Genomic DNA, 57,671 nt, shown 5'->3' with positions numbered 1-57,671 from the left:
GCCGCCGCCGGCCACGTCCTTGATGGGCACGCCCTGCTGCCCGGCCATGTAGCCCAGCACCGAGAAGATCATCACTCCGGCCAACAGGGAGAAGCCGCAGTTGATGAACACGGTCAAAAAGGCGTTGTTGTTGATGTCCGACTTGGCGGGCAGATAGCTGGAGTAGGCGATCATGATGGCGAAGCCCACGGACAGGGTGAAGAAGATCTGGCCATAGGCCGCCACCCAGACCTTGTAGTCCAGGAGCTTGGAAAAGTCCGGTGCGAACAGCCAGTTCACGCCGTCGGCCGCCCCGGGCAGGGTCAGCACGCGGGCCGTGAGGGCGATGACCATCAGGAACAGGACGGGCATCAGGATCTTGCCCGCGCGCTCGATGCCCTTGCGCACGCCGGTCATGCACGCGCTCCAGGTGATGCCCCAGGCCAGGAAGACGGCCGTGAAGATCACCGGGCGGAAGCCGCCGAGCTCCATGGGGCCGCCGGTGAGGCCCAGGAACTGGCCGAAGAAGAAGCCCTTGGGGTCCGTGCCCCAGGCCTGGGACGAGGCGAAGCCGGTGTAAGAGATGGTCCAGCCGATGACCGCCACGTAGTACACGGAGATCACGGCCGCCACCATGACTTGCAGCCAGCCCAGCCATTCCCGCCGCCTGTCGATGGTGGCGAAGGCCTTGGGCGCGGAGCCGCGGAAGCGGTGCCCCAGGCCGAACTCCAGGACCATGAAGGGGATGCCCGCCGTGAGCATGGCGAAGAGATAGGGCACCAGAAAGGCGCCCCCGCCGTTCTCATAGGCCATGTACGGAAACCGCCAGATATTGCCGAGCCCGATGGCCGATCCCACGGCCGCCAGGATGAACCCGATGCGCGAACCCCACTGCTCTCTGCTCTGCATGCCGCCATACTCTCCCTTGCCGTCCCGCCGCCGCGTCCCGGACCACCCGTCCGACCGCCGCACCGGGCGCAATCTGTGTCCTATCCAACTCCCACCCCCCGTCGCAGGCCGCTCCATACGCGGGGAAACAATTTCGTCCCCTTACTAACGGATTTGTATAATGTCCACCTTTGGAGCTGAATTCGAAATATAAACAGCAAAGCATCTCATTTTACACAATATAGAGCGCAAAATTCGCCCATAACACAAGCACTCCGGCCTGCGGCCATGCGCCCGGCCCTTGGCGCGGCGGCGCATGGCGCACGGGGCACGGAAGATGCCGTCCCGGTCCGTTCCGGGGCAAACGGCTCACGAATCCTTTGGATCCGCCCCGGGATTGCCCTTTGCCGCGAAGAAGCGTAACAATGGAAGACGGTAATCCAAACCGATTCCACAGGGCTGCCATGCACATACTGATTATCGACGACGAACGATTTCTCTGCCAGACCATCGCCGACTTCTTCGAAGACCTGGGCTACGAATGCGAGACGGCCTACAACGGCGAGGAAGGCGTCGAGGCTTTTAAACGGAACAAGCCCGACGTGGTGCTCTGCGACCTGAACATGCCCATGATGGACGGGTTCGGGGTGCTGGATTTCGTGACCAACGCCTCCCCGGAGACGCCCATCATCGTGGTTTCCGGCGTGGGCGTGATCACCGACGCGGTCAAGGCCGTGCGCCACGGGGCCTGGGATTTCGTGACCAAGCCCATCCACGACATGGGGGTCCTGGAGCACAGGGTCAAGACGTCGCTGGAACGCGCCGAGCTCCTGAGCCAGAACAGGCGCTACCGCGAGCATCTGGAGGAGGAGGTCAAGGAGCGCACCGAGGCCCTGCGCACCGAGGTGGGCGAACGCCTGCGCGCCCAGGAGGAGCTGCAGGCCCTGCACGAGGAGATCATCAACACCCAGAAGGAGCTGATCATGCTCCTGGGCGACGTGGTGGAGCACCGCTCCAAGGAGACGGCCAACCACGTGCGCCGGGTGGCCGAGATATCCCACCTTCTGGCCATGAAGCTGGGCCTGGGAGAGCAGCAGGCCGACCTCCTGCGCCTGGCCTCGCCCATGCACGACGTGGGCAAGATCGGCATCCCCGACTCCATCCTCAACAAGCCCGGCAAGCTGACCAGCGAGGAATACGAGGTCATCAAGACCCACACCCGCATCGGCTTCGAGATCCTGAACCATTCCAAGCGCCGAATCATGAAGGCCGCAGCCCTGGCCGCCCTGCAGCACCACGAGAGCTGGGACGGCACGGGCTACCCCAACGGCATGGCGGGCGAGGACATCCACATCTTCGGCCGCATCACCGGCATCGCCGACGTCTTCGACGCCCTGACCCAGAAGCGGATATACAAGGAAGCCTGGCCCATGGAAAGGGTGACGGGCTACATCCGGGAGCAGAAGGGCAAGAAGTTCGACCCCCAGCTCGTGGACCTGCTCCTGGACAACCTCGACGAGGTCATCGCCATCAAGGACCGCTACCCCGACGAGAGCAGGGAGGAAAACCTCCTGCCCATCATGAACTGATCCCCCCGTCCCGGGCTAGTAGGACTCGTTGGTCCACATGCCGGGCGCGAAGCGCACCACCTTGTTGCGCCCCCCGTTCTTGGCCTCGTACAGGGCCACGTCCGCGAACTTGATGGCCTTGTACATGGTGGCCGCGTCGTCCGGGAATTCAGCCACTCCCACGCTGATGGTCTTGTGGATGCCCCCGCCCCCGGGCAGCACGAAGGCGTGCTTCTCCACGGCCGCGCGGATCTTCTCGGCCACGGCCTCGGCCGCCCCCGGCTCCGCGTTCTGCAACAGCGCCAGGAACTCCTCCCCCCCGTAGCGGATGAGCAGGTCGCTCTTGCGGATGGATTCCTGGATGATGGCCACGGCCTGCTGGAGCACCGAATCCCCGGCCTCGTGGCCGTGCACGTCGTTGACCTGCTTGAAGTAGTCGATGTCGCACATGAGCAGGCCCGTCTTGCGGCCCTCGCGGCCCGTCAGCGGCTCATACTTGGTGATGAACTCGTCCAGGAACCTGCGGTTGTGACAGCGGGTCAGGGGATCGCGCAGGGCCTGCTCCTTGGACAGCCCCAACAGCTTCAGGGAGTTGAGCACCGGCCCGGCCTCGTCCAGATGCTTGCGCAGGATGGGCAGCTGGGCGCGCAGCCACTCCCAGCGCGAGCGCGGGAACAGGAACGAGACCACGGCCCCGACCTTGCCGCTCATGACCACGGGCATGCAGACCCGCACCTCCTCGCCGTGGTCGCAGTTGAAATGCGGACAGAGCACGAGGTTGTAGAACGAGACCACGTCCTCGGCCACGCGCCGCGCGCGGCAGGCCTCGCCGTCCATGAGCACGGTCTGCTTGCACAGGGCGTCCTCCTTGGCCGTGTCCAGGGCCGTCAGCAGGCGGTCCGTGTCCGAATCCACCTCGAAGAGCACCATCCGCGTCAGGCCGAACTCCTCGCGGAACACGTGGCTCAGCTGGGCGTAGACCTCGTCCTTGACCTGCGCCCCCTGCACGTCGCGGCCGAAAAAGGCCAGTTTGGCCATCTGCTCCAGGCGGTCGGAGATGTCGTCCAGGGACGGCGTGCGCCCGGACATGTCCTGGCTGCGCAGCACATAGGCCAAGAGATGCCCCACCCGGCCCAGGAACTCGGACCACAGGCGCATCATGGTGTTGACCACGTTGCGCATCTCCGTGATCTCGTCGCCCTTGCGCATCACGTACACCGGGCAGTTGTGGCAGGTTTCGTACTTGTTGAGGAAGATGCAGGTGTCCCGCCAGCGCGGGGAAATGGCCTCGGACCCGGTCTCCAGATAACAGGTCAGGGACGGGTTCTGGTGCACCGGGCATTCCTCGTTGTGGCAGTGCAGCAGGTCCAGGCAATGCACGGAGTCGCTCTCGAAGCGCTCCTCGAAGTAGTTGGAATGCGAGGAGATAATGATCTTCTTCAGGCGGGACAAAAAGGCCTCGATGCGCACCACGTTGAGGTACAGCACCGTCCACAGGAACAGCCCGCCCACCAGGAAGAACCAGATGAAGAGGTTGATCTTGTTCCAGCGGAACTCGTCCAGGCTCGAACTGTCGAAGCCCAGGACCGCGACGATCCTGTTGCCCAGGGGCAGGATCGAGGCGAAGCAGCCCGCGCCGCAGGGCATCATCCCGTGGCTCGACTGCGGCCCATGGCCCGACAGGTCCATGGCCGCGCCGCGCTCGTGGAACACGGCCAGGGTGCCGTCGGGTTCCTCCACGGCCAGGGCAAGGCCCAGTTCCGCGGGCAGTTCGGTCCCGGCCAGCCGCTCCCACAGGGCGGCCCGGGCCACCACGCGGCCCACGGGCTGCCCGCCGCGCCGCACCGCGCTCTCCCGGACCACCAGGGCGTTGCCCGCCTGGGGCACCACGCCCGTGGCCGGTGCGCCCCGGGGGCTCTCCAGGGGCAGGACCTCCAGCTCCAGGGACATCAACCCCAGGGCCTGGCGGGCCCGTCCCGTGAAGTCCCGGATAAGCTCGCCCATGCCCTCGGGAGCCCCCGCGCCCAGGGCGGCCTGAACCTCGGGGATCTCGGCCAGGGCCGCGGCCTGGGCGTCCAGGGTCCTGTCCATGGCGCGCAACTCCGCGTGCACCATGGCGCGCATCATGAGCAGGTGGTCCCGGGCGCTGCGTTCCACGCCCTGGCCCAGGATCAGATACAGGTAGCCGATGAGGAACAGGTTGCCCAGGGCGAGCAACCCACCTGTAAGATAGAGAAAACGACCGCGAAGAGTCCAGCGGGAAGGATCAAGAAAACGCCTCAGGTCCGTAACCCGAAGCGCACGCCCCCCTTCCCCCCGGCCTTTCAGCTCGGCGCGTTTCGTCTTGCCCATGCGCACCCCCCGATGCTGAGCACAGCGGCGGCACCAGGAGCCGCCCAATGTATGTGATAGCCCCCCTCATAGTATGGTTTCTCCCTTTTTACCAGTGCTTTTGCCGACAAAAGCACGACTGCGCATGGATTGCGCAGGGCGCGGCGGACGGAAAGCCGGAGGCGTCAGGCCTGGGGATCGGCAAGCGGGGCGGAGCCGCCCCGGGACATGTATTGGAAGGCCCTCTCCGGGGCCAGGGGACGGGAATAATAGAAACCCTGGACGTAGTCGCAGCGCAGGCCCCGCAGCAGGTCGAGCTGCACGGCCTCCTCCACGCCCTCGGCCACCACGTCCAGGCCCAGGGTCTCGGCCAGCACCAGCACCGCCCGCACGATGGCCACGTTCTCGTCGCTGGCGCCCATGCCGCTGATGAAGGAGCGGTCCACCTTCAGGGTGTCCACGGGGAACCGCTGCAGATAGGACAGGGAGGAATAGCCCGTGCCGAAGTCGTCGATGGACAGGCGCACCCCGCGCTCCTTGAGACGGCGCAGCATGGACAGGGCGGACTCGGGGTTGTCCATGACCGCGGATTCCGTGATCTCCAGCTTGAGATTGGCGGCGGGCAGGCCTGTCCGCAGCAGCACGGCCTGCACCTGCTCCACCAGCCCGGGCTGGCGGAACTGGCGGCAGGACAGGTTCACGGAGATGTACAGGTCCTCACGCTCCGGATGTTCGCGGATCCACCCGGCCATGGTGGAGCAGGCCTGGTCCAGCACCATCTCGCCCAGTTCGAGGATCTGCCCGGATTCCTCGGCAAAGGGCACGAAGGACCCGGGGCCGAGCACGCCCTTGTCCGGGTGGTTCCAGCGCACAAGAGCCTCGAAGCCCATGACGCAGTCGCGGTTGATGTCCACGATGGGCTGGTATTGCAGGAAGAATTCTCCCCGGGCCAGAGCGCGGCGCAGGTCGTGCTCCATGTCCAGCACCTGGCGGGCCTTTTCCAGCATGCGCGGGGAAAAGACCTTGATGCGGTCGCCCCCGCAGCCCTCGGCCTGGTGCATGGCCACGTTGGCGTGGCTCAGGATGGCCTCGGCCCGCATCTCGGGCTGGGGCGAAAGCACGATGCCCACGCTCATGGTCAGGCGCATCTCGCGCCCGGCCACGAAAAACGGCCTGCTCATGGCCTCGCGCACCCGCTTGGCCGCGCGGATGGCCTCGCGACGGTTCTCCAGCTCGTCCAGGACGACCACGAATTCGTCCCCGCCGTAGCGGGACACGGTGTCCAGCCCGCGCACGCAATGCAGCAGCCGGGCGGCCACCTCCTTGAGCAAAACGTCGCCGGCGGCGTGGCCCATGCTGTCGTTGATGACCCGGAAGCGGTCCACGTCCAGGAACAGCACCGCGAAGTGGAAGTCGCCGCGCCGCTTGGAACGCGCCACCACCTGGCGGATGCGGTCCAGACAGAGATTGCGGTTGGCCAGGCCCGTGAGGCTGTCGTGCAGGTTGGCGTAGCGCAGCTTCTCCTGGATGGACTTCTGCTCGGTGATGTCGCGCATGCTGGAGCGCACGCCCAGGCTCTCTCCGTCCTCGCCGTAGACGGTCCGGCAGACCACGGACAGCCAGTGCAGGCTGCCGTTCTTCTTGAAGAACCGAATCTCGGCGGGCTGCGCGTCGCTGGCCGCGCAGCGCAGGCTTTCGCGCCACAGGTCCACGTCCTCTTCGTGCACCAGCCGCTCCATGAACCGGGGATCGCCGGAAAACGCCTCGGGCGGATAGCCGGTGATGCGCTCGCACGAGGGCGACATGTAGAGCAGGGTTCCGTCGACGCCGCGCCAGCTCTCCATGTTGAAAGCCGAATCCGACACCAGGCGACAGCGCTGTTCGGACAGGCGCAGGCGCTCTTTCATACGCTTGCGCTCCACGGCCATGGCCAGCTGCTCGGCCACGGCCACCAGCAAGTCCATGTCGGCCCGGCAGTAATGCCCGGGGTCTTCGTGGTCGTGCACGGCCATGACCCCGATGGCCCGCTCGCCGGCCTTGAGGGGCGCGCCCAGCCAGACGGCGGCGTCCAGGCCGCCCTCGCCCGCGTGCGCGAGCAGCGGCTCACCCGTGCGCAGGACGTCCAGGGCCAGGGCGTGGCCGCAGGGGTTGTCCCGCTTTTCAGCGGGATAGGCGTATTCCAGGCGGCCGGGCCCTTCCGCGCCCAGGGCGATGGAGAAGTTCGTCGCGTCGATGAATTCGCGCAGCACCGCGTGGATGGCGCGATACAGCTCCGGAAGGTCGGGGGAGGTGCGCACCGCGTTGGAGACGCGGATCAGGACGGAAAGCGGGGACCCGCTGCGGCGCACTGGAACGCCGGATTCCACCGCCTCGGGCGAAGCCCCGTCCTCCAAGGGAATGTGATCGTTCCCGCCGCCCGTCGACGCCTGAAAATCGTCGCACGCGTCTTTATTCATAAAAGGAAACTCCGTTCAGCACCGCAGGCAACTTCCCTAGGACACGTACACGGCGAACCCATTTTATGCAAGAGAACATATCCGGAAAAACCCCCGTGTCCCAGGCGCTTGCGACGACAACATCTCCCTCCCTCCTCCCGGGGCGGGGTTTGACTGTCCCCGGGAATCCCCGTAAGCACGGTGCCGCCTTGGCGCATCTTTTCTCCGGCCCTGAAACGTGGCATGTTCTCGGTCGGCACGCCGGGCAGGACCGGGAGGCCCGCGCGAGGCTCCCGGCCCGGTTCCCCCCGGGGACGAGGGCGTACGAACACAGCAATCCCGGCCGACAAACCGATGGACAGCGCCAAGGCGGCCCTTGGCCACGGGCGAACGCCCGGTCAACCACGCACACGAGGTAAGGCATGAGCAACAAGGCTCCGGACACCGCCCCCAAGGACGCGCCGCGCCCCAGGCATTTCATCCAGCAGATAGTGGACGAGCACCTGCAAAGCGGGGCCTGGGACCACGTGATCACCCGTTTCCCCCCGGAGCCCAACGGCTACCTGCACATCGGCCACGCCAAGTCCATCTGCCTGAACTTCGGCCTGTCCCGGGAATACGGCGGCCACACGAACCTGCGCTTCGACGACACCAACCCGGTGAAGGAAGACGTGGAGTACGTGGAGTCCATCCAGGAGGACGTGCGCTGGATGGGATTCGACTGGGGCGAAAACCGCTTCTTCGCCTCGGACTATTTCGAGAAGCTCTACCAATTCGCGGTCCGGCTCATCGAGATGGGCAAGGCCTACGTGGACAGCCAGAGCGCCGAGCAGATCCGCGTAACCCGCGGCACCCTTACGGCTCCGGGCCAGGACAGCCCGTACCGCGAACGCGGCGTCGAAGAGAACCTCGACCTCTTCAAGCGCATGCGCGCCGGGGAGTTCAAGGACGGCGAGCACGTGCTGCGCGCCAAGATCGACATGGGCCACGCCAACGTGGTCCTGCGCGACCCCACCCTGTACCGCATCCGCCACGCCCACCATCACCGCACGGGCGACGCCTGGTGCATCTACCCGATGTACGACTTCGCCCACTGCCTGTCCGACGCCATCGAGGGCGTGACCCACTCCATCTGCACCCTGGAGTTCGAAAACAACCGGGCCCTGTACGACTGGACCCTGGACACCCTGGGCATCGACCCCCGGCCCAGGCAGTACGAATTCGCGCGCCTGAACATCACGGGCTTCGTGCTCTCCAAGCGCAGGCTCATCCAGCTGGTGCAGGAAGGCCACGTCGGCGGTTGGGACGACCCGCGCATGCCCACCATCTCGGGCTTCCGCCGCCGGGGCTACACCCCCGAATCCATCCGCGACTTCTGCGACCGCATCGGCGTGGCCAAGGCCGACAGCACCGTGGACTTCGCGCTCTTGGAGCACTGCCTGCGCGAGGACCTGAACCAGCGCGCCCCGCGTGTTCTGGGGGTCATCAACCCCCTGAAGGTGGTCATCGAGAACTACCCCGAGGACCAGGTGGAGGAATTCGAGATGCCGTTGCATCCCGAGGACGAATCCATGGGCAAGCGCAAGGTGCCCTTCTGCCGCGAGCTGTGGATCGAGCGCGAGGACTTCATGGAGGACCCGCCCAAGAAATTCTTCCGCCTGGGCCCGGGCCGCGAGGTGCGCCTCAGGTTCGCCTACTACGTGACCTGCACCGAGGCCATCAAGGACGAAAACGGCGAGGTGGTGGAACTGCGCTGCACCTACGACCCGGCCACCAAGGGCGGCTGGTCCGAGGACGGCCGCAAGGTCAAGGGCACCCTGCACTGGGTCAGCGCGCGCCACGGCGTGCCCGCCGAGATCAGGCTCTACGACCGCCTATTCAGCACGGACAACCCCATGGACTTCCCCGAGGGCCAGGACTTCACCGTGAACCTGAACCCGGACTCCCTGGTCAGCAAGCAGGGCTTCGTGGAGCCCGGCCTGGCCGACGCGGCCCCGGGCTACCTCTGCCAGTTCGAGCGCCTGGGCTACTTCTGCGCCGACGCGAAGGACACCGCCCCGGGCAAGCCCGTGTTCAACCGCTCCGCCACCCTGCGCGACTCCTGGGCCAAGATCCAGAAGCAGATGCAGCAGGACTGACGCCTCCCCAACCGCACGACAGGACGCCGCCGGGCATGGCCCGGCGGCGTTTTCATTTATCAGGCCTCGGGCCTCAGCCCCGGCCCAGCTTGCGGCCCAGGTATTCGTCGGAATAGTCGATCTTCAGCTCCACCCACAGGGACAGATGGTCGGACATCTGGAAGGTGCGCCATTTCTTCCAGTAGTTGCGGCGCGAGGCCGCGTCGCGCGTCCGGCTCTTGCTGTCCTTGAGATAGGCCTCGCCCATGGCCTCGGCGTACGCGGCCTCGTCCCCGGGATCGCGGAACACCGTGGCGAAATAGTCGAAGGCCCCGGCCCGGCCCGTGGTCTCCAGGCGCTTGTCGTCCTCGTAGAAGGCGATCTGGTCGTAGTGCTTGGTCTTCGGCGCGTTGCTCGGGTGGCCCATGACCTCGGCCGGCACGGTGAAGCCCGCGTCGGTCAGGGCCTTGAAGGTGGCGTCGCTGGTCTTGGCGATGTTGAAATCGCCGAGAAGAATGATGTTCCGGGACCAGGAATCCGGATCCAGGGCCCGCTTGCGCATGAACTGCGCCAGGTTGGCGATCTCCGCCACCCGGTCCGAAGGGCTGTCCCCGCCGCCCGTGCCCCAGAGGATGTGCGCCGTGCACAGGCAGAAAGTGGACCAGCCGCACTTGAAACCCACCATGAACGGGGTGCGCCAGAACTGCTCGGCCGGGCCCACGGTGCGCGCGCCGACCTGCAGGGGCGGCACCACCAGCTCCCCGGCCAGGCCGCCGAAGCGCACCTTGCGCGAGTCGAACAGAAAGGCCATGCGCTCGTCGTTGCCCCGCGTCCCCTCGGTGGCGTCGGTGAACACACATTTCCAGTACGGGCCCAGCACGTCCCGCACACGGTTCAGGGCCGAGAGGCAGCGGCGCACCTCCTGCACGGCCACAAGGTCGAAACGGGACACGATCTCGGCGATGTAGGCGATGGACTCGTCGAGCCTGCCCCCGTACTTGCCCGCCCCGAACTCGCGGATGTTCCACGTGGCCAGGAGCAGGGTCTTCTCCAGGGTCCTGGCCGGGACCCGCGCGTCCAGGTCCGCTCGCAGGGCCAGCAGGTTTTCGGCCGTGCGGCGCCCGGCGGGCGAAGCCGCGTCGATGTTGCGATAGAACGGCATGGTCTCCCTCCTCTGTTCCCGTGCCTCGGACGAACCTCCCCCGCCATTCTCTCCCATAGGCCAGGGCGGGAAAACGTGCAACGCATACTCGCATACGGTCTTCCGGTCGCCGGGGGGCGCGGTTTGTTTTGACCACGGCCCACTGAAAACAGTAAAAAGTACATTTCGGGCCCGAGAAACGGCGGGCTGAGATATGGATATTGTACGTTTAGGCTCGGATGTGTATCAACCGTACCCGATGAATCATTAATTCTGCGTAGTTCGCAAGGAGAAGGCATGCTGCATACCATTTCCGCGTTGGCTAAGAACGAGCCCGGCGCCCTGGCCGCCATGACCGACGTCATCCGCAAGTACAACGCCAACATCAGGAGCATCTCCGCCGGGGAGACCGAGAATCCCGACGTCTCCCGCCTGACCATCGGCGTGGACGGCAAGGACGAGGACATGGTCAAGATCACCGAGGCCATCGCCGGGATGGACCTGATCATCCAGGTGGACGACCTGTCCCGACGGGAATTCGTGGACCGCGAGCTGGTGCTCATCAAGGTGGCGGTGGAGGCCTCCAAGACCTCACAGGTCATGCAGATCTTCGAGGTCTTCAGGGCCAACGTCGTGGGCATGGGCCAGAACACCATCACAGTGGAGATGAGCGGCGACCGCGAAAAGGTCGACGGCCTGATCAGCATGCTCAAGCCCCACGGCATCAAGAGCATGTGCCGTTCCGGAATGATCGCGCTCAAGCGCGGCGACGACTAGTGGAGGTTTCATGTCCATCCGCAGCCTAGACGACATTGTCCGCGCCGCCACGCCCGAGGGCACCCCGCCTTTGGTGGCCGTGGCGCGCTCCGCCAACCGTTTCGTGATGGAATCCATCAAGCAGGCCCACGAGGCCGGCCTCGCCGATCCGTATCTCATCGGCGACCTGGAGCGCACCAAGGCCATCGCCGCCGACATCGACTTCGACATCTCCTCCTTCCCCTGCATGGACGTGGCGGACGACGCCCAGGCCGTGTTCGAGGCCGTGCGCCTGTACCGCGAGGGAGAGGTCGCCTTCATCATGAAGGGCCTGGTGCCCACGGCCACGATCCTGCGCGCCGTGCTGAACAAGGAAACGGGGGTGCCACCCGAGGGCCTGTTGTCCCACGTGGCCGTGCTCAACCACCCCCACGAGAACCGCCTGCTCCTGCTCACGGACGCGGCCATCAACATCGCCCCCAACCTGCAGCGCAAGGAAGAGATCGTGCGCAACGCCCTGGTGGTGGCCCGGGCCCTGGGCATCGAGCGGCCCAAGGTGGCCATGCTGGCGGCCACGGAAAAGGTCAACTACCCGGCCATGCCCGCCACCCTGGACGCGGACCTGCTGACCAAGATGAGCGAGAAGGGCGAATTCGGAGACGCGGTCATCGCCGGGCCCCTGGCCCTGGACGTGGCCCTCTCGCCCCAGTCGGCGGCCGTGAAGGGCGTCGAGGGCGAGGTGGCCGGGCGCGCGGACATCCTCGTGGCCCCGGACATCGAGGCCGGCAACATCCTGTACAAGGCCATGAACACCCTGCTCGGCGCCACCCTGGCCGGGGCGGTGGTGGGCAGCCGCGTGCCCGTGGTGCTGCCCTCGCGCGGGGACAGCCCCCAGACTAAGTTCTACTCCCTGGCCATGGCCTCCATGCTGGCGCGCTACACCGCCACGGCCAAAGCGGCCACGGCCGAGACCGCGTAACCGAACCAACAACAACGGAGAACGACCTGATGACGCATCGCGTCCTGGCCATAAACCCCGGCTCCACCTCGTCCAAGATCACCATCTTCCTGGGCGAGGAGCCCGTGTTCGACAAGGAAATCAGGCATCCCCAGGAAGAGCTGGCCGCGGCGGGCGGCGTCGCCGAGCAGATCGGCCTGCGCAACGCGGCCCTGGCCGAGACCCTGGAGGAGGCCGGAGACGCGGCCAAGGGACTGGACGCCGTGGTGGGCCGGGGCGGCCTGCTGGCCCCCATGCCCGGCGGCACCTACCAGATCACCCGCCTGATGCTCGAGGACCTGGCCACCGCGCGCCACGGCGAGCACGCCTGCAACCTGGGCGCGCCCATGGCCCTGGCCCTGGGCGAACGCCTGGGCATCCCCTCCTTCGTGGTGGACCCGCCCGTGACCGACGAGATGATGGACGCCGCGCGCCTCACGGGCCTGCCCGAGATCAAGCGCCGCAGCACCTTCCACGCCCTGTCCCAGCGCGGAGCCGCGCGCACAGTGTGCAAGCGCCGGGGCCTGAGCTACAAGCACAGCCGCCTGCTGGTCATCCACATGGGCGGGGGCATCTCTCTGGGCGCGCACAAGGGCGGCCTGGTGGTGGACGTGATCAACGCCCTGGACGGCGAAGGGCCCATGAGCCCCGAGCGCACCGGCTCCCTGCCCGTGCTGGAGGTCCTGGGGCTGCTGGAAAAAGGCGCCTACGACATCCCGGGCCTGCGCCACGCCGTGACGCGCGCCGGGGGCCTGTTGGCGCACCTGGGCACCAACAACTTCCTGGAGATCGAGAACCGCATCAAGGCCGGCGACAAGACCGCCAAGGCCGTGTTCGACACCCTGGTCTACAACCTAGCCAAGCACGGCTCCTCCCTGATGCCCGCGCTCGTCAGCCAGGACGACCCGGGGCCCATCGACGCCGTAGTCCTCACGGGCGGCATGGCCCGCAGCGCCATGCTCACCGACGCCCTCACCGACATGCTGGGCTGGGCGGGTCCCGTGGAGCTGGTCCTGGGGCTGGAGGAAATGCTGGCCCTGGCCCGGGGCGCGATGCTGGTCTTGGACGGCGAAGAAGAAGCCAAGGAATACCAGGGCTGACAAGCTGTTGAAAAACGCACGTCTGCTACGCCGCTTCGCTGCTGCGGGAAAGACAACCCCTTGCGTATTGGGATACGCGTCGGGCTTGCATTTTCCTTGTGCCTTGCATCCGCACGCCTTTGAACAGCTTGCGGGATAGAATCAGCAATTAGGAATTTGCACCAGGCAAGCGCCGATTGGAGGGCGTCCCATGGGGGGGCGTCCTTCAGTCGGCGGCGCGGCCGCCGTACAAGACCACCCGCTTCAGAAGATCCTCTTCCACATACCGCTCGCGCCACCAGGGCGCGGGCTCCTCGGCCAAGCCGGACGCCGTGTTCATCACGTGGGCCTGGACCTCGAACCCCGAAGCCGCCAGGGCCTTGGCCACGTCCGGATGGCGCTTGAGGTTCAGCTCCCTGCCGTTGGCCTTGAACCAGGCCTCGGGTTCCCTGGTGTACAACCCCTTGAAGGGATAGGCCGTGCCCGCGTGGTTGCCGTAGTTCACCAGGTGCAGGCAGCGCGCCCCAGGCGCGGCGCACGCGCCGAGCCTAGCCAGGGACTCCTCCAGCGGATGCACATGCTCCAGGCAGGAGTTGGACAAGAACACGTCGAACCGGCCCTGGAAATCGGCGTCCAGGATGCCCGCGTCGCAGACGCGCACCGAGCGCACCCCGGCCATGAAGGCCGCGAAATTCATGCGCTCGCCGAACAGGTTGACGAGGTCGTTCCAGAGGTTCTGGAAATACCTTTTCTCGAAGCGCGCGTCCTGGAGCACCCCGGGATTGAACCCCGGCTCCACGGCCACGCATTCCCGGGCCCCGCAGAACACGGCCAGGGGCAAGAATCCCAGTAGCGGGCCGCAGCCCACCTCCATCACGGCCGCGCCCTCGAAACGCAGGCGCTCCCAGCCCGTGGCGCGCTCCAGGACCAGCTCGTACCTGTTGAGGAAATCGAAGACCTTCTGGCTGCGCATGGCCTTGGAGTTGAACAGGATGCGCTCCAGGGGCGGCACCGGGCTGGGCGCGATCTTGTTGCGCAGGATGTACACGGCCTCGCGCATGGGCAGGTTGTACAGGGCCTTGAACTTGTCCGACAGCGCCATGAATGCCTCCGGTCTGGGAAAATGAAAAAGGCATTTTTAAGCCGCCGCTGCTCCCTGTCAAGAACCAAGGGGCTCTCCCCGCCCTCCGGCCGCGCTCCCGGCCGAATCCTCCCGCGCCCTAGACGAATCCCGGCCTCGTCTAGCCCCCGGCCCAAGGGCATCAGATCACCATCTGCCCGTAACCGCATGTTCACATTACGCACCTAGATACTGGCTGGAGAAACGGGCGGCTGCGCCCAGGGAGACCTGCAATGGACAAGAACAAGACCACGGAACTGCGCCAGGCCGGACAGAACGCCGTGCGCGCCAGCGAACTGACCAAGATCTACCCCAACGGCACCCGCGCCCTGTCGGACGTAAGCGTGGCCGTACGGCCCGACGACTTTATCGCGGTCATCGGTTCGTCCGGGGCGGGCAAGAGCACCTTCCTCAGGTGCCTGAACCGGCTGATCCAGCCCACCAGCGGCACCCTACGCCTGTTCGGCGAGGACGTGACCCACGTCTCGGGCAGCAAGCTGCGCACCGTGCGCCGCCGCGCGGGCATGATCTTCCAGCAGTTCCATCTGGTGCGCCGCCTGACGGTCCTGGACAACGTGCTCGTGGGCCGGCTGCGCTTCAATTCCTCCCCGGGCCGCCATCTCATGACCCTGACCCGGAACTTCCCCAAGTCCGAACGCGAGACGGCCTTCGAGGCCCTGGAGCAAGTGGGCATCGCCGAGCTGGCCTTCCAGCGCGCGGACACCCTGTCCGGCGGGCAGCAGCAGCGCGTGGCCATCGCCCGGACCCTGGCCCAGGGCCCGGAGATCTTCCTGGCCGACGAGCCCATCGCCAGCCTGGACCCCCACAGCGCCGAGGTGGTCATGGACACCCTGACCCATATCCACGAGACGCGCGGCATCCCCGTGGTGGTCAACCTGCACCACATCGATTTCGCCAGGCATTACGGAAAACGCGTCCTGGGCATGTCCAAGGGGCGGCTGGTCTTCGAGGGCACGCCCGCGGACCTGACCCAGGACACGGTTACCCACGTCTACGGCGCCAAGCTCAACGAGGCCTTCGGCGAGTTGAGCGCGGCCTGATCCCGACATCCCGCGCACCGTCCCGCCGGGGCGGGCGCACGACAACCCCCTTTCCATCCCATGGAGGAGACGACGATGAAACGCATTCTGATGCTGGCCGTGATGGCCGTGATGCTCATTTCGAGCGCCCTGCCGGCCCAGGCCAACCCCGGCGACTGGCCCGCCACCATCAAGATGGGCGCCATCCCCACCGAGGGCGCCGCGGACACGGCCAAGCGCTTCAAGGTCCTCACCGACCACCTGCAGAAGGTGCTGGGCGTCAAGGTCGAGGTCTTCACCGCCTCGGACTACGCGGGCATCATCACGGCCATGGCCAACAAGCACATCGATTTCGCCTACTACGGCCCCAAGAGCTATGTGGAGGCCGCCGAGAAGTGCAACGCCGAGGCCATCGCCCTCGAGCTGGGCCTGGACGGCATGCCCGGCTACCACGGCATCCTGATCTCCAAGAAGGACTCCGGCATCACCGAGCTGTCCCAGATCAAAGGCAAGACCTTCGCCTTCACGGACCCCAACTCCACCTCCGGCTACCTGGTGCCCAACGTGCTCTTCGCGCGCGACCTCAAGGTCAAGCCCAAGGAGTACTTCCAGGAAGTGCGCTTCTCCGGCTCCCACGGCGCGTCCATGCTGGCCGTGAAGAACGGCGGCATCCAGGTGGCCGCCACCAACGACGTGGACATGAACCGCATGATCGAGAAGGGCTCCCTGGCCAAGGACGACTTCAACATCCTCTGGACCTCGGACCTGATCCCCGGCGCGCCCATCGCCGCCCGCGCGGACCTGCCCGCCAGCCTCAAGGCCGCCTTCTGCGGCGCCCTGCTTTCCTTCAACTCCAACAAGGAAGGCATCAAGAAGCTCGGCAACGGCGGCTTCGCCTGGACCGACGACTCCACCTACGACATCGTGCGCTACATGAAGCGCCTCAAGAAACAGCTCAGCAAAGAGAACTAGGAGCATCATGCAGACCGCAGCAATGCAGTCCCGCCTGACCCTGGACGATGTGGCTCCCAGGAAGGCCTTCAAACAGAAGGCCGCCCTGGGGGCGCTTCTGGCCATCATCGCCGCGACGCTCATCGCGTCCTGGATCTCCACGGGCATCGACCCCCTGGCCCTGTACAGCAAACGCCAGAACGCCTTCGACTACCTCTTCGGCAGGCAGCTCTCGCAGGTGGACAAGGACCACGCCATGCGCCAGGCCGAGCGCATGCCCGCCATCATCGCCGACCAGGAGGCCATGGCGGAACTGCGGGACAGGTACAAGGCCGAGGGGCGCAAGGTCGACGACATGACCCTGATGCAGGAGTCCAAGGACCTGGCCCGGGCGCGCCTGGAGGCCATGCCCGAGGAGAACAAGCGGGAGCTGGTCCGCGCCGAATACGACCGCATCACCGACGAGCGCAGGGGCGGCTACTTCCCGCCCGACGTGCACGCCAACAACCTGAGCATGTACACCAAGTCCCTCGTCGAGACCGTGGCCATCGCCATCTGGGGCACCCTGTTCGCCTTTCTGGCGGCCATCCCGGTGTCCATGTTCGCGGCGCGCAACTCCCTGAAGCTGATGATCTCGGGCGACTCCAAGACCGCCAACTCCCTGCGCTACGGCATCCACTTCACCGTGCGCAGGCTCCTGGACTTCTGCCGGGGGTTCAACGAGTTCGTCATGGCGCTGATCTTCGTGGCGGTCATCGGCCTGGGGCCCTTCGCGGGCGTGCTGTCCCTGGCCATCCACACCTTCGGCGTCCTGGGCAAGGTCTTCTCCGAGGGCATCGAGGCCATCGAGCCCGGCCAGGTGGAGGCCGTGGAGGCCTCGGGCGCCAGCCCGGCGCAGGTCATGGCCTTTTCCGTGCTGCCCCAGATCATGCCCCTGGTGGTCAGCTACACCCTGCTCAGGTTCGAATCCAACGTGCGCAGCGCCACCATCCTGGGCTTCGTGGGCGCGGGCGGCATCGGCTTTTTGATGTTCGACAAGATCAACGGCTACCTGTACCGCGAGGTCTGCACCATGATGATCATGGTCATCCTCTCGGTGACCATCATCGACTACCTCTGCGGCGTGCTGCGCAAGCGGTTCGTGTAGGATGCGGACAATGCGAGCGGGCCGGATGGAACGCGCGCGCCGCGAGGCGCGCGCCCGCAGGCGGGAGCGCAGGGCGGCCGTCCCCACGCCGCCCCGGGGCCTATGTCTTGATCACGAACTCCACCCTGTCCCCGGCCCAGCGCGTGACCGCGTACTCCACGGGCACGCCCTGCAGGTCCACGTTCACGCTCTCCACCAGGATCACGGGCTTGTTGCGGGGCTGGCCCAGGATGCGGGCGTCGCGGGCCGAGGGCATGTGCGTGGTGATGCGGGTCTCGCGGCGGACGTAGTCGTCCACCCCGTGGCGGGCCAGGCCCTTGGTCACGGAGCCCGTCTCGCGGTACACGGCCGCGATGCCCGGGAAACGCTCCTGGGGATAATGGCCCGTGCTGATGTTCAGGCCCTTGCCGTCGGCCTTGGAGGTGGTCTCCATGCGCAGCACCGGAGCGCCGGGCAACAGGCGCAGCATCTCGGCCACACGGCCTTCGGCCGAAACGACCTCGGCCGTGAGCACCTCGCCCGCGGGGGTGCGGTGCTGCTTCAGGAGGTTGCGCGAAAAGCTCACGCGCCGCGACAGGTCGTAGGAGACCATCTCCTCGGCCACGAAGGAGCCCCGGCCCTGCTCCACGCTGACGAGCCCCTTGGCCTCCAGGGCCTGCATGGCGCGCCGCACCGTGTGGCGGTTGACGTCGAAGACGGCGGAGAGTTCCGTCTCGGTGGGCAGTTTCTCTCCGGCCGCAAAGCGGCCCGAGGCGATGTCCCGCTCCAGGGCCTTCTGGATCTGCCGCCACAGCGCCACTCCGGTTCCGCGTTCAAGCTGCACGTTCTCGGCTCCCTTTTCCCTTGCTGGAAGTAAGATTCATCGGCTGAGGCATGAAAACGAGATGTATGCAAAATTCGTCTAGACGTCTAGATTAAAAAAACAGGTACACCACTCTCATGAACAACGCGAATCACGACGCCGGGGCCTGTCCGGACGAGCGCCGCCAGTGGATGGCGGTGCTGGCCGGGGCCGAGCCCGGGGACCTGGAAGCGGCCTGGGAGGACCTGTCCTCCAAACCGGCCTACGAATTCCTGCGCGCGCCGCAGACCGGGCTGGCCATGGTCCGGGGCCGCGTGGGCGGCTCGGGGCGGGCCTTCAACCTCGGGGAGATGACCATGACCCGCTGCGTGGTCCGCCTGGACGACGGAGCCACGGGCTACGCCTACGTGGCCGGACGCGACGCGCACAAGGCCGAGCGGGCCGCAGTGTTCGACGCCCTGCTCCGGGGCGCGGCCCGACGCGACGAGATCATGGGCGGCGTGATCCGGCCCCTGGCCCTGGCCCGGGACGAGCGCCGCGCCGCGGTGCGCGCCAGGACCGAACCCACCAGGGTCGAATTCTTCACCATGGTGCGCGGGGAGGACTGAGCATGCAGACGACCACCCACACCCCGGCCCTGGAGCCGGGATTCGCGGATCCGGGACGCCACGCGGGCGCGCTGTTCCGCGCCCTGCTGAACGCCATGGCCCGGCCCGGGACCATCCATCCCCTGCCCGTCCGGCCCGGGGGCCACGGCGGCCTGGGCCCGGCCACGGCCGCGGTGCTCCTGACCCTGGCGGACTTCACCACCCCCCTCTGGCTGAGCCCGGAGGCCGACACCCCCGAGGCCCGGGCCTTCCTGCGCTTCCACTGCAACAGCCGGATCACCGGGGACCCCGGGGAGGCGGCCTTCGCGGTGCTGGACGGCCACGCCCCGCTGCCGGACCTGGACTTCTTCAGCCTGGGCGACGAGGCCTATCCCGACCGCTCCACCACCCTGATCCTCCGCGTCGCGAAACTGGCCGAAGGCCCGGGCGGCCTGCGCCTGTCCGGCCCGGGGATCAAGGGCGAGAAGCGCCTGGACGTGCCCGGGCTGTCCCCGGCCTGGGCCGCGTCCCACCAGGCCAACAGGGCCCTGTTCCCCATGGGCCTGGACACGGTGTTCGCCGGCCCCGGCAGCCTGTGCTGCGTGCCGCGCACCACCCGCATCCTGCAAACGCCCAGGGAGGCCTGAACATGTACGTTGCCGTGAAAGGCGGGGAAAAGGCCATCGAGAACGCCCACCGCCTGCTGGCCGCCGAACGCCGGGGAGACGCCTCGGTGCCCGAGCTGTCCGTGGACCAGATCCGCTCCCAGATGGGCCTGGCCGTGGACCGGGTCATGACCGAGGGATCCCTGTACGACCCCGAGCTGGCCGCCCTGGCCCTCAAGCAGGCCGCGGGCGACATCCTGGAGGCGGTGTTCCTGCTGCGGGCCTACCGCACCACCCTGCCGCGCCTGGCCGAGAGCGAGCCCCTGGACACCTCAGCCATGGCCGTGCGCCGCCGCATCTCCGCCACCTTCAAGGACCTGCCCGGGGGCCAGGTGCTGGGGCCGACCTTCGACTACACCCACCGCCTGCTGGACTTCTCCCTGCTGGAGCAGGGCGAAGCCCCCGAGCCCGCCGAGGCCCGGGAAACCCCGGGCGGGGCGGAAACCGCGCCCATGCCCCGGGTCACGGAACTGCTCCAGAAGGAGGGCCTGCTGGAAGCCGAGGAGCCGGGCGGCGCGGGCCCGGTGGGCGACCTGACCCGCGACCCCGTGACCTTTCCCGCGGGCCGCGACGTGCGCCTGCAGAACCTGGCCCGCGCGGACGAGGGCTTCCTCCTGGCCCTGGGCTACTCCACCCAGCGCGGGTTCGGGGACAGCCACCCCTTCGCCGGGGAGATCCGCATGGGCGAGGTGGCCGTGGAGATCGTGCCCGAGGAGCTGGGCTTCCCCGTGGCGATCGGGGAGATCACGGTCACGGAATGCCAGATGGTCACCAATTTCAAGGGCAACAAGCACACCCCCCCGGCCCTGACCAGGGGCTACGGCCTGACCTTCGGGTTCTGCGAGCGCAAGGCCATGGCCATGAGCCTGGTGGACCGCTCCCTGCGCGCCAGGGAGCTGGAGGAGGACGTCACCGCCCCGGCCCAGGACGAGGAATTCGTGCTCATGCACTCGGACAACGTGGAGGCCCAGGGCTTCACCTCGCACCTCAAGCTGCCCCACCACGTGGACTTCCAGGGCGACCTGGTGCTGCTCAGGCAGATGCGCCGGGAATACTTCCAGGCCCGCAAGGGAGACGACCATGCCGAATGAGGAACAACGCCCCGCAGAGGGCTACAACTTCGCCTATCTGGACGAGCAGACCAAGGGAATGATCCGCCGGGCCCTGCTCAAGGCCGTGGCCATCCCGGGCTACCAGGCGCCCTTCGCCAGCCGCGAGATGCCCATGCCCTACGGCTGGGGCACCGGCGGCATCCAGGTCACGGCCTCGGTGCTCACGCCCGGGGACGTGCTCAAGGTCATCGACCAGGGCAGCGACGACACCACCAACGCCGTGTCCATCCGCAAGTTCTTCGCCCGCACCGCCGGAGTGGAGACAACCGAGGACACCGAGGCGGCCACGGTCATCCAGACCCGCCACCGCATCCCCGAGACGCCGCTCACCGAGGACCAGATCCTGGTCTACCAGGTGCCCATCCCCGAGCCCCTGCGCTGGATGGAGCCCCGCGAGCCCGAGACCCGGGCCATGCACGCCCACGAGGAATACGGGGTCATGCACGTCAAGCTGTACGAGGACATCGCCCGCCACGGGCACATCGCCACCAGCTACGACTATCCCGTGCGCGTGGACGGGCGCTACGTCATGAGCCCCTCGCCCATCCCCAAGTTCGACAACCCCAAGATGCACCAGTGCCCGGCCCTGCAGCTCTTCGGCGCGGGCCGCGAGCAGCGCATCTACGCCGTGCCGCCCTACACCGACGTGGCCAGCCTGGACTTCGAGGACCATCCATTCGAGGTCCAGAAATGGGACCAGTGCTGCGGGCTGTGCGGGGCCGAGGACAGCTATCTGGACGAGATCATCCTGAACGACGCCGGGGAGCGCATGTTCGTGTGCTCGGACAGCGACTATTGCCGCAAGCGGCGCGAGCAGGGCCACGTCGGCCCTCTGGCCGCGCCCGCCAAGAAGGAGGAAGCCGATGAATGTGCGGCCTGAACCCCTGCTCTCGGTGCGCGGGGTGAGCAAATACTACGGGGACATCCCCGGCTGCCTGGACGTGGACTTCGACCTCTACCCGGGCGAGGTCTTGGGCATCGTGGGCGAGTCCGGGTCCGGCAAGTCCACGCTGCTGTCCTGCCTCTCGGGGCAGCTGGCGCCCTCCTCGGGCCGCGTGCGTTACGAGGCCGGGGACCAGGGCGTGGTGGACGTGCACGCCTGCGCCGAGCCCGTGCGCAGGATGCTCATGCGCACCCAGTGGGGCCTGGTGCGCCAGAACCCGCGCGACGGCCTGCGCATGGGCGTGTCCGCGGGGGCCAACATCGGCGAGCGCCTGATGGGCGTGGGCGCGCGGCACTACGGGAACATCCGCTCCAGGGCCCTGGACTGGCTGGGCCGCGTGGAGATCGACCAGTCCCGCGTGGACGACCTGCCCCGGACCTTTTCCGGGGGCATGCAGCAGCGCCTGCAGATCGCCCGCAACCTGGTCACCGCGCCCCGGTTGATGTTCATGGACGAGCCCACGGGCGGCCTGGACGTGTCCGTGCAGGCCCGGCTTTTGGATCTGCTGCGCAGCCTGGTGGCCGAACTGAGCCTGGCCGTGATCCTGGTGACCCACGACCTGGCCGTGGCGCGGCTGCTGGCCCACCGGCTGATGGTCATGCGCCGGGGCCGGGTGGTGGAGGCAGGGCTCACGGACCAGGTGCTGGACGATCCCCACGACCCTTATACCCAGTTGCTGGTGTCCTCGATTCTCCAGGTCTAGGCCGCAACTGTTTCACAGGAATTCGAAAACCGGTCACACAACCGCAATACGGAAACCGTTATGTACAGAACGCAGAGACGCCAACGCGCCGGGAGGACATGGCCATGCACGAGGTCATGATACGGGTCCAAGGCCTGACCAAGGCCTTTGTGCTGCACAACCAGGGCGGCGCCACCATCCCCGTGTTCCAGGACCTAGACATGGAGGTGCGCGCGGGCCGGTGCACGGCCCTCACCGGGCCCTCGGGCACGGGCAAATCCACCCTGCTGCGCAGCCTTTACGCCAACTACAAGCCGCAGACCGGCAGCGTGCTGGTGCGCCACCGGGGCCGGATGGTGGACATCGCGGCCTGCGAGCCGCGCACCGTGCTGGAAGTGCGGCGCGAGACCCTGGGCCATGTGAGCCAGTTCCTGCGCGTCATCCCGCGCGTCCCGGCCCTGGACGTGGTGGCCTCGGCCCTCACCGAGGGGGGCGCGCCCAGGGACGAGGCCCGCCAGCGGGCCGGAGCCCTGCTCGAACGCCTGAACATCCCCCGCGACCTGTGGGGCCTCGCGCCGTCCACCTTCTCCGGCGGCGAGCAGCAGCGCGTGAACATCGCCCGGGGCTTTCTCAAGGACTACCCCGTGCTGCTCCTGGACGAGCCCACGGCGTCGCTGGACGCGGCCAACCGGCATATCGTAGTGGAGATGATCCTGGAGGCCAAAGCCCGCGGCACCGCCGTGGTGGGCATATTCCACGACGAGGAGGTCCGCGACGCGGTGGCCGACGTCCTCTATCCCCTGAACCGCACCCAGCGAGCCGCATAATGAACGAACTGATACTGACCAACGCCCGCATCGTGACCCGGGACGAGGAATTCCACGGCACCCTCTGCGCCAGCGACGGGCTGGTCCGCAGCGTGGACCAGGGCCAAAGCTCCCTGCCCGAGGCCGTGGACTTCGGGGGCGACTACCTGATCCCCGGGCTCATCGAAATGCACACCGACAACCTGGAGCGCCAGCTGGTGCCCCGGCCCGCCGTGCTCTGGCCCTCGCCCCTGTCCGCCCTCATGGCCCACGACACCCAGGTGGTGGGCGCGGGCATCACCACGGTGCTGGACAGCGTCTGCTGCGGCGAGATGAACGCGGGCAAGATGCGGCGCAAGATCTTCGGCCCGTCCCTGGAGGCCGTGCGCAAGGGCCGGGACAAGGGGCTGCTCAGGGCCGACCACATGCTGCACCTGCGCTGCGAGATCTGCGACCCCGAGGTGCTCACGCACTTCGAGCCCGTGGCCGACGAGCCGGGCCTGCGCCTGGCGTCGCTCATGGACCACACCCCCGGGCAGCGCCAGTTCTCCTCCCACGAGAAATACCGCGAATACTACGGCTACACCGACTGGTCCGACGACAAGTACCAGGCCCTGGTGCAGCGCATGCGCGAGACCCAGGAGCGCCTGGCCCCGGGCAACCGGGCCCGCATCCTGGAGCTGTGCAAGGAGCGCGGCATCCCCCTGGCCAGCCACGACGACACCGTGCCCGAGCACGTGGACATGGCCGCGGACGACGGGGTGGTGATCAGCGAATTCCCCACCACCGAGGCCGCCGCTCGCCGGGGCCGGGAGCGCGGCCTGGCCATCGTCATGGGCGCGCCCAACGTGGTGCGCGGGGGCTCGCATTCGGGAAACGTCTCGGCCCTGGACATGGCCCGGGAGGGCCTGTTGGACATCCTGTCCTCGGACTACGTGCCCGCCAGCCTGCTGCAGGCGGCGTTTGCCCTGCACCAGACCCTGGGCGAGACCCTGGGCCAGGCCCTGTCGCGCGTGACCAGCGCCCCGGCCCGGGCCCTGGGCCTGGACGACCGGGGCGAGATCGCCCCGGGCAAGCGCGCGGACCTGGTGCGCGTGCGCCTGGTGGACGACCAGCCCGTGGTGATGTCGGTTTGGAAATGCGCCGAAAAGTTGTATTGAACAACAGACGGGCCCCGGCCCAAGGAGCGGCCATGCCGAAACGATACGCATTGTACTACGCGCCGGAGCACGGCTCCCCCCTGTCCCTGTTCGGGGCCCGCTGGCTGGGCCGCGACGCGGCCACGGGCGCGCCCTGCGTGCAGCCCTCGGTGCCCGGAGTCGGCGACGACGCCCTGGATGAGGCCACGGCCGTCCCGCGGGTCTACGGCTTCCACGCCACCCTGAAGCCGCCCTTCGCCCTGGCCAAGGGCCGCAGCGAGGAGGAGCTCCTCTCGGCGGTGGCGGACTTCGCGGCCGAGCGCGGCCCGCTCCTGGCCCCGCGCCTGGCCCTGGCCACGGTGGGCTCGTTCCTGGCCCTGACCCCCCACGAGCACAGCCCGGCCCTGGACCTCCTGGCCGAGGAATGCGTGACCCTGTTCGACGGGTTCCGCGCCCCGCCCGAGGCCGCCGAGATCATGCGCCGGCGCGCCGCCGGGCTGACCAGACGCCAGGAAGCCCTGCTGCAGCTCTTCGGCTACCCCTTCCTGCTGGACGAATACCGCTTCCACCTGACGCTGACGGACAAAATCGCCGACCGCTCCCTGCGGGGCAAGCTGGTCAAGCACCTGCGCCGGGTCACCGCGCCCCTGTGCGCCGAGCCCCTGCCCGTGCGCGAGATCTGCGTGTTCCGCCAGGCGGGCCAGGGCGCGCCCTTCACCATCCTCAGGCGCTACCCCCTGGCCGGCGAGGGCCGGGCCAAGGAGGCGGTGTAGCGTGCCGGGCCGCCTGGTGTACGTCATGGGCCCCTCGGGCGCGGGCAAGGACAGCGTCCTGGCCTGGGCCCGGGAGCGCGCCGGGGGCCTGCCCGTGGCCTTCGCCCACCGCTACGTCACCCGCCCGCCCGAGGCGGGCGGCGAGGACCACGTGCCCCTTACGGCCGAGGAATTCGAGACCCGGGCCCGGGCCGGGCTCTTCGCCCTGCACTGGAACGCCAACGGCCTGCGCTACGGCCTGGGCGTGGAGATCGACGCCTGGATGCGCGCCGGGCTGACCGTGGCGGCCAACGGCTCGCGCGGGCACCTGCCCCAATGCCTGGCGCGCTACCCCGACGTCCTGCCCGTGCTCGTCACCGCGCCGCCCGAGGTCCTGGCCGCCCGCCTGCACGCGCGCGGGCGCGAGACCATGGGCGTCATCGCCGAACGCCTGGAGCGCGGCGCGGCCCTGGGCGCGGACCTGCCCGGGGCGGTGGTCCTGGACAACAGCGGCCCCCTGGAACGGGCGGGACGGCGCCTTCTGGAGCTCCTTGGGCCGAACAGGCCGTAAATCCTTCATTTTACCCCTCGCACTTGAAAAAAACGCCGCTATACGGATATAGGTATTGACGGCGCGGGGCAGGAGTCCGTACTGAACGCTGTCGGCCGCGCCCTCATCTCTCCTTGCGCGCCGCAGCCCGGGCCCCGGCCCAGAGATTTCCCGTGTTCGCACGGACCAGAGGAGGGTTTTCCCCGACAATGAACAAGCGCGCCATAGAAAAATGGAACGCCTCCCGTTCCTCGGACCTGTACGGGGTCCGCGACTGGGGCGGCGGATACTTCGACGTCACCAAGGACGGCGATCTGGCCATCGTGCCGTCCCCCTCGTCCAAATACAGGGTGCCGATTCCCGAGATCATCGAGGGCATCCAGGCCCGCGGCCTGGAGCTGCCCGTGCTGCTGCGCATCGAGAACATCCTCGACTCGCAGATATCGCTGATCCACAGGAGCTTCCGCACGGCCATCAAGGCCTCGGGATACAAGGGCGAATTCCGGGGCGTGTTCCCGGTGAAGGTCAACCAGCAGCAACAGGTCATCGAGGAGCTCACGGCCTTCGGCTCGCGCTACCACCACGGCCTGGAGGTCGGCTCCAAGGCCGAGCTCATCGCGGCCCTGGCCCACCTGGAGGACCGCGAGGCCTGCCTGATCTGCAACGGCTACAAGGACCGCGACTTCATCGACCTGGCCCTGTACGCCACCAAGATGGGCTACAACTGCTTCCTGGTGCTGGAGATGCCCGGGGAGCTGGACATGGTCCTGGAGCGCTCCGAGGTCCTGGGCATCGACCCCAACATCGGCGTGCGCATCAAGGTCGCGTCCCACGTGGGCGGCCACTGGGCCGAATCCGCGGGGGACCTGTCCATCTTCGGCCTGTCCAGCGCCGAGGTGGTGGAGGTGGTGGACAGGCTGCGCGAGGCGGGCAAGCTCAACTGCCTGCAGCTGCTGCATTTCCACCTCGGCTCCCAGGTGCCCAACATCCGCGACATCCGCGTGGCCGTGCAGGAGGCCTGCCGCATGTACGCGGAGCTGGCCCTGGAGGGCTGCCCCATGGGCTACCTGGACCTGGGCGGCGGCCTGGCCGTGGACTACGACGGCTCGCACACCAACTTCGAGTCCAGCCGCAACTACACGCTGGAGGAGTACTGCGCGGACATCGTGGAGAGCGTCATGGCCGCCCTGGACGACCGGGGCATCCCGCACCCGCACATCGTCACCGAGTCGGGCCGGGCGACCGTGGCCTACTATTCCGTGCTGCTCACCGAGGTCATGGACGTCAGCCGCCTGGAAAGCCGCCCGGTGCCCCAGACCGTGCCCGAGAACTTCGCCGAGCCCGTGCACAACCTGCTTGAGGTGCACCGCTCCCTGACGGTGAAGAACCTCCAGGAATGCTACAACGACGCCATCTTCTACCGCGACGAGGTGCGCCAGCTGTTCCGCCTGGGCCGCGCCGGGCTGCGCGAGCGGGCCATGGCCGAAACCATCTTCTGGGCCGTGATGCGGGCCATCGCCGACGCGGTGGCGGACATCAAGAACCCGCCCTCGGGCCTGGCGGACATCTCCTATCCCCTGGCCAGCATCTACTACTGCAACATGAGCGTGTTCCAGTCCCTGCCCGACGCCTGGGCCATCGACCACCTCTTCCCCATCATGCCGGTGCACCGCCTGGACGAGCAGCCCACGGAAAAGGCCATCCTGGCGGACATCACCTGCGACTGCGACGGCAAGATCGACCGCTTCATCGACGACCGGGGGGTCAAGCGGGTCCTGGACCTGCACAACCCGGGCGAGGGCGAGCCCTACTACCTGGGCGTGTTCCTGGTGGGCGCGTACCAGGAAACCCTGGGCGACCTGCACAACTTGTTCGGGGACACCAACGTGGTCAGCGTGCGCCTGGACGGCGAGGGCGGTTACACCTTCGTGCGCGAGCTGGAAGGGGACAGCGTGGCCGACGTGCTCTCCTACGTGGAGTACGACCCCAAAGACGTCACGGACAACTTCCGCAACATGGCCGAGCAGTCCGTGCGCGACAAGCTCATCTCCCCCAAGGAGCGCTTCGCGGTGATGCAGGCCTTCGACCGCTGCCTGCGCGGCTACACGTATCTGCACGCCAAATAGGCAAGGAGCCAGACCATGTCCCGACTTCTGATCATCGGCGCGGGCGGCGTGGGCCGCGTTGCGGCCCTGAAATGCGCCCAGGCCCCCGAGGCCTTCGACGAGATCATGCTGGCCAGCCGCACGGTGTCCAAATGCGAGGCCATCGCCAAGGACGCGCCCCGGCCCATGCGCACCGCCGCCGTAGACGCCGACGACCCGGCGCGGACCGCCGCGCTGATCCGCGAATTCAAGGCCGACGTGGTGCTCAACGTGGCCCTGCCCTACCAGGACCTGACCATCATGGACGCCTGCCTGGAGGCGGGCGCACACTACGTGGACACGGCCAACTACGAGCCCCCGGACGTGGCCAAGTTCGAGTACAAGTGGCAGTGGGCCTACCGCGAGCGCTTCAAGGAGGCCGGGCTGACGGCGCTGCTCGGCAGCGGCTTCGACCCGGGCGTGACCAACGTGTTCTGCGCCCACGCGGCCAAGCGCCACTTCGACGAGATCCACCAGCTGGACATCATCGACTGCAACGCGGGGGACCACGGCCAGGCCTTCGCCACCAACTTCAACCCCGAGATCAACATCCGCGAGGTCACGGCGCGAGGCCGCTACTGGGAGCGGGGCGAATGGGTGGAGACGGACCCCCTGTCCTGGTCCATGAGCTTCGACTTCCCCGAGGGCATCGGCCCGAGGAAATGCTACCTCATGTACCACGAGGAGCTGGAGTCCCTGGCCCTGAACCTGCCGGGGCTCAAGCGCGCGCGGTTCTGGATGACCTTCGGGGACAGCTATCTCAAGCACTTGGAGGTGCTGGGCAACGTGGGCATGACGGGCATCGAGCCCGTGGACTACAACGGCACCCCCGTGGTGCCGCTCAAATTCCTCAAGGAGCTCCTGCCCGATCCCGGCTCCCTGGGCCCCCTGACCAAGGGCCGCACCTGCATTGGCTGCCTGATGAAGGGATTGAAGGACGGCAGGGAAAAGACCCTCTACGTCTACAACATCTGCGACCACCAGGAGGCCTACCGCGAGGTGGGCTCCCAGGCCATCTCCTACACCACGGGCGTCCCGGCCATGATCGGGGCCATGCTGGTGGCCACGGGCGCCTGGCGCAGGCCCGGCGTCTGGAACATGGAGGAGTTCGATCCCGATCCCTTCATGGCGGCCCTGCCCGAGCGCGGCCTGCCCTGGGTGGAGAAGGAGCTCTAGGTTGGACGGCTCCCGGGAGGTGCGCTTCGACCTCGGCCGCGTGCCGCGCACCCCGGCCTACGTGGTGGACGCGGGACTGGTGCGCGACAACCTGGCCGCGCTCGCCCGGGTGAAGAGGGAAAGCGGAGCCAAGGTGCTCCTGGCGCTGAAGGCCTTCGCCATGAGCCGCCTGTTTCCGCTCGTCTCCACGGTGCTGGACGGCACCTGCGCCAGCTCGCCCCACGAGGCGCGCCTGGGCCGCGAAGCCTTCGGCGGCGAGGTGCACGCCTTCGCCGCGGGCTTCTCCAAGGCCGACGTGCTGGACCTGGCCGCCACCGCCGACCACCTGCTGTTCAACTCCCCGGCCCAGCTGGACCGCTTCGGGGACTTGGCCCTGGCCGAGGCCGCGCGCCTGGGCCGCGGCCTGCACCTGGGCCTGCGCGTGAACCCGGAGCACTCCGAAGGGACCACGCCCCTGTACGACCCCTGCTCCCCGGGCTCCCGCCTGGGCGTGCGCCGCGCGGACTTCGACCCCGCGCAGCTTCCGCGCATCACCGGCCTGCACTTCCACACCCTCTGCGAACAGAACGCCGACAGCCTGGAACGCACCCTGGCGGCCTTCGAAGAGAAGTTCGGGGAGTTCGTGCCCGGCCTCAAGTACGTGAACTTCGGGGGCGGCCACCACATCACCCGCGCGGACTACGACCTGAAGCTTCTCGTCTCCCTGGTGCGCGGGTTCCGGGAGCGCCACGGCGTGGACGTCTACCTGGAGCCCGGCGAGGCCGTGGCGCTGAACACGGGCTATCTGGTCACCGAGGTCCTGGACGTGGTGCCCGGCGGGGACATGCCCGTGGCCATCATGGACACGGCCGTGCCCTGCCACATGCCCGACGTCATCGAGATGCCCTACCGGCCGAACATCGTGGGCGCGGGCCAGCCCGGTGAACTGGGCTGCGACTTCCGCCTGGGCGGCCCCTCCTGCCTGGCCGGGGACGTGGCCGGGGAGTATTCCTTTTCCGCGCCGCTGGCCACGGGCGACCGCCTGGCCTTCACGGACATGGCCCACTACACCATGGTCAAGAACACCACCTTCAACGGCGTTCGCCTGCCGGACATCGTGCTCTATGAACCCGACAGCGACGACTTCGAGGTCGTAACCCGCTTCGGGTATGAAGACTTTCGCTCGCGCTTAGGCTAAAATGCCTCTGGCGAGCCGTTTTTTCGGCATCATTCCCGCCAAAGGAGCCCCATCCATGCCCACGCTTCCCGCATTCCTGGAAAGCGAAATCGGCCGCTTGCCAGCGGCCGGATGCCCCATCCACGTGATCCCCGCGCCCCTGGAGGCGTCCGTTTCCTACGGGGGCGGCGCGGCCCTGGGCCCCGGGGCCATCCTCGCGGCCTCCCAGCAGCTGGAGACCCTGGACGGCCCCTACGCTCCGGCCGGGCGCGGCATCCACACCGCCGACCCCGTGGACTGCTCGGGCCCGGTGGAGGAGGTCCTCGCGCGCATCGAGACGGCCGTGGCCGCGTCCCTGGACTCCGGGGCCGTGCCCGTGGTGCTGGGCGGCGAGCACACCGTGACCCTGGGCGCCCTGCGCGCCGTGCGCAAGGCCCTCGGCCCGGTGGGGGTGGTGCAGTTCGACGCCCACGCGGACCTCAGGCAGGAATACGAGGGCAGCCCCCTCAGCCACGCCTGCGTCATGCGCCGCGCCCTGGACCTGGGCCTGCCCCTCTTCCAGGCGGGCGTGCGCTGCTTCTGCCAGGAGGAGGCCGAACTGCGCGACGGCCTGGGCATCCCCCGGGTGGACGGCCCGGACCTGCCCCTGACGCCTCCGGCGGCCCCCCTGCTGCCCGCCGATTTCCCCGAAAACATCTACGTGACCTTCGACGTGGACGGGCTGGACTGCTCGCTGATGCCCGCCACGGGCACCCCGGCGCCCGGAGGCCTTTTCTGGCACCAGGCCATGTGGATGCTCTCGTCGGCGGCCAAGGGCCGCCGCATCGTGGGCTGCGACGTGGTGGAGCTGGCCCCCGTGGCCGGCCTGCACGCCTGCGACTTCACGGCCGCCCAGCTGACCTACAGGCTCATGGGCCTGGCCCTGGCCGCGGGGGGCCGGGACAAATAAAAGGGGCCTTCACAACGCCGCTCATTTTATGGCATTGTGAACCCATTGTGGATATCTTTACCGTTCAACCTGGAAGGATTCATGGGACTGCTAACATCAAACACCCTGAGCCTGCGCAAGGCCGCCAAGATTAGCGACAAGGAATTCGCGGATCTTCGCAAGTTCATCTATGACAAGACCGGCATCGACATCCCGGATCGGCGGCGCTACCTTTTGGAAAACCGCCTGGGGCGCAGGTTGGAGGCCCTCGGGCTGTCCAGCTTCGGACAGTACCACGACTTCCTGCGCTACGATCCCGGCCGCACAGCGGAAATGGACAATCTCTGCGAGAAGATCACCACCAACGAGACGAGCTTCTTCCGCGACATCAAACAGCTCAACGTCTTCCGCAACGAAATCCTGCCCGAAGTCATCAAGGCCCAGGAGGACGCCGGCAAAAAGGAACTCAACATCTGGTGCGCGGGCTGCTCCTCGGGCGAGGAGCCGTACACACTGGCCATCCTCCTCCACGAGCTGCTCGGCATGTCCGTCATCGGCTGGCGCATCCGCATCTCGGCCCACGACCTCTCCCCGGCCATGCTGGCCAAATGCAAGGCCGGGGTCTACGGCGAATACGCCATGAAGACCACGCCCAAGGGCATCATCAGCAAATATTTCGAGCAGCAGGGCGACGAATACAAGATCCGCCCTAAGGTCCAGAAGCTGGTCAGCTTCGGGCCCATCAACCTGGCGGACCGCGCGGCTCTCAAACGCGTTCCCAGGTCGCAGATCCTGTTCTGCCGCAACGTGATCATCTACTTCGACACGGCCATGAAACAGCAGGTCCTGGCCTCGTTCTATGACAACCTCCTGCCCGGCGGCTATTTGTTCCTGGGGCACTCGGAAAGCATCCACAAGCTCTCCAACGCCTTCAAACCCGTGCTCAAGCCCGGCGGCATCTGTTACCGCAAGGAATCCTGAGCCCAACGAACCGAAGCGTTCCAGAACAAAACGCACACGCCCACCGGAGGCACGACGTGAGTGAAATACAGACCAAAGAACTAACACCCGGACTGGTCCTCACAGAGGATACCGAAGACCGTCACGGCTATACGCTGATCCCCAAGGGCACCCGCCTCACGGACTCCCATATCGCCATGCTCAGGAAATTCGGCGTGGGCGAGGTTCGGGCCGTGTCCGAGGCCGAGGCCAGAGGCATCAAGCCCTCGGACCCCGTGGCCGAGTACGTGCGCAACTTCTTCGCCTACTGCAACCCCGACGACAGGGCCCTGACGGAGCTGTTCCGCATCGCCACGGCCCGCACCCAGCGTGCCCTGGACCAGGGATGGGAGATCCCCTCCGAGGACGTGCGCCTGGCCAAAAACCTGGAATACATGAAGGACCTGTTCCGGCACGGCGAGGGCGCCGCCCAGGACATCGTGGACCACGAGACCGAGCTGGCCACCTTCCCGGACATCTATTTCCGCATCAAGGAATCCCTGGAGTCCCCGGACAGCTCGGCCAAGGACATCGCCGCCGTGGTCAGCACGGACATGGGCCTGTCCGCCAAGCTCTTGAAGCTCGTAAACAGCCCGTTCTACGGGTTCGCCGACACCATCGACTCCATCTCCCACGCCGTGTCCCTGGTGGGCACCGAGGAGATCTCCACCCTGGCGCTGGGCATCTCCACCATCAGTTTCTTCAAGGACATCCCGCCGGAACTCATGGACATGAAGACCTTCTGGCGGCATTCCCTGTCCTGCGGCATCTTCGCCCGCCTCCTGGGGGCCAGGATGAAGAACGCCCAGCCCGAGCGGCTGTTCACGGCCGGGCTGCTGCACGACATGGGCCGGCTTATCATCTTCAAGAAGCAGCCCTACGCCAGCGTCCAGGCCCTGCTCCACGCCCGGGAGAACATGCTGCCCGTGGCCGAGGCCGAGCACGTGACCCTGGGCTACGACCACACCGACGTGGCCGATCTGCTGCTCAAGGCGTGGCATTTCCCCGCGCCCATCATGAACGCCATCAAGTTCCACCACGACCCGGCGTCCGCCCCGGACCCGGTGGAGGCCGCGGTAATCCAGATCGCCGACAACCTCACCAACGCAGTTGAGATTTCCAGCGGGGGCATGTACGTTCTACCCGGCATTCAGGAAGGCGCCTGGGAAAGCACGGGGTTGGACATCCTGCACCTCGTGGACATCGTGGACCAGTACGACAAGAACATCGACGATGTTTTGGGCGCATTTCTCTAGCGGACAGTGAGCCGACCGCACAGCGAACCCGGTACAGCAGGCCGCACCATCCCGCTCACGCGCTGTAAACATTGAGAGAGCCATGTCCATCCGATACGACGTCAGCTTCATCAATCCCTTTCTGGAAGCGGTTATCAACGTGCTGGAAACCATGGCCATGGTGCAGGTCCGCCCGGGCAAGCCCTTCGTGAAGAGCGACCGGGCGGCCCAGGACGACGTCACGGGCCTCATCGGCATAACCGGCTACACCACGGGCACCATCGCCCTGGGCATGAGCGAGGGCGCCATCCTGGGCATCGTCGCCAACATGCTGGGCGAGGAATTCACCAAGGTAAACGAAGAGGTGGCCGACGCCGTGGGCGAACTGACCAACATGATCTCCGGCCAGGCCCGGCGCAGCCTCGCGGAGATGGGCATGACCTTCGCCGCCTCCACCCCCTCGGTGATCACGGGCAAGGGCCACCTGGTGAACCACGTGGGTGCGGGCCCCATCCTGGTCATCCCCTTCGAGACCGACGGCGGCGGATTCCACGTGGAGGTCTGCTTCGCCCGCACGGAAAAGGTGGAAGAGGACCCCAAGGCCGCCCCGCGCAGAGACCCCAAGGCCCCGCGCAAGTTCAAATACTGATCCCTCCCGCACGAATTCGGCACAATCCGGCCCGCGACGCCCCCAGGCGCGCGGGCCTTTTTGCGCCCTCGCCCCCCAACGAATTATTGGACAAGCCTTCCCCGCAGGCCGTTCAAAAACAGTGAGATGCAAGGAAGCGTAAAAATCCAGGACGCGCCGTGTATTCAACATACATAAGCGGTCTGGATTTTTTCGCTGACGCAGCAGATCGCTGTTTTTCAACGGCCTGCGCGCGGGCGGGAGACGCCGTGGGCGCGCAGCAGGGAATACAGCCGGGCCCTGGACAGACCCGAGGTGCGCATGGCCCGGCGCACGTCCCAGCCCTCGCGGGCCATGAGTTCGCGCAGGTAGAAGGCCTCGGCCTCGGCCAGGCGCGCCTCGCGGAACTCCCGCAGGCTGGGGAAGGCGGCGGGGTCGATGCCCCAGGCCGGCGCGGACGGGGCCCGGGGAGCTTCGGCTCCGGGTTCGTCCACCCCGGCCCGGGCGATGGCCACGCGGATGTTCATGGGCAGGTGCCGGGACAGGAGGTTGGTTTCGCCCTCGGCCGAGCTCAGGGCGTGCTCCATGGCGCCCATGAGCTCGCGCACGTTGCCCGGCCAGTCGTAGCGCTTGAGCCCCTCCAGGAAGTCCCGGGACATGCCCTTGTCCACGATGCCCATGGCCCGGCAATACAGGCGCAGGAAATGCCGGGCCAGGAGCTCCATGTCCCCGGCGCGCCTGACCAGGGGCGGCAGGGTGATGGAGATGCCCCGGATGCGGAAGAGCAGGTCCTCGCGGAACTGGCCGCGCGCGGCCATGGCCTCCAGGTCGCGGTTGGTGGCGGCCACCAGGCGGAAGTCGCTGTCCACCTCCCTGGCCCCGCCCACGGGCCGGAAGCGATGGTCCTGGAGCACGCGCAGGAAGGCCTTTTGCACGGGCAGGGGCAGCTCGCCCACCTCGTCCAGGAACAGGGTGCCCCCGTCGGCCTGCAGGACCAGGCCCTGGCTGCGCCGGTCCGCGCTGGTGAAGGCCCCCTTCTCGTGGCCGAAGAGCATGGATTCCACCAGGTTCTCGGGCAGGGCCGCGCAGTCCACCACCACGAAGGGCCCGTCCTTGCGGCGGCTGCCCATGTGGATGGCCCGGGCGAACAGCTCCTTGCCCGTGCCCGTGTCCCCGGCCACCAGCACGGCGGCCTCCCCGGCCGCGGCCCGGGCCGCGCGGCGCAGGCAGGCCTGGATGGCCGGGCTCTCGCCCACCACCCCGTGCTCCTTGAGGGTGCGCGGGGTGACCCCGGCCTTGCTGCGGCGGTATTCGATGGCCCGGCCCACGTGCAGGCGGATGTTGGCCATGGTGGGCGGTTTGGTGATGTAGCTCCAGGCCCCGCTGCGGATGGCCAGCTCCGCCCCGTCCGGGTCGCCCGCGCCCGTGAGGATGATGACCTCCGGGGCCAGGACCCCCTCCCGGAACCGGGGCAGGGCGTCCAGGCCGTTGCCGTCGGGCAGACGCACGTCCAGGATGACCAGCTCGTAGCCGTCGTCCGCGACCTGGGCCAGGCCCTCGGCCACGCTGCCCGCGCCCTTGGCCGAATGACCCATGGCCGCCAGCACGTGGGACAGGGCGTTCACCAGCATGGCGTCGTCGTCGACGATGAGGATGTTGGCCACGGCTAGTCCTCCGTTCCGCTGGCGCGCCCGGCCAGGGCCTCGCGCACGGCCGCGTCCAGGGTCCGCGTATTGAAGGGTTTCTTAAGATAGCCCACGCCCAGCTCGCGGGCCTTTTCCGGATTCACGAGGTCGCTGTACCCCGAGGTCAGGATCACGGGCAGGCCCGGACGCCCCCCAAGCACGCTGCGGGCCAGGTCCAGCCCGGTCATGCCCGGCATGGTCACGTCGGTCAGCACCACCCCGGGCTCCCAGTTCCCGCGCTCCAGGATCTCCAGGGCCTCCAGGGCCCCGGAACAGCAGCGCACCTCGTAGCCCAGCTGCTTGAGGATCAGGGACGTGCTCTTGCGCAGGGCGGCCTCGTCGTCCACGAACAGCACGCGCCCCCGCCCGGCCCCGGGCTCCACGGCCGGGGCCTCCACGATTGGGGCCTGCACCGGCTCGGTCCTGGGCCAAAGCACGTGGAAGGCCGAGCCGCGCCCCAGCTCGCTCTCCACGCGCACGGCCCCGCCGTGGCGCGAGACGATGTTGTGCACCACGGCCAGGCCCAGGCCCGTGCCCGAGGTCTTCTTGGTGGTGAAGAAGGGGTCGAACACGCGCTCCAGGTATTCCGGGGGCATGCCCCGGCCCGTGTCCTTGACCGTGAGCATCACGTAGGGTCCGGGCTGGGCCGCCGGGAACAGGGAGCGCATGGGCTCGTCGAGGTCCACCCGCTGCAGGGCCAGGGTCAGGACGCCGCCGCTCTCGCGCATGGCGTGGGCCGCGTTGGTGGCCAGGTTCATGACCACCTGGTGCACCTGGGTGGGGTCGGCCAGGATGGTGTCGTCGTCCGTGAGCAGGTCCTCCACGATCTCGATGGTGGCGGGCAGGGACGGGCGCAGGAATTTCACGCATTCCTTGAAGATGCTGGACAGCCGGAAGGGCGCGGGGTCGTCGCTCTCGTGCCTGCGCGACAGGGACAGGATCTGGTCCACCAGGGCCCGGGCGCGGTTGGCGGCCTCCAGGATCTCGCTGAAGCTCAGGGCCGCAGGGCTGTCCTCGGGCACCAGGGTCCGGCCCAGTTCGGCATGCAGGATCACCGGGCCCAGGATGTTGTTGAAGTCGTGGGCGACGCCCCCCGCCAGGGTGCCGATGGCCTCCATCTTCTGGGCCTGGCGCAGTTGCTTCTCCAACACGGCCACGTGGGTCACGTCGCGCCACACGCTGACCCAGCCGAGCACGGCCCCGCGCTGGCCCCGGATGGGGGACATGGTCTTCTCCACCTGGATCACGCGGCCGTTCTTGCAGGTGTTGAAGACCCGACCGGTCCAGACCTCCTCCTCGGCCAGGGCGCGACGGATGATGTCCAGGGACTTTCGCTGGTGCTCGCCCACGTAGAGCATCTCCACGGGCTTGCCCCGGGCCTCGCTCTGGGAGTAGCCCGTCATCTCCTCGAAGGCCTGGTTCACGGAATGCACGGTGAAGTCATGGTCGAAGATGACCACGGCTTCCAGGGCCTGCTCGATGGCCGTGGCCATGCGCAGCCGGTCGTGGCCGATGCGCCGCTGTTCGGTGACGTCGGTGAGGAACACGGCCACGCAGCCCACCTCCCCGGCCGCGTCGAACACGGGGTGGACGTCGATGTTCAGGATGTTGCCGGACCGGGACACGTCCTCGAAGCTCTGGGTGCGGCGCACGCGCACGGTGCTCTCCACCATTTCCTGGCGCGCGCGGGCCGTCTTCTCGGGGAACAGGTCGAAGACCCGCCGCCCCACCAGGGCCTCCAGGGGCATCCTGAGCCTCTTGGCCGCGGCCTCGTTGGAGGCCAGCACCACGCCGTCGGGCCGCAGCAGCAAGGCAAAGCTGTAGCCCGGAGACGCGTCGCCCTCGGCCTCGGTGAACGCCCCTTCGCGGGGTCTGCCCGGGTCCGTCATGGCCTTCTCCTTCCGCTTGGGCGCGGAGCTCTAGGACTTTTCCCGATTGTCTCCTTTTCCAAGAAAAATGCCCCCCTGTCAACGCTCTCGGATTTCCTGGCGAAAACGCGGGGAATCCCATCACACAAGACAGGCCGTGCCCCGGCCACGACCCGGGCCGCGTCGCCCCCGTATCCGTTGCTGACCAGCCGCAACACATCGCCGGACAAGGATAAACGACCCCCGGTTCCCCAAGCCGTCTCGCCCGGCAAGACAAATCTCCCTGTGCAAGACGGTTTTCCCCTGCCCCGGAGCCCGAAAAAGGGAATAAAACCGCCCAACCCCCTGCGGAAACGGGCTTTGGCGAGGACGGTACGCTTCTTGTTTTTGGGAAGGCGGGCGGGGACGCGGCCCGGCCCGTGAACCGGCAATCCGCGCAGGAGGAGGCGGACGTGGGGCGGAAGCGGTGGACCCCGGAAACCAAGGCCGAAATCGTGCTTCAGGGACTGAAGGGGGCCCCGGTGGCCGACCTCTGCAAGCGGCACGGCATCTGCGCCAGCCAATACTACAAATGGCGCGACATCCTCATGGAGCGCCTGCCGCACATCTTCGAGAACGGCCGCAAGGCCCGCGCCCACGACGACCTCAAGCGAGAGAACGAACGACTGAAGAAGCTCTTGGGCGAAATGGCCCTGGCCCTGGATCAGGCCGGGGACGCATAGCCCGGCAAGGAGGAAGAGCATGGCCAACCGCATCGGCGTGTACGTGTGCCACTGCGGCACCAACATAGCGGGCAAGGTGGACAGCGAGGGCGTGGCGGAATTCGCCATGTCCCTGCCCGGGGTGGCCGTGGCCCGGGACTACAAGTTCATGTGCTCCGACCCGGGCCAGGACATGATCATCGAGGACATCAAGAACCTCGGCATCAACCGCGTGGTCGTGGCTTCCTGCTCCCCCCGGCTGCACGAGAAGACCTTCCAGAAGGCCTGCGCCCGCGCCGGGCTGAACCCCTATTATTTCCAGATGACCTGCATCCGCGAGCACTGCTCCTGGGTCACCGAGGACCCGGCCGAGGCCACCCTCAAGGCCAAGCACCTGGTGGCCGCGGCCGTGGCCCGGGTCAACTGGCACCAGGAGCTGCACTCCCGCGAGGTGCCCGTGAACCCCGACGTGATGGTGGTGGGCGGCGGCATCGCGGGCATCCAGGCGGCCCTGGACGTGGCCCGCTCCGGGCACCAGGTGCACCTCATCGAGCGCGCGCCGTCCATCGGCGGGCACATGGCCCAGTTCGACAAGACCTTCCCCACCCTGGACTGCGCGGCCTGCATCTCCACGCCCAAGATGGTGGCCGTGGCCCAGGATCCGCACATCAACCTCATGACCTGGAGCGAGGTCTCCAAGGTCGACGGATACGTGGGCAACTACACCGTGACGGTCAAGAAGAAGCCCCGCTACGTGGACATGAACCTCTGCACGGGCTGCGGCCTGTGCCTGGAGAAGTGCCCCACGCGCGTGCCCTCGGCCTTCGAGGAAGGCCTGGCCAAGCGCCGCGCCATCTACCGCAACTCACCCCAGAGCGTGCCCTCCACCCCGGTCATCGACGCGGACCACTGCCGCCATCTGAACGGCAAGAAGTGCGGGGTCTGCGAGAAGTTCTGCCCCTCGGGCGCCATCGACTTCGACCAGGCGGAGCAGAGCGTGGATATCGAGGTGGGCAGCATCATCCTGGCCACGGGTTACGACGTCATGGACCCCACGCCCATGACCCAGTACGGGTTCGGCCGCTACCCCGAGGTCTACACGGCTCTGCAGTTCGAACGCCTGAACAACGCCGTGGGCCCCACGGGCGGCAAGATCGTGATGAGGAACGGCGAGAAGCCCAAGAGCGTGGCCGTGCTGCACTGCGTGGGCTCGCGCGACGCCAACTACCACGCGTACTGTTCGCGGGTCTGCTGCATGTACGCCCTGAAGTACGACCACCTGCTCAAGGACAAGGTGGGACACGACACGAAGATATACAATTTCTACATTGATCTCAGATGCTTCGGGAAGGGATACGAGGAATTCCTGCGCCGTGTGCAGGAGGAGGGCGTGACCTTCGTGCGCGGGCGCCCGGCGGAGATCCGCCAGCGCGAGGACGGCAAGCTCCTGGTCATCGCCGAGGACACCCTCTCGGCCCAGCTCTTGGAAGTCCCCGTGGACATGGCCATCCTCTGCACGGCCATGGAATGCCGCAAGGACACCCCGGAGGTGGCGCGGCTGTTCGGCGTGTCCCAGGGCCAGGACGGCTTCTTCCTGGAGGAGCACCCCAAGCTCGGGCCCGTGTCCACGGCCACGGACGGCATCTTCCTGGGCGGCTCCTGCCAGGGGCCCAAGGACATCCCCGACGCCGTGTCCCACGCCTCGGGGGCCGCGGCCCAGTCCCTGGCCCTGGCCGCGCGCGGCACCGTGGAAATCTCGCCCACCACCTCCTACATCGACCCGGACATCTGCATCGGCTGCAAGGCCTGCATCGGCCTGTGCGCCTACTCGGCCATCGAGTTCGACGAGCGCCGCAGGGTCAGCGTGATCAACGAAGCCATGTGCAAGGGCTGCGGCAGCTGCGCGGGGCATTGCCCCAGCGGGGCCGCCCAGATCCGGCACTTCACGGAACGGCAGGTGTTTTCCGAGCTGGAAGGGCTCCTGGACGAGGTGCCCCCGCCGGCCGCCGAAACAGCCGAGGCCGAGGTCTCGCAAGCGCACTAACGAAGATGCCAAAGGGGAAGCGACATGGAAGAGTTCGAACCGACCATCGTGGCCTTTGTCTGCAACTGGTGCACCTACACCGCGGCGGACCTGGCGGGCACCTCGCGCATGGTGCAGCCCGCCAACATCAAGCTCATCCGCATGATGTGCACGGGCATGGTGGACCCCAAGTACGTGATCAAGGCCCTGCTCTCGGGCGCGGACGCCGTGCTCATCAGCGGCTGCCACCCCGGGGACTGCCACTACATCAACGGCAACTACAAGGCCCGGCGACGCGTGAAGCTCCTAAAGGAGCTCCTGGCCCAGTTCGGCATCGACCAGCGTCGGCTCAAGCTGACCTGGATCGGGGCCAGCGAGGGCAACGAGTTCGCCGAGACGGTGAACGACCTGGTGGAGGAAATCAGGGCCCTGGGCCCGGGCGAGGCGCGGACCTCGGCCGTCATCTGAGGGGGAGGAAACAACCATGGCGACCACAGCGAAGATAGACGTCACATCCGAGGGGCCCGTACGCGCCATCCAGGGCTTCCTGCGGCAGCTCCTGGAGCAGGGCCAGGCCAAGGCGCTCCTGGCTCCGCGCCACCTGCCCATCGCCGGGACCATCATGCCCACCCTGGTGAGCGATCCCGACGAACTGGACAGGGTGGACCCCCTGTCCCCGGCCTTTCCCATCAACGGGGCCAAGATGATCGCGCGGCTGACCCGGGGCTACGCGGGCCAGCCCGTGGCCGCGGTGCTGCGCTCCTGCGAGATCAGGGCCTTCATCGAACTGGTCAAGCTGAACCAGGGCAGCATGGACAACGTGCTGCTCATCGGCGTGGACTGTCCCGGGGCCATGACCAACATGGACTACCGCACCTTCGTGGGCCAGGGCGAGCCCATGGCCCGCAGCCAGGAATTCGTGAAGGCCGCCCTTGGCGGGGCCGAATCCGTGGACGGCACGCCCATCGCCAAGGCCTGCCGCGCCTGCGAGCACCCCGTGCCCGAGAGCGCGGACCTGATCCTCGGCCTGTTCGGCGGGGACCCGGACGCCTCCATCCAGCTCATCGCCAACACCGCCCGGGGCGAGGGCCTGCTCACGCGCCTGGGCTTCGGCGACGCGCCCGAGGCACCGGGGCGGCGCAAGGCCGTGGAGGAACTCACGGCCAGGCGCGCGGCCTTCCGCGACCAGATGATCGCCAAGACCGAAGAGGCCACCAACAGCCTGAAGAAGCTCTCGGAATACCTGGCGGGCTGCGTGAACTGCTACAACTGCCGGGTGGCCTGCCCGGTCTGCTACTGCAAGGAATGCGTGTTTTTGACCGACGTCTTCGACTACCAGCCCGACCAGTACATCGGCTGGTCCGCCAAGCGCGGCTCCCTGAAGATGCCCACGGACACGGTCTTCTTCCACCTCACCAGGCTGGCGCACATGAGCACCTCCTGCGTGGGCTGCGGCCAGTGCTCCAACGCCTGTCCCAACCACGTGCCGGTGATGGAGCTGTTCCGCAGCGTGGGCCACAAGACCCAGCGGGCATTCGACTACGTGCCCGGGCTGAGCCCGGACGACGCCCCGCCCATGACCGTGTTCCGGGAAGACGAATTCGCCGAGGTCGTGGGCGGCGGCCACTAGGAGAACCAAGGGGGACCCCATGAAGAGGAAGCACTACGCGGCCCTGGTGGTGGGCGCGGGAATCGCGGGAATCCGTTCGGCCCTGGACCTGGCCGAGGCCGGCCACAGGGTGGCCCTCATCGACCGCAGGCCGGGCATCGGCGGCATCCTGACCCAGCTGGACCACCAGTTCCCCAGCGACCACTGCGGCATGTGCCGCATGCTGCCGCTGACCAGCCGGGACTCGTCCAGCCAGTTCTGCATGCGCAAGGGGCTGTTCCACAAGAACATCGACATCCTCACGGGCACCGAACTGGCGGCTCTGGAAGGCGACCCCGGCAAGTTCCGGGCGACCCTCAGGCAGCGTTCCTCCCTGGTGGACCCCGAGAAGTGCATCTCCTGCGGCGACTGTTCCAAGGTCTGCCCGGTGAGCGTGCCCAGCGAGTTCAACGCGGGCCTGTCCACGCGCAGCGCCATCCATTTGCCCGTGCCCCACGCCATCCCCAACCACTACGTGGTGGACCTGGAGCGCTGCACCCGCTGCCGGGCCTGCTTCGAGGCCTGCCCCACCGGGGCCGTGGACTTCAAGGACGACCAGCGCGGGGACTTCCACGTGCTGGCGGCCATGGACCAGGCCTCCGGGGCCGAGGTGGCGGGCTGGTGCGAAAAGCTCGGCCTGCCCGCCCACGTGGCCAGCGACGCCGACGCGGCCCGCGAGCTCCTGGAGGGCCAGCCCGTGCGGCTGATGCTCCTGGACCTGACCGCCGAGGGCCTGGACCAGGACAAGGTCATGCGCCGGGGCCTGGAGCTGTATCCGGACCTGCGCGTGGTCCTGGTCATCGGCCCGGACCAGCAGGACAAGGCCGAGGCGCTCCTGGAGGAAGGGGCCCACACCTACCTGGTCAAGCCCCTGGGCAAGCAGACCAAGCGCTGGCTGGACAAGACCTACATCCGCATGATGTCCGACATCCGCCACGAGTTGGAGGTGGGCGCGGTGGTCCTGGCGGCGGGCTTCGAGTGCTTTGACCCGGCCGAGGGCGGCCAGCTCTGGGGCTACGGGACCATCCCCGGGGTCATCACGGCCGTGGAGTTCGAGCGCATGTGCTCGGGCACCGGCCCCACGGGCGGCAAGCTGCTGCGCCCGGACGGGCGCCCCGCCAGGAAGATCGGCTGGCTGCAATGCGTGGGCTCGCGCGACGTGAACCGCAACGCGGACTACTGCTCGTCCATCTGCTGCATGTTCGCCCTGAAGGAGGCCATGCTGGCCAAGCGCGTGACGGGCGGCGAGGCCGACACCACCATCTTCTACATGGACATGCGCACCTTCGGGAAGAATTTCCAGCGCTACCGCGACAAGGCCGAGAACCAATACGGCGTGCGCTTCGTGCGCACCCGCATCCACGCCATCGAGCCCAACCCCGCAGCGGACGGCGTGCCCATCCGCTGGACCGGAGAGGACGGCCAGATCCACGAGGAGGCCTTCGACCTCTTCGTGCTCTCCACGGGCGCGCGGCCCCCGTCCTCCATGGAGGAGCTGGGGCGCGCCGCGGGCATCGACATCCTGGACACGGGCTTCGCCTTCACGGGCGAGTTCCAGCCCGCGCGCACCTCGCGCCTTGGCGTGTTCGCCTCGGGGTCCTTCGGCCAGGCCCGGGACATCGCCGATTCGGTGATCCAGGCCGGAGCCGCCGCCCTGGGCGCGGCCAGGACCTACAAGCTCTTCTCCCCGCCCCGCGAGGAGGAGCCCGAACCCATGCCCGAATACCGCGACGTGACGCGCGAGGCCCCGAAGATGCTCGTGGCCCTGTGCGCCTCCTGCCCGACCCTGGAGACCGGGGTGGACATGGAGGCCCTGGGGCAACGCATGGCGGCCATGCCCAGCGTGATCCACGTGGCCAACATCTCCGGGGCCTGCGGGGAAAGGGGCTGGGACGAGATCGAATCCCTGGCCAGGGAGCACAAGCCCAACCGCATCCTCATCGGCGCGTGCATGCCCTACGCCTACGTGCCCAGGCTGCGCGAACTGGGCGCCAAGATCGGCCTGGACCCCGCGTTCATGGACGTGGTGGACATCTACACGCCGACCTTCCCCGGGGCCATGGAAAAGGGCGAGCCCCTGCTCAACGAGGTGCACACGGCCCTGTCCATGGCCGGGGCGCGGCTCATGGACGCCGACCCCTCGCCGCTGCTCGGCGAATCCCCGGTGACCCCGCGCGCCCTCATCGTGGGCGGCGGGCTGGCGGGCATGACCGCGGCCATGGCCCTGGCGGACCAGGAATACGAGGTCTGCCTGGTGGAGCGCTCCGATGAACTGGGCGGGCTGGCCAACAAGATCCACAAGACCCTTGGCGGCGGCGACGCCAGGGCCTTCATGGAGGACCTGGTGGACCAGGTCCAGCGCCACCCGAACATCAAGGTGCTCACCGAGGCGCGGATCATGCTCTCCATGGGCCGGGCGGGCCGCTACATGACCGCCGTGGCCACCGGGGAGGGCACGGCCCTGACCCTGGAGCACGGGGTGACCATCCTGGCCACGGGCGGCCGCGAGGTGGTGCCCGACGCCTACGGCTACCGCGTGCACAAGACCGTGCTGCGCCAGAGCGAGCTGGAGGCGCGCCTCAACGACGGCTCCCTGGACACGGGCGCGCTTCGAGGCGTGGCCATGATCCAGTGCGTGGAGTCCCGCGAGGAGCCGCGCAACTACTGCTCGCGGGTCTGCTGCGCCACGGCGCTGAAGAACGCCCTGATGCTCAAGGAACGCAACCCGGACCTGCCGGTGTACGTGTTCTACCGCGACATCATGTCCTACGGCTCCGCCGAGAAGTACTACACCCTGGCCCGGCGGCGGGGCGTGATCTTCGTGCGCTACGAGCCGGACGCCAAGCCCAGGGTGACCTTCGACGAGGAGCACCGGCCCACCCTCACGGCCATGGACCCCATCCTGGGCCGCGAGATCGCCGTGACCGTGGACCTGCTGGCCCTGTCCGTGGGCATGGAGCCGGCGGACGCCGACGAGCTGGCCGAGATCTTCCGCGTGGAGCTGGACCCGGACGGGTTCTTCCAGGAGGCCGAGTCCAAGTGGCGGCCCGTGGAGTTCCTGCGCCAGGGGGTGTTCCTGTGCGGGGTCTGCTCCAGCCCGCGCAACATGAGCGAAACCATCGCCTCGGCCAAGGCCGCGGCCTCGCGCGCCGCGCGCATCCTGTCCCAGAAGACGGTGATCGGCGGCCGGGTCAAGGCCGTGGTGCGCAAAAGCCTCTGCTCGGTGTGCGGGCGCTGCGTCCCGGCCTGCCCCTACGAGGCGCGGTCCATCAATCTGGATGAAGGCGTGGTGGAGGTGGACGAGCTGCTCTGCCAGGGCTGCGGGTCCTGCGCGGCGGTCTGCCCCAACTCCGCCAGCGTGCTCACGGGCTTCAAGGACGGCCAGGTGCTGCGCCAGATCGACGCGGCCCTGTCCGCCATCAACTGACCAGGGAGGCGAGACCATGACCAGCACGACAGCGGCCGAATCCCGGAACGACGCCCTGGCGCCTGTGCGCGAGATGGTGGCGGCCTGCATGCAGTGCGGCACGTGCAGCGCGTCCTGTCCCAACGCGGCGGAGATGGACATGACCCCGCGCCGCATGTGGCGGCTGACGCTCCTCGGCCAGGGGGAGGCGGTGTTCGCCAGCCGCACCTTCTGGCTGTGCTCCAACTGCTACTCCTGCACCCTGCGCTGCCCCCGGGGCCTGCCCCTGACCCGGGCCATGAACGCGCTCAAGCGCGCGGCCGGGGACATGGGCGACAAGGGGCTCAGGCGGCGGGCTTCCTTCTACCGCACCTTCATGGACAACGTGCGCACCCACGGCCGGGTGCAGGAGACGGACCTGATGCGCTCCTGGATGCTGGCCGCGGGCAACCCGCTCCTGCCCCTGTCCTTCGCGCCCCTGGGCCTGAAGATGCTCTGCAAGGGCAAGATGCACCTGACCACCCCGGCCGCGCCCAAGGGCGGCAGGCTGGGGCCGCTGTTCGCCAAGGCGGCGGAAATGGAGGGCAAGGACATGGAGGGCCGGTCATGAGCAAGGATCTGCAGTACGCCTACTACCCCGGTTGTTCCCTCACGGCCTCGGCCGTGGAGTACGACGCCAGCACGCGGGCCATGCTCGCGGCCCTGGGCGCGGACGTGGCCGAGATCCCGGACTGGACCTGCTGCGGGGCCAGCGCCGGGCAGGCCGTGAGCGAGCTTCTGGCCTTCGCCCTGCCCGCGCGCAATCTGGCCCTGGCCGAGCGCGAGCTGGCCGGGCGCGACGTGCTGGCCCCGTGCAGCGCCTGCTACCTGAACCTGCTGGCCGCCAGCGAGGAGGCCCGGGCGGACCGCGCCCTGCACACGCGGGTGGAGGAGGCGCTCTCCGTGGACAACCTGGAATGGGGCAACTTCGCGCCCGTGCGCCACATCCTGGAAGTTCTCATCCAGGACGTGGGCGCGGACAGGGTGCGCGAGCTGACCGCCCATTCCCTGGCGGGCTTCAGCGTGGCCCCGTACTACGGCTGCCAGATCCTTAGGCCCTACGCCAAATTCGACGACCCGGAGCTGCCCGTGACCATGGAGCCGCTGATCCGGGCCACGGGCGCGGAAGTCCACGCCTGGGACAAGGGCGCGGCCTGCTGCGGCGCGTCCCTGTCCACCACCCACAGGGCGGCGGCCCTGCCGCGCATCCGCGAGATCCTGGACGCGGCCCGGGGCGCGGACGCCGTGCTCACGGTCTGCCCCATGTGCCAAATGAACCTGGAGGCCTTCCAGCGCGAATCCGGGGCCCGGGCCGTGCCCATCCTCTACCTGCCCCAGTTCCTGGGGCTGGCCATGGGCCTGCCCGGGGAAGCGCTGATGCTCGACAAGAACCTGTCGTCGCTGGGCGGATTCCTGAAGAAATTCAAGGCCGGGCCGCCGCCTGCGGCCCCGGCTGAAACGGAGGAAGCCACGGTCGGCGAGGCCGGCTAGCCGTGGTCCTTGCCCCGCAAGGGGCAGGCCGGACGGACGGGTCGCGCGCCCCGCCCGCCCGGCCGGAAACAGCCCGGGACGTCCGGGCGGCGGCCGAGGAAGAACCCACCACAAAGGGGGTGAGTCATGTTCAAGGACATCATTTTGGCAGTGACCCCGTCCGAAGTGTGCCAAAGCGCGGCCGACGCGGCCTTCGCCTTCGCCAAGAAGCACGAGGCCAACATGTCGCTGATCCACGTCTGCGGACTTCCGACCCACGGCTGGGGCTCCATCGAGCACATGATGCCGTCGGGCGAAGTGGAAAAGATCACGGAGGCCGTGCAGAAGACATTCACCAACCGCCTGAAGGAATTCGAGAACTGCCAGGTCACCGTGGTGCCGGGCATCCCGCACGCCGAGATCCTGCGCCTGGCGCGCAAGCGCAACGCGGACCTCATCGTCATGGGCTGCTGCACGCGCGACGACCTGCACCGTCGCTCCAAGATGTGGGGCGTGGCGGGCTCGAACATCGAGCGCGTGAGCCAGAAGGCCCGCTGTCCGGTGATGATCGTGGCCCGCGAGGTGCCCGAGGAACGCATGCAGTTCGCCAACATCGTGGTGGCCACGGACTTCTCCTTCCAGGCCGAATGCGCCGTGGGCTACGGCGGCCAGCTGGCCCGCCAGTACAAGGCGGCCCTGCACGTGTTCCACGTCATGGACGTGCCCGGCGGCCACGACCACCCCTCCCAGGAGGAGATCGAGGCCAACATCGCCGAGGCCAAGGCCCGCATGGAAAAGGAGTTCGGCCCGCGCCTGGAAGGCATCCGCGAAGTGACCTTCGAATGCTGGGAAGGAGTGCCCAGCATGGAAATCCTGAAGTACGCCCGCCTCAAGCAGGCGGATCTGATCCTCATGGCCCACCACAGCAAGGAAAAGGACCCCGAGGAGGCCTACCTGGGCTCCACCGTGGCCCAGGTGGCGCTGAACGCCAACTGCCCGACCATGAGCATCAACCGCCACTTCGACCTGCGGTGCGGCATGTTCTATGACCAGAGCGGCGGCGTGACCACCAGTGAGGAAGCAACGACATAAAGGCGGGACGCGGGGTAACCCCCGCAGGACGCCTCTCCCTAAAGGCCCGGCTCGTCCGGGCCTTTTTCTCGGGGCTCCGCCCCACACCCCGCCAAAGGGGGTAACCCCCTTTGGAATCCCTATACTAAAAAGGTTTGGAGGGATGGGGGTGGGGGTCCGGGGGCGGGGGAAGGGGACCTTTCCTCAAAAGGTCCCCTTCCCCCGCCCCCGGCGCTCTTTTCTACCGCCTGACCTGGCTCAGCCAAACGCCCGCGAACACGCAGGCGACGGCCAGGAGTTGCGTGGTGTTCAGGGCCTCGCCCAGGCAGATCCAGCCCGTGGCCAGGGCCACCACGGGCACGAGGTTGATGTAGGCCGAGGCGCTGCTGGCGCGGATATGGCTCATGCCCCAGTTGTAGAGGCCGAAGGCCCCGAGGCTGCCGCCCGCGCCCAGGTAGACCAGGGACAGGATCACGGCCACAGGCAAGGCGGAGAGGCCGCCCAGGAGCTCGGCCGCGCCGGGCAGGAAGAAGACCAGGCCGGTGAGGGTCTGCAGGGCCGTGAGGGTCCAGGCCCCGTAGCGCGTGCTGAGGCGCTTGACCAGCAGCATGTACCCGGCGGCACTGACCATGGCCCCGAGTTCCATGAGGTTGCCGAGGACCGGATTGGGCGCGTTCTCGGCGGGCGCTCCGGCCAGGGTCAGCCAGGCCACCCCACCCACGGACAGGACCAGCCCCGACCAAGCCGAGCCGGGCACGCGCTCGGAAAGGAACAGGCTGGCCCCGGCGGCCACCAACAGCGGCACCGAGGCCGAGATGACCCCGGCCTGGGCCGAGGTGGTCAGGCACAGGGCGTGGGATTCGAGGTAGAAATACAGGCAGGGCATGAGCGCCACCATGGGCGCGAGGAGCCGCCAGTCGCCGAGGGCCCTGGTTCCGGGGTTCAAGCGGCCGAGGAACGGAGCCAGGCAGGCCGAGGCCACGAGCATGCGGCCCCACATCATGGCCCAGGGCCCTAGGCTGCCCACCACCACCTTCATGGCCGCGAAGGAGCCGCCCCAGAGCACCACGGCGGCGACCAGGGCCAGATGGGGCAGGACGCGGCCCATGCTTCCGGGCGCGGACAGGCCGGCGGCCGCGCGCACGCTCTCTCTCATGATCTTCTCCCGGCGGGGCCGCGAGGCTCCGCCCTGTTCTTCCGAAATGCTAGCCCTTGGGCGGATGGGCGTATTGCAGGATATTGCCCGCGCTACAGGGAAAGGTACTGGCCCGGGGTGGCCCCGGTGAAGCGGCGGAAGACGTTGGTGAAATGGCTCTGGTCCGTGAAGCCCGTGTCCAGGGCGGCCTGGGCGATGGCCCGGCTCGAGAGGAGCAGGAGCTTGGCCCGCTCCACGCGCATCTGAAGGTGGAAGGCGTGGGGCGACATGCCCGTCTCGCGCTTGAACACGCGCAGCAGGTAGTAACGCGACAGCCCGGCCTCGCGCGCCAGGTCCTCCAGGCAGACCTTGTCCTGCAGGTGGGCGGCGAGATAGTCCTTGACCAGGGCCACGGCCCGGTGCTCGGGCCTGGGGGGCACTGCGTCGCGCACCCGGCCCCAGGAGGCCAGCAGCCGCGAAAAGGCCGTGACCATGGCCGACTGGCGCAGGAGCAGTTCGCCGCCTCCGGCCGCGGCCTCGGTGACCCGGCGCAACTGGCCGTAGACCGCGGGGTCCGTGGCCACCCAGGCGGCGAATTCCGGATAGCCCACGGGCCTGTCGGCCAGGTCCCCGGCGGCGCGGCGCATCCACTCGGGGTCCACGTAGAGCATGCGGTAGGTCACGCGCTGGGAGGAGGTGGGCACGCCGGAATGCACCTGCCCGGGGCCGATGAGCATGACCTGGCCCTTGGCCACGCTTGGCGCGGCGGCCCCCACGTCCACGCACCAGCACGCGCCCTTCTCCATGATGCCCACGGCGTAGTGCTCGTGGGTATGCTTGGGGAAGGCGTGGTCGCTGTTGCGGATCATGGCCACCTCCAGCCCGGGGAGGTCGGCTCCGCGCCAGAATCTGATGTCCGCGTGGGGTTTCATGGCAGCGTGCTCCTGAAGGGATTCCCCATACGATCCCACAAGGCGGGGCGTCTTGCAAATAATTGCCCCGCGCTCAGGCCAGGCCCCGCCGCACCAGGGACGCGGCCAGCCACCACATGACCAGGCAGACCAGCCCGTCCAGGACGCGCCAGGCGGCGGGCCGGGCGAACAGCGGGGCCAGGGCCCGCCCGCCGAGGCTCAGGCTCGTGAACCACAGGCACGAGGCGGCGGTGGCCCCGGCCCAGAACAGCCAGCGCCCCTGGCCCGGGAAATGCCCGCTCACGCTGCCCAGGAGCACGACGGTATCCAGGTAGAAATGGGGGTTGAGGAGGGTCACGGCCAAGAGCGCCAGGAGCGTCGCGCGCAGGGATCCGGCCCCGGCGGCGCCCACGTGCAGCGCGCCCCCGCGCAGGGCCGAGCGCAGGGCGGAAAGCCCATACCAGCAAAGAAACGCGGCCCCGCCCCAGGCCGCGGCCACGGCCAGTATCGGATTCGCGGCCACGGCCGCGCCCACCCCGGCGACGCCCAGGCCGATGAAAACCACATCGCACAGGCAGCAAACCAACGTGATGGCCACGGTATGGTTGCGGCGCACTGCCTGGGTGAGCACAAAGGCGTTCTGCGCGCCGATGGCCACGATGAGCCCCCCGCCCATGGCAAACCCCTGGATAAATGCAGCAGTCATGATATACTCCCGTTACGTGCGGCCGTGTGCGCTAATGAAACGAATCGTCGTCGCGCTTGATACGTCGGACGCCTTGATACGTAAAACAACTTCTTTTTAATACGGATAAGCTGATCTAATAATATTCCCGATATGCATAAGTTATGCTAATGATATACCATGCTGGACTATAAACTGCTTGAGGCCCTGGCCATGGTTGTGGAAGAGGGCGGTTTCGAGAAGGCGGCCCGCTCCCTGCACCTGACCCAATCCGCCGTGTCCCAACGCGTGCGCCAGCTGGAGGAACAGCGCGGACAGATCCTTTTGGTGCGCTCTTCGCCCCCCCGCCCGACCCCTGCGGGGCAGCTGTTGCTCAAGCATTTCCGCCAGGTGCGCATGCTGGAAGGCGGCCTGGGGCCGGGCGAGGGCTGCGAGCACTACTCGGACACCCTGGCCGTGGCCATCAACGCGGACAGCCTGGCCACCTGGTTCCTGCCCGTGGTGGAGGCCTTCGTGCACGAGCACCACGTGCTCCTGGACCTGGTCACGGACGACCAGGACGAGACGCACAAGCTTCTACGCAACGGCGACGTGGTGGGCTGCGTGAGCGCGCGGGCCGAATCCATGCAGGGCTGCTGCGCCACCTATCTGGGCTGCATGGACTACCGGCTCCTGGCTTCCCCGGAATTCGCGGCCCACTGGTTCCCCAAGGGCGTGACCGCCGAGGCGGCGGGCAACGCCCCGGCCGTGACCTTCAACCGCATGGACGAGTCCGTGCACACCTTGCTGCGGGACATCCTGGGCCCGGCCGCGCCCGCAGTGCATCCCACCCACTACGTGCCCTCGTCGGAGCGCTTCGCCCAGGTCATCGTCCGCAGCTGGGGCTACGGCGCCCTGCCCGACTGCCAGAGCAGCGAGCACCTGATTTCGGGAGCGCTGGTGGACCTGGCCCCGGGGCACGTGCAGCCGGTGCGCCTGTACTGGCACTGCTGGAACCTGGACTCCCCCCTGCTGCGGGCCCTGACCGCCGCGCTGGTCAAGGCGGCCCCGGCCATGCTATCGGTCTGAGTCCGAACCCCTTCCCAGCGAGAACCGCGATGATGGAATTTCTCGGCGTGAGCCTGTTCATCCTGCTGGCGGCCATGGCCCCGGGCCCGGATTTCGCCGTGGTCATGAAGAACTCCCTGCTCCACGATCGCAAAGCCGCCCTGTTCACGGCCCTGGGCATCGGGGCGGGGCTCACGGTCCACACCGCCTACAGCCTGCTGGGGCTGGCCGTGGTCATCTCCAAGTCCATCCTGGTATTCACAGTGGTCAAATACCTGGGCGCGGCCTACCTCTGCTATCTGGGCCTGCGCAGCCTGCTGGAGCGCCGGGGCCAGGCCCCGAGGCTGGCCCCGGGGGCGGAGCCCTCGAAGCTGCCCGTGCGCGAGGCCCTGCGCCAGGGATTCTTGTGCAACCTCCTGAACCCCAAGGCCCCGCTGTTCTACATCGCCTTTTTCAGCGTCATCATCCCGCCCCAGGCCACGCACACGGTGAAGTTCCTGTACGGCGCGGAGAGCGTGGCCGTCGTCACGGGCTGGTTCGTGTTCCTGGCCTTCGCGGCCACGGGCCACGCGGTGCGCGCGGCGCTCTCCCGGGCCCAGGCCGTGCTCACCAAGCTCTTGGGCGGCATGATGCTCTACTTCGGCATCCGCCTGGCCCTGGCCCAGCGCTGACGGATAATACCCGCCCCGCGCGGCTTTTTCCGGCAACCCCGCGAGCGAGCGCCAAACCCGCCCCCGAGGGGCGGCTCCGGGCCCTCCCGGGAGCGACGCCCTCCGTTCTTGCGGGATAGCCTCGTCGCCACGTTCTCCAGCCTGCTTGATATTCATCTTTGAATACACATTATTACGCCTTTGCGCACGATTCCTGTTTGCGCCATTTCCCAGGGCCGACATGGTACGCCCCTTGCTCCTGCCCCGTGATCCGCGTGCGGACCGCCTCCGCGCGCCCGTCCGACGGCATTCAGGTCATGGAGGCCCCATGCCCAACTATAGGACCGTGTTTGAAAACCTGCCCCTGCCCGCGTTCCTGTTTTCGGACCGGGGGGAGATGCTCAAGAGCAACGCAGCCGCCAAGCGGATATTCACCCCGGACGCGACCGGAAGGGTGGACCCGGCCCTCGCGCCCTGGCTGCACGACGACGTGACGGGTTTCCTGGGCGGGGGCATGCGCACCGTGACCCTGGAGCGCACGGTCAGGCCCGCGGGCAAACGGCCGCTGTATTTCAGCGTGAACCTCTCCCTGGTGCGCGGGGCCCAGGGCCAGCCCCTGGTGATCGCCGTATGCACCGACATCACCAACCGCTCACGATACCAGGAAAAAATCACGAGGCTCGCGGCCATCATCGATTCCGCCGACGACGCCATGCTGTCCATGGCCCCGGACGGGACCGTGCTCATGGCCAACAAGAGCGCCGCGAGCCTGTACGGATTCACCCAGGATGAGCTGGTGGGCGGCTCGGTGCTGCGCATGGTGCCCGCCGGGCTGGAGGAGGAGACCCTCGAAACCCTGCGCCGGGTACGGCAGGGGAAAACCGTGGTGCGCATGGAAACCGTGCGCCGCCGCAAGGACGGGACGGCCTTCGCGGTGTCCGACACCTACTCGCCCATACCCGGCAAGGACGGGGTCCACGCCGTCTCCCTGGTCACGCGCGACATCACCAAGCGCAAGATCGCGGAACAGGCCCTCAAGGACAGCCACGAAAGCCAGGGCCGCATCCTGGGCGAGACGGTCAAGGCCCTGTCCATGACCCTGGAGAAACGCGACCTCTACACGGCCGGACACCAGCACAAGGTGGCGCTGATCTCCTGCGCCTTGGGCCTGAAGCTGGGGCTGGAGGCGGGTGACCTGGACGCCATCCAGACCGCCGGGGTGCTCCACGACATCGGCAAGATATGCATTCCCATGGCCATCCTCAGCAAGCCCGCGCGCCTGTCCAGCGTGGAAATGGGCCTGGTGCTCAACCACCCCCAGAACGGCCTGGACATCATCAAGAACATCCCCTTCCCCCGGCCCGTGGGGGCCATGATCCACCAGCACCACGAACGCATGGACGGCACCGGCTATCCCAGCGGCCTGCGCGGGGACGACATCGGCCTGGGCGCGCGCATCATCGCCGTGGCCGACGTGCTGGAGGCCATGAGCGCCCACCGGCCCTACCGCCCCGCGCTGGGCCTGCAAAGGGCCATGGACGAGTTCGACGCCCACCGGGGCGCCCGCTACGACCCCGACGTCTGCGACGCGCTGTCGACCCTGGTGAACTCCGGGGCCATCTCCATGGACCAGGGCGAACTGATCCTGGCGTGACCCGTTTCCCTCGGCCGCGCGGCGCGGGCCTGTGCTCCCGCCGCCTCGCTCGGATCCGAATCCGTCTCGGCCCCCCGGATCCGGGCCCGCGTTTCCCCGACATTGCGCGACCAATTGGATCAAGTCGCGATTGCGTGACTATATTCACATTTATTTAGCACTGATAATAAACGATATTTCCCGATCACCCCCCTCGGGACCACCCTGGTACGCCCTTTGCTTTACCCTCCCTGCGTTCTCTGACCGGCCTCTGGATCAGCATCCATGTTCCGCATTTCCACGCGCAACAAAAGCGCACAGGGGGAATCACATGCCGAACGCCCAGGCCGTTTCGAACAACCGCCGTCCCCGGGACGCACACGCTTCTCCTCGAGCGCCGCACGGCGCATCCCGCATGGCGCCCTGTGCGCTGCGGGATCACCTCCCCTTGGTTCCCTCCCTCCCGAGTGCGGTTCCTTCGCATCCAGCCCCCCGCGCGCCCCGGCCCGTCCCCCTGGCCGCGCACACGGGAACCCGGACGCGCGCCATCCCGCCGCGCCCCCTGCGGCGCACGCCGGGCCGCGCCGTCCGCTCTGTCCCGCACGGGACATGATCATCTCCCCGGCGGGCGCATCCGTGCGTTCCCAACGCCGGGCAGACCACCCCAACAAGGGAGACTCGACACCATGTCCGTAAAGACCAAACTCATCACCTTGCTGCTGGTATCCGTCGCCGGGTTCGCCCTGGTTTTCGCGGCGGACAGCATGGGTAAGCGCCAAGCGCGCAGCATGGCCCACCTGGAACGCCAGGCAAACCAGACCCTGCTCTACGCCCTGCAATGCCGCAGGCAGGAAAAGAACTTCCTGTTGCGCCTGGACGACGAATACGCCAGGCGTTTCGACAAGGCCCTGGCCTCGGCCCGCTCCTCCCTGGATTCCATCGTCAATCCGGACGGCAGCGTGGACGAGCGGGTTGAGCAGGCCAAGGGGCTCCTGGACGCCTATGCGGCCAGCTTCGGCCAGCTGGCTGGCGCGCTGCGCACCATCGGCCTCACCGAGCAGGACGGCCTGCGCTGGCAGTTCATCTCCGCGGCCAGGGCCATGGAGGCCCAGTTCAAGGGCCAGGGCGGCCAGGAGATGCTCATCGCCCTGTTGCAGCTCAGGCGCCAGGAAAAGAACTTCATGATCCGGCGCACCGAGAAGTACCTCAAGCGCGCCCGGGACAAGGGCGCCGTGGTCGCGGACTTCGTCCAGCGCATCGACGTGGACGAGGCCACGCGCAAGGCCATGGCCGACTCCCTCGCGGCCTACACCCAGGCCTTCGAGAGCTACGTGGACAAGATCAACCAGGGCGAGGCCATCAAGAAGGAACTCATCACCAAGGCCCGGGCCATGGAGCCCGTGGTCACGGACCTCGCCGGGCACTACGCGGATCTGCAGGCCGCCACCACCCTGCGCACCAGCAGAATCCTCATGGGCATCGAGGTGGGCACCGTGCTGGTCATCGCCCTGTTGTCCCTGTGGGTCATGACCTCCATCACCCGGCCGCTGTATTCCCTGGCCCGCTACACCCGCGAAGTGGCAGACGGGCACCTGGAGGCCGAACCCCAGGGCGTGTTCCAGGCCGAGTTCGGGCTCCTGCGCCGGGACATCGCCAGCATGGTGGAGGAACTCAAACGCCGCCTCACGGAAATCCAGGCCAAGGAGGCCGAGGCCCAGGGCCAGGCCGAAAGCGCCCGCCAGGCCATGGAGCAGGCCACGCGTGAACAGACCAAGGCCCTGCGCCTCAAGGACCGCATGCGGGACTCGGCCCTGCGCGCCGAAGCCTTCTCCACCCGCGTGGCCTCCAGCGCCGAGGAGCTCTCGTCCATGCTCTCCCAGGTCAAGCAAGGGACCCTGCAACAGTCCGAGCGCATGGAGCAAACCGCCACAGCCATGGAGCAGATGAACGCCGCAGTGCTGGAAGTGGCCAAGAACGCGGGCGAAGCCTCCGAAAACGCCCGCGACACCAAGGCCAAGGCCCGCAACGGGGCCACTCTGGTGGAAAACGCGGTGGCGGCCATCTCCAAGGTCAACGACCACACCGGCAGCATGCGCAAGGGCATGGAAAACCTGGAGCGTCAGGTGGAGAGCATCGGCCAGGTCATGGACGTGATCAGCGAGATCGCGGACCAGACCAACCTCCTGGCCCTGAACGCGGCCATCGAGGCCGCGCGCGCGGGCGACGCGGGCCGGGGCTTCGCCGTGGTGGCCGACGAGGTGCGCAAGCTGGCCGAAAAGACCATGACCGCCACCCAGGAAGTGGCGCACAGCATCGAGGCCATTCGCAGCGCCACGTCCGAAAACATCGAAAACACCCGCCAGGCCGTGAAGGCCGTGGAGGAAAGCACTCGCCTGGCCACGGAGACCGGCGCGGCCCAGGAGGAGATCCTGAACCTGGTGGACATCAACTCCACGCAGGTGGAGGGCATCGCCTCGGCCTCGGAACAGCAGTCCGCCACCTCGGACCAGATCAGCGGGGCCGTCATGGAGGTGCAGACCATCGCCGAGCAGTCCATGGCCGGCATGACGCGCTCCTTTGACGCGGTGCGCTCCCTGGCCCAGCTCTCCGAGGAGCTCAAGACCCTGATCCAGGACATGCTGCGGGAGGACGAAGACGAACAGGAAGCCGCCCCGGCCTAGCCCGGCGGCGACGGTCCCGCCCGCGGCCATCAAGGGGGCGGTCTCCGGCAAAGTCCGGGGCCGCCCCCTTGTTGCAGCAAAGCCGCACGATATTGCGTGATTTATGTCCTTAAATATCAGTAAATTATAAATTGCTCCTCAAAAGTTCAAAATGGAACGGGAGTTGCTTTTAGTTTCATCGCAACTCGCCCCAACGAGCACCGATAGGGGCCGGATCCCTCTTCGACAGGAGGGATCCGGCTCCGCCCGGGGAAAGACCGGAGGCGGCCGTGAGCTCCATGAACATCCTACTCATAGACGACGAACCCGATTTCCTGGACCTGATGTCCAAGCGTCTGGGCCGTCGCGGGGTGAACCTGACCACGGCCATGGACGGCGAACAGGGTTTGGCCTCCGCCGTTCAGGGCGATTTCGACGTCATCATCCTCGACGTGCGCATGCCCGGCATGGACGGCATCGAGGTGCTCCGCCGCCTGCGCAAGCAGGACGTCAAAAGCGAAGTCCTGCTGCTCACGGGGCACGCCAGCCTGGAGGCCGCCCGCCAGGGCCTGGAGCTGGGGGCCTTCGACTATCTCATCAAGCCGGTTTCCATCAACGACCTGCTCTTCAAGCTCCAGGACGCCTGCGAACAACACCGCCTCAAGGCCGGGAAACCACCTGGACGAGGATAGGTCATGCGCGGCGTTTTGCAGGCCCTGACGTCCCTGTTCGGCAGGCGCGTCCTCTCCGCCGAGGAGCAGGAACGCCTCGTCAAGACTCACAGGGAACGTTGCCTGCACTTCAGGCTGCTTTTGTCCGCCAACAACCGCGCCCTTGAGGGCATGACCGCCGTGGAAGAGGCCCTCAGCGGGGCCAAGCCCTTTGGCATGGATTTCGTCCGCGGCCAGTGCACGCGGATATCCAGCGAAGTCTGGCGCATGATCGCCTCCCTGAACAGCCTGGCCCCGGACCGCTACGCGGCCCTGTTCGACAGGCACCGGGCCATCCAGCAGCGCATCGAGCTGACCCTGGCCGCCCACGCCGCCCACGCCGACGGCCCCCTGGTGCTGCCCCTGTCCGAAGTCCGCGCCTCCGACGCCGGGGAGGTGGGCTCCAAGGCCGCCACCCTGGGCGAGGTGGCCGCGCACCTGGGCGTGCGCACGCCCGGAGGCTTCGTGGTCACGTC

The 57,671-nt window shown here is 67.8% G+C and carries 49 protein-coding genes (2 of these 49 running past the window's edge); 38 read left to right on the top strand and 11 right to left on the bottom strand.

Translation table 11 applies throughout. The annotated features are described in order from the left end of the window. Positions 1-888 carry the 5' portion of a sodium-dependent transporter gene (locus ACYYG1_RS02495; protein WP_461208692.1) on the bottom strand. It extends 615 nt beyond the left edge of the window, so only the first 888 of its 1,503 coding nucleotides appear in the window; it begins with the start codon at positions 886-888; its stop codon lies beyond the left edge, outside the window. Positions 889-1,331: 443 nt separating this feature from the next. Here ACYYG1_RS02495 and ACYYG1_RS02490 point away from each other — a divergent pair, with 443 nt between their 5' ends. Then, positions 1,332-2,456 (top strand): HD domain-containing phosphohydrolase, encoded by a 1,125-nt coding sequence (locus ACYYG1_RS02490; protein WP_461208691.1) that lies wholly within the window; start codon positions 1,332-1,334, stop codon positions 2,454-2,456. 15 nt (positions 2,457-2,471) lie between these two features. On the opposite strand, the gene ACYYG1_RS02485 is transcribed toward ACYYG1_RS02490, so the two are convergent. Next, complete coding sequence (locus ACYYG1_RS02485; RefSeq protein WP_461208690.1) at positions 2,472-4,652, bottom strand: GGDEF domain-containing protein; 2,181 nt, start codon at positions 4,650-4,652, stop codon at positions 2,472-2,474. A 299-nt stretch (positions 4,653-4,951) separates the two neighbouring features. Beyond that, entirely contained in the window at positions 4,952-7,222 is a 2,271-nt protein-coding gene (locus ACYYG1_RS02480) for a putative bifunctional diguanylate cyclase/phosphodiesterase (protein WP_461208689.1), read from the bottom strand. 401 nt (positions 7,223-7,623) lie between these two features. Here ACYYG1_RS02480 and ACYYG1_RS02475 point away from each other — a divergent pair, with 401 nt between their 5' ends. Further along, positions 7,624-9,339: a glutamine--tRNA ligase/YqeY domain fusion protein gene (locus ACYYG1_RS02475; protein ID WP_461208688.1), complete on the top strand. Its 1,716-nt coding sequence runs from the start codon at positions 7,624-7,626 to the stop codon at positions 9,337-9,339. 73 nt (positions 9,340-9,412) lie between these two features. Here ACYYG1_RS02475 and ACYYG1_RS02470 read toward each other — a convergent pair whose 3' ends face one another. Next, positions 9,413-10,480: an endonuclease/exonuclease/phosphatase family protein gene (locus tag ACYYG1_RS02470; protein WP_461208687.1), complete on the bottom strand. Its 1,068-nt coding sequence runs from the start codon at positions 10,478-10,480 to the stop codon at positions 9,413-9,415. Positions 10,481-10,756: 276 nt separating this feature from the next. Between ACYYG1_RS02470 and ilvN the strand changes: the two genes are divergently transcribed. The 3 genes from ilvN to buk are packed head-to-tail and all read left to right on the top strand — an operon-like array spanning position 10,757 to position 13,312. Further along, positions 10,757-11,236 carry an acetolactate synthase small subunit gene (ilvN, locus tag ACYYG1_RS02465; RefSeq protein ID WP_461208686.1) on the top strand — a complete coding sequence of 160 codons (480 nt, stop codon included), beginning with the start codon at positions 10,757-10,759 and terminating at the stop codon, positions 11,234-11,236. A gap of 10 nt (positions 11,237-11,246) precedes the next feature. Then, positions 11,247-12,194 carry a bifunctional enoyl-CoA hydratase/phosphate acetyltransferase gene (locus ACYYG1_RS02460; RefSeq protein ID WP_461208685.1) on the top strand — a complete coding sequence of 316 codons (948 nt, stop codon included), beginning with the start codon at positions 11,247-11,249 and terminating at the stop codon, positions 12,192-12,194. A gap of 29 nt (positions 12,195-12,223) precedes the next feature. Further along, positions 12,224-13,312 carry a butyrate kinase gene (gene buk, locus ACYYG1_RS02455; RefSeq protein WP_461208684.1) on the top strand — a complete coding sequence of 363 codons (1,089 nt, stop codon included), beginning with the start codon at positions 12,224-12,226 and terminating at the stop codon, positions 13,310-13,312. Between the two features lie 205 nt (positions 13,313-13,517). On the opposite strand, the gene ACYYG1_RS02450 is transcribed toward buk, so the two are convergent. Continuing rightward, the gene (locus tag ACYYG1_RS02450; protein WP_461208683.1) at positions 13,518-14,393 is read right to left on the bottom strand and encodes a methyltransferase domain-containing protein; all 876 of its coding nucleotides are present in this window, start codon (positions 14,391-14,393) and stop codon (positions 13,518-13,520) included. A 251-nt stretch (positions 14,394-14,644) separates the two neighbouring features. On the opposite strand from ACYYG1_RS02450, the gene phnC reads away from it, so the two are divergent. From phnC to phnE, 3 genes are all read left to right on the top strand, one after another. After that, positions 14,645-15,472 carry a phosphonate ABC transporter ATP-binding protein gene (gene phnC / locus ACYYG1_RS02445; protein ID WP_461208682.1) on the top strand — a complete coding sequence of 276 codons (828 nt, stop codon included), beginning with the start codon at positions 14,645-14,647 and terminating at the stop codon, positions 15,470-15,472. Positions 15,473-15,547: 75 nt separating this feature from the next. Next, positions 15,548-16,423 carry a phosphonate ABC transporter substrate-binding protein gene (gene phnD, locus ACYYG1_RS02440; protein ID WP_461208681.1) on the top strand — a complete coding sequence of 292 codons (876 nt, stop codon included), beginning with the start codon at positions 15,548-15,550 and terminating at the stop codon, positions 16,421-16,423. 7 nt (positions 16,424-16,430) lie between these two features. Then, entirely contained in the window at positions 16,431-17,549 is a 1,119-nt protein-coding gene (gene phnE, locus ACYYG1_RS02435; protein ID WP_461208680.1) for a phosphonate ABC transporter, permease protein PhnE, read from the top strand. 100 nt (positions 17,550-17,649) lie between these two features. Here the strand turns inward: phnE and phnF are convergent, their stop codons facing one another. Continuing rightward, the gene (gene phnF / locus ACYYG1_RS02430; protein WP_461208679.1) at positions 17,650-18,372 is read right to left on the bottom strand and encodes a phosphonate metabolism transcriptional regulator PhnF; all 723 of its coding nucleotides are present in this window, start codon (positions 18,370-18,372) and stop codon (positions 17,650-17,652) included. Between the two features lie 116 nt (positions 18,373-18,488). Between phnF and phnG the strand changes: the two genes are divergently transcribed. The 16 genes from phnG (at position 18,489) to ACYYG1_RS02350 (ending at position 33,874) form a co-directional block, all read left to right on the top strand. Further along, on the top strand, positions 18,489-18,959 hold the full coding sequence (gene phnG / locus ACYYG1_RS02425; RefSeq protein WP_461208678.1) for a phosphonate C-P lyase system protein PhnG: 471 nt from the start codon (positions 18,489-18,491) through the stop codon (positions 18,957-18,959). A gap of 2 nt (positions 18,960-18,961) precedes the next feature. Then, a complete protein-coding gene (gene phnH, locus ACYYG1_RS02420; protein ID WP_461208677.1) occupies positions 18,962-19,585 on the top strand; it encodes a phosphonate C-P lyase system protein PhnH in 624 nt (207 codons plus the stop codon). A gap of 2 nt (positions 19,586-19,587) precedes the next feature. Further along, positions 19,588-20,694: a carbon-phosphorus lyase complex subunit gene (locus tag ACYYG1_RS02415; protein ID WP_461208676.1), complete on the top strand. Its 1,107-nt coding sequence runs from the start codon at positions 19,588-19,590 to the stop codon at positions 20,692-20,694. Further along, a complete protein-coding gene (locus ACYYG1_RS02410; protein ID WP_461208675.1) occupies positions 20,684-21,595 on the top strand; it encodes an alpha-D-ribose 1-methylphosphonate 5-phosphate C-P-lyase PhnJ in 912 nt (303 codons plus the stop codon). Before ACYYG1_RS02415 ends, ACYYG1_RS02410 begins: the two co-directional genes overlap by 11 nt. Beyond that, positions 21,579-22,361, top strand: coding sequence for a phosphonate C-P lyase system protein PhnK (gene phnK / locus ACYYG1_RS02405; RefSeq protein ID WP_461208674.1), 783 nt, complete (start codon positions 21,579-21,581; stop codon positions 22,359-22,361). The genes ACYYG1_RS02410 and phnK overlap by 17 nt, the downstream gene beginning before the upstream one ends. 104 nt (positions 22,362-22,465) lie before the next feature. After that, positions 22,466-23,167 carry a phosphonate C-P lyase system protein PhnL gene (gene phnL / locus ACYYG1_RS02400; RefSeq protein ID WP_461208673.1) on the top strand — a complete coding sequence of 234 codons (702 nt, stop codon included), beginning with the start codon at positions 22,466-22,468 and terminating at the stop codon, positions 23,165-23,167. Further along, positions 23,167-24,306 (top strand): alpha-D-ribose 1-methylphosphonate 5-triphosphate diphosphatase, encoded by a 1,140-nt coding sequence (locus tag ACYYG1_RS02395; protein WP_461208672.1) that lies wholly within the window; start codon positions 23,167-23,169, stop codon positions 24,304-24,306. Before phnL ends, ACYYG1_RS02395 begins: the two co-directional genes overlap by 1 nt. 32 nt (positions 24,307-24,338) lie before the next feature. Then, positions 24,339-25,058 carry a DUF1045 domain-containing protein gene (locus ACYYG1_RS02390; protein WP_461208671.1) on the top strand — a complete coding sequence of 240 codons (720 nt, stop codon included), beginning with the start codon at positions 24,339-24,341 and terminating at the stop codon, positions 25,056-25,058. 1 nt (position 25,059) lies between these two features. Further along, a complete protein-coding gene (gene phnN / locus ACYYG1_RS02385; protein WP_461208670.1) occupies positions 25,060-25,608 on the top strand; it encodes a phosphonate metabolism protein/1,5-bisphosphokinase (PRPP-forming) PhnN in 549 nt (182 codons plus the stop codon). 188 nt (positions 25,609-25,796) lie between these two features. Next, complete coding sequence (speA, locus tag ACYYG1_RS02380) at positions 25,797-27,713, top strand: biosynthetic arginine decarboxylase (RefSeq protein ID WP_461208669.1); 1,917 nt, start codon at positions 25,797-25,799, stop codon at positions 27,711-27,713. Positions 27,714-27,728: 15 nt separating this feature from the next. Further along, positions 27,729-28,907 carry a saccharopine dehydrogenase family protein gene (locus tag ACYYG1_RS02375; RefSeq protein ID WP_461208668.1) on the top strand — a complete coding sequence of 393 codons (1,179 nt, stop codon included), beginning with the start codon at positions 27,729-27,731 and terminating at the stop codon, positions 28,905-28,907. A gap of 1 nt (position 28,908) precedes the next feature. Next, positions 28,909-30,084, top strand: coding sequence for a carboxynorspermidine decarboxylase (gene nspC, locus ACYYG1_RS02370; protein ID WP_461208667.1), 1,176 nt, complete (start codon positions 28,909-28,911; stop codon positions 30,082-30,084). 55 nt (positions 30,085-30,139) lie between these two features. After that, complete coding sequence (gene speB / locus ACYYG1_RS02365; protein WP_461208666.1) at positions 30,140-31,012, top strand: agmatinase; 873 nt, start codon at positions 30,140-30,142, stop codon at positions 31,010-31,012. 81 nt (positions 31,013-31,093) lie between these two features. Further along, a complete protein-coding gene (locus ACYYG1_RS02360; RefSeq protein WP_461208665.1) occupies positions 31,094-31,972 on the top strand; it encodes a CheR family methyltransferase in 879 nt (292 codons plus the stop codon). A gap of 56 nt (positions 31,973-32,028) precedes the next feature. Then, positions 32,029-33,246, top strand: coding sequence for an HDOD domain-containing protein (locus tag ACYYG1_RS02355; RefSeq protein ID WP_461208664.1), 1,218 nt, complete (start codon positions 32,029-32,031; stop codon positions 33,244-33,246). A gap of 82 nt (positions 33,247-33,328) precedes the next feature. Then, positions 33,329-33,874, top strand: coding sequence for a chemotaxis protein CheX (locus tag ACYYG1_RS02350; RefSeq protein WP_461208663.1), 546 nt, complete (start codon positions 33,329-33,331; stop codon positions 33,872-33,874). 218 nt (positions 33,875-34,092) lie between these two features. Here ACYYG1_RS02350 and ACYYG1_RS02345 read toward each other — a convergent pair whose 3' ends face one another. Next, a complete protein-coding gene (locus ACYYG1_RS02345; RefSeq protein WP_461208662.1) occupies positions 34,093-35,517 on the bottom strand; it encodes a sigma-54-dependent transcriptional regulator in 1,425 nt (474 codons plus the stop codon). Positions 35,518-35,519: 2 nt separating this feature from the next. Further along, positions 35,520-37,427 (bottom strand): hybrid sensor histidine kinase/response regulator, encoded by a 1,908-nt coding sequence (locus ACYYG1_RS02340; RefSeq protein ID WP_461208661.1) that lies wholly within the window; start codon positions 37,425-37,427, stop codon positions 35,520-35,522. A 431-nt stretch (positions 37,428-37,858) separates the two neighbouring features. Here ACYYG1_RS02340 and ACYYG1_RS02335 point away from each other — a divergent pair, with 431 nt between their 5' ends. The 8 genes from ACYYG1_RS02335 (at position 37,859) to ACYYG1_RS02300 (ending at position 47,785) form a co-directional block, all read left to right on the top strand. Continuing rightward, positions 37,859-38,128, top strand: coding sequence for a transposase (locus ACYYG1_RS02335; protein WP_461208660.1), 270 nt, complete (start codon positions 37,859-37,861; stop codon positions 38,126-38,128). Positions 38,129-38,147: 19 nt separating this feature from the next. Then, the gene (locus ACYYG1_RS02330) at positions 38,148-40,151 is read left to right on the top strand and encodes an FAD-dependent oxidoreductase (protein ID WP_461208659.1); all 2,004 of its coding nucleotides are present in this window, start codon (positions 38,148-38,150) and stop codon (positions 40,149-40,151) included. Between the two features lie 24 nt (positions 40,152-40,175). Continuing rightward, positions 40,176-40,598: a hydrogenase iron-sulfur subunit gene (locus ACYYG1_RS02325; protein WP_461208658.1), complete on the top strand. Its 423-nt coding sequence runs from the start codon at positions 40,176-40,178 to the stop codon at positions 40,596-40,598. Positions 40,599-40,614: 16 nt separating this feature from the next. Next, positions 40,615-41,760 carry a 4Fe-4S dicluster domain-containing protein gene (locus tag ACYYG1_RS02320; RefSeq protein ID WP_461208657.1) on the top strand — a complete coding sequence of 382 codons (1,146 nt, stop codon included), beginning with the start codon at positions 40,615-40,617 and terminating at the stop codon, positions 41,758-41,760. A gap of 19 nt (positions 41,761-41,779) precedes the next feature. Beyond that, positions 41,780-45,205: an FAD-dependent oxidoreductase gene (locus ACYYG1_RS02315; RefSeq protein WP_461208656.1), complete on the top strand. Its 3,426-nt coding sequence runs from the start codon at positions 41,780-41,782 to the stop codon at positions 45,203-45,205. Between the two features lie 16 nt (positions 45,206-45,221). Further along, the gene (locus ACYYG1_RS02310) at positions 45,222-45,794 is read left to right on the top strand and encodes a 4Fe-4S dicluster domain-containing protein (protein WP_461208655.1); all 573 of its coding nucleotides are present in this window, start codon (positions 45,222-45,224) and stop codon (positions 45,792-45,794) included. Further along, positions 45,791-46,714, top strand: coding sequence for a CoB--CoM heterodisulfide reductase iron-sulfur subunit B family protein (locus ACYYG1_RS02305; RefSeq protein WP_461208654.1), 924 nt, complete (start codon positions 45,791-45,793; stop codon positions 46,712-46,714). The genes ACYYG1_RS02310 and ACYYG1_RS02305 overlap by 4 nt, the downstream gene beginning before the upstream one ends. 126 nt (positions 46,715-46,840) lie before the next feature. Beyond that, on the top strand, positions 46,841-47,785 hold the full coding sequence (locus ACYYG1_RS02300; protein ID WP_461208653.1) for a universal stress protein: 945 nt from the start codon (positions 46,841-46,843) through the stop codon (positions 47,783-47,785). A gap of 220 nt (positions 47,786-48,005) precedes the next feature. Here ACYYG1_RS02300 and ACYYG1_RS02295 read toward each other — a convergent pair whose 3' ends face one another. From ACYYG1_RS02295 to ACYYG1_RS02285, 3 genes are all read right to left on the bottom strand, one after another. Then, the gene (locus tag ACYYG1_RS02295; RefSeq protein WP_461208652.1) at positions 48,006-48,920 is read right to left on the bottom strand and encodes a DMT family transporter; all 915 of its coding nucleotides are present in this window, start codon (positions 48,918-48,920) and stop codon (positions 48,006-48,008) included. A gap of 92 nt (positions 48,921-49,012) precedes the next feature. Continuing rightward, a complete protein-coding gene (locus tag ACYYG1_RS02290) occupies positions 49,013-49,831 on the bottom strand; it encodes a helix-turn-helix domain-containing protein (RefSeq protein WP_461208651.1) in 819 nt (272 codons plus the stop codon). A gap of 73 nt (positions 49,832-49,904) precedes the next feature. Next, positions 49,905-50,516, bottom strand: a complete 612-nt coding sequence (locus ACYYG1_RS02285; RefSeq protein WP_461208650.1) for a LysE/ArgO family amino acid transporter — start codon at positions 50,514-50,516, stop codon at positions 49,905-49,907. A 159-nt stretch (positions 50,517-50,675) separates the two neighbouring features. Here ACYYG1_RS02285 and ACYYG1_RS02280 point away from each other — a divergent pair, with 159 nt between their 5' ends. The 6 genes from ACYYG1_RS02280 to ACYYG1_RS02255 form a co-directional block, all read left to right on the top strand. Beyond that, positions 50,676-51,563, top strand: coding sequence for a LysR family transcriptional regulator ArgP (locus ACYYG1_RS02280; RefSeq protein ID WP_461208649.1), 888 nt, complete (start codon positions 50,676-50,678; stop codon positions 51,561-51,563). 29 nt (positions 51,564-51,592) lie between these two features. After that, on the top strand, positions 51,593-52,213 hold the full coding sequence (locus ACYYG1_RS02275) for a LysE family transporter (RefSeq protein WP_461208648.1): 621 nt from the start codon (positions 51,593-51,595) through the stop codon (positions 52,211-52,213). A gap of 307 nt (positions 52,214-52,520) precedes the next feature. After that, entirely contained in the window at positions 52,521-53,846 is a 1,326-nt protein-coding gene (locus tag ACYYG1_RS02270; RefSeq protein WP_461208647.1) for an HD domain-containing phosphohydrolase, read from the top strand. A 665-nt stretch (positions 53,847-54,511) separates the two neighbouring features. Further along, positions 54,512-56,506, top strand: a complete 1,995-nt coding sequence (locus tag ACYYG1_RS02265; RefSeq protein WP_461208646.1) for a methyl-accepting chemotaxis protein — start codon at positions 54,512-54,514, stop codon at positions 56,504-56,506. A gap of 278 nt (positions 56,507-56,784) precedes the next feature. Further along, on the top strand, positions 56,785-57,177 hold the full coding sequence (locus ACYYG1_RS02260; protein WP_461208772.1) for a response regulator: 393 nt from the start codon (positions 56,785-56,787) through the stop codon (positions 57,175-57,177). Between the two features lie 3 nt (positions 57,178-57,180). Beyond that, positions 57,181-57,671: the 5' portion of a PEP/pyruvate-binding domain-containing protein gene (locus ACYYG1_RS02255; protein ID WP_461208645.1), read on the top strand. The gene runs 2,125 nt beyond the window's last position; the window shows 491 of its 2,616 coding nt (coding positions 1-491); its start codon is at positions 57,181-57,183; its stop codon lies off the right edge, out of view.

The organism is Desulfocurvus sp. DL1XJH-121 (assembly GCF_054819825.1).
Note: the sequence above shows the minus strand (reverse complement) of the source record. Positions and strands in the feature narration are given on the sequence as shown.

Excerpts from the sequence above, each read along its gene's own strand:
- phnL (WP_461208673.1), top strand. The coding sequence starts at position 22,466 with ATGCACGAGGTCATGATACGGGTCCAAGGCCTGACCAAGGCCTTTGTG.
- ACYYG1_RS02375 (WP_461208668.1), top strand. The coding sequence starts at position 27,729 with ATGTCCCGACTTCTGATCATCGGCGCGGGCGGCGTGGGCCGCGTTGCG.
- ACYYG1_RS02460 (WP_461208685.1), top strand. The coding sequence starts at position 11,247 with ATGTCCATCCGCAGCCTAGACGACATTGTCCGCGCCGCCACGCCCGAG.
- phnE (WP_461208680.1), top strand. The coding sequence starts at position 16,431 with ATGCAGACCGCAGCAATGCAGTCCCGCCTGACCCTGGACGATGTGGCT.
- ACYYG1_RS02330 (WP_461208659.1), top strand. The coding sequence starts at position 38,148 with ATGGCCAACCGCATCGGCGTGTACGTGTGCCACTGCGGCACCAACATA.
- speA (WP_461208669.1), top strand. The coding sequence starts at position 25,797 with ATGAACAAGCGCGCCATAGAAAAATGGAACGCCTCCCGTTCCTCGGAC.
- ACYYG1_RS02275 (WP_461208648.1), top strand. The coding sequence starts at position 51,593 with ATGATGGAATTTCTCGGCGTGAGCCTGTTCATCCTGCTGGCGGCCATG.
- ACYYG1_RS02305 (WP_461208654.1), top strand. The coding sequence starts at position 45,791 with ATGAGCAAGGATCTGCAGTACGCCTACTACCCCGGTTGTTCCCTCACG.
- ACYYG1_RS02285 (WP_461208650.1), bottom strand. The coding sequence starts at position 50,516 with ATGACTGCTGCATTTATCCAGGGGTTTGCCATGGGCGGGGGGCTCATC.
- ACYYG1_RS02470 (WP_461208687.1), bottom strand. The coding sequence starts at position 10,480 with ATGCCGTTCTATCGCAACATCGACGCGGCTTCGCCCGCCGGGCGCCGC.
- ACYYG1_RS02415 (WP_461208676.1), top strand. The coding sequence starts at position 19,588 with ATGTACGTTGCCGTGAAAGGCGGGGAAAAGGCCATCGAGAACGCCCAC.
- ACYYG1_RS02300 (WP_461208653.1), top strand. The coding sequence starts at position 46,841 with ATGTTCAAGGACATCATTTTGGCAGTGACCCCGTCCGAAGTGTGCCAA.
- ACYYG1_RS02270 (WP_461208647.1), top strand. The coding sequence starts at position 52,521 with ATGCCCAACTATAGGACCGTGTTTGAAAACCTGCCCCTGCCCGCGTTC.
- ACYYG1_RS02340 (WP_461208661.1), bottom strand. The coding sequence starts at position 37,427 with ATGACGGACCCGGGCAGACCCCGCGAAGGGGCGTTCACCGAGGCCGAG.
- ACYYG1_RS02410 (WP_461208675.1), top strand. The coding sequence starts at position 20,684 with ATGCCGAATGAGGAACAACGCCCCGCAGAGGGCTACAACTTCGCCTAT.
- ACYYG1_RS02260 (WP_461208772.1), top strand. The coding sequence starts at position 56,785 with ATGAACATCCTACTCATAGACGACGAACCCGATTTCCTGGACCTGATG.
- ACYYG1_RS02280 (WP_461208649.1), top strand. The coding sequence starts at position 50,676 with ATGCTGGACTATAAACTGCTTGAGGCCCTGGCCATGGTTGTGGAAGAG.
- ACYYG1_RS02390 (WP_461208671.1), top strand. The coding sequence starts at position 24,339 with ATGCCGAAACGATACGCATTGTACTACGCGCCGGAGCACGGCTCCCCC.
- ACYYG1_RS02295 (WP_461208652.1), bottom strand. The coding sequence starts at position 48,920 with ATGAGAGAGAGCGTGCGCGCGGCCGCCGGCCTGTCCGCGCCCGGAAGC.
- phnC (WP_461208682.1), top strand. The coding sequence starts at position 14,645 with ATGGACAAGAACAAGACCACGGAACTGCGCCAGGCCGGACAGAACGCC.
- ACYYG1_RS02490 (WP_461208691.1), top strand. The coding sequence starts at position 1,332 with ATGCACATACTGATTATCGACGACGAACGATTTCTCTGCCAGACCATC.
- ACYYG1_RS02325 (WP_461208658.1), top strand. The coding sequence starts at position 40,176 with ATGGAAGAGTTCGAACCGACCATCGTGGCCTTTGTCTGCAACTGGTGC.
- ACYYG1_RS02475 (WP_461208688.1), top strand. The coding sequence starts at position 7,624 with ATGAGCAACAAGGCTCCGGACACCGCCCCCAAGGACGCGCCGCGCCCC.
- ACYYG1_RS02290 (WP_461208651.1), bottom strand. The coding sequence starts at position 49,831 with ATGAAACCCCACGCGGACATCAGATTCTGGCGCGGAGCCGACCTCCCC.
- speB (WP_461208666.1), top strand. The coding sequence starts at position 30,140 with ATGCCCACGCTTCCCGCATTCCTGGAAAGCGAAATCGGCCGCTTGCCA.
- ACYYG1_RS02315 (WP_461208656.1), top strand. The coding sequence starts at position 41,780 with ATGAAGAGGAAGCACTACGCGGCCCTGGTGGTGGGCGCGGGAATCGCG.
- ACYYG1_RS02320 (WP_461208657.1), top strand. The coding sequence starts at position 40,615 with ATGGCGACCACAGCGAAGATAGACGTCACATCCGAGGGGCCCGTACGC.
- phnD (WP_461208681.1), top strand. The coding sequence starts at position 15,548 with ATGAAACGCATTCTGATGCTGGCCGTGATGGCCGTGATGCTCATTTCG.
- ACYYG1_RS02350 (WP_461208663.1), top strand. The coding sequence starts at position 33,329 with ATGTCCATCCGATACGACGTCAGCTTCATCAATCCCTTTCTGGAAGCG.
- ACYYG1_RS02395 (WP_461208672.1), top strand. The coding sequence starts at position 23,167 with ATGAACGAACTGATACTGACCAACGCCCGCATCGTGACCCGGGACGAG.
- ACYYG1_RS02450 (WP_461208683.1), bottom strand. The coding sequence starts at position 14,393 with ATGGCGCTGTCGGACAAGTTCAAGGCCCTGTACAACCTGCCCATGCGC.
- ACYYG1_RS02310 (WP_461208655.1), top strand. The coding sequence starts at position 45,222 with ATGACCAGCACGACAGCGGCCGAATCCCGGAACGACGCCCTGGCGCCT.
- ACYYG1_RS02265 (WP_461208646.1), top strand. The coding sequence starts at position 54,512 with ATGTCCGTAAAGACCAAACTCATCACCTTGCTGCTGGTATCCGTCGCC.
- ACYYG1_RS02480 (WP_461208689.1), bottom strand. The coding sequence starts at position 7,222 with ATGAATAAAGACGCGTGCGACGATTTTCAGGCGTCGACGGGCGGCGGG.
- phnG (WP_461208678.1), top strand. The coding sequence starts at position 18,489 with ATGAACAACGCGAATCACGACGCCGGGGCCTGTCCGGACGAGCGCCGC.
- ACYYG1_RS02360 (WP_461208665.1), top strand. The coding sequence starts at position 31,094 with ATGGGACTGCTAACATCAAACACCCTGAGCCTGCGCAAGGCCGCCAAG.
- phnK (WP_461208674.1), top strand. The coding sequence starts at position 21,579 with ATGAATGTGCGGCCTGAACCCCTGCTCTCGGTGCGCGGGGTGAGCAAA.
- ilvN (WP_461208686.1), top strand. The coding sequence starts at position 10,757 with ATGCTGCATACCATTTCCGCGTTGGCTAAGAACGAGCCCGGCGCCCTG.
- phnH (WP_461208677.1), top strand. The coding sequence starts at position 18,962 with ATGCAGACGACCACCCACACCCCGGCCCTGGAGCCGGGATTCGCGGAT.
- buk (WP_461208684.1), top strand. The coding sequence starts at position 12,224 with ATGACGCATCGCGTCCTGGCCATAAACCCCGGCTCCACCTCGTCCAAG.